The sequence below is a fragment of the Mycobacterium sp. 852002-51057_SCH5723018 genome, assembly GCF_001667035.1.
Lineage (GTDB): Bacteria > Actinomycetota > Actinomycetes > Mycobacteriales > Mycobacteriaceae > Mycobacterium.
This window is the reverse complement of sequence record NZ_LZIR01000063.1, coordinates 1-55,653: the sequence shown is the minus strand read 5'-3', so window position 1 is coordinate 55,653 and position 55,653 is coordinate 1. Positions and strand designations below refer to the sequence as shown.

General features: G+C 67.7%; 51 protein-coding genes, 2 pseudogenes and 1 riboswitch. Of the genes and pseudogenes, 23 read left to right on the top strand and 30 right to left on the bottom strand.

Translation table 11 applies throughout. The features are described from left to right. Positions 1 to 467 (top strand): annotated as a pseudogene (locus tag A5764_RS12745) (hypothetical protein); the annotation flags it as partial. 15 nt (positions 468 to 482) lie between these two features. On the opposite strand, the gene A5764_RS12740 reads toward A5764_RS12745, so the two are convergent. After that, a complete protein-coding gene (locus A5764_RS12740; protein ID WP_067113867.1) occupies positions 483 to 1,097 on the bottom strand; it encodes a TIGR03086 family metal-binding protein in 615 nt (204 codons plus the stop codon). Between the two features lie 52 nt (positions 1,098 to 1,149). Between A5764_RS12740 and A5764_RS12735 the strand changes: the two genes are divergently transcribed. Continuing rightward, the gene (locus tag A5764_RS12735) at positions 1,150 to 1,593 is read left to right on the top strand and encodes a MarR family winged helix-turn-helix transcriptional regulator (protein WP_067113866.1); all 444 of its coding nucleotides are present in this window, start codon (positions 1,150 to 1,152) and stop codon (positions 1,591 to 1,593) included. Here A5764_RS12735 and A5764_RS12730 read toward each other — a convergent pair. Both A5764_RS12730 and A5764_RS12725 read right to left on the bottom strand, forming a co-directional pair. Beyond that, a complete protein-coding gene (locus A5764_RS12730) occupies positions 1,590 to 1,736 on the bottom strand; it encodes a DUF1059 domain-containing protein (RefSeq protein ID WP_067113865.1) in 147 nt (48 codons plus the stop codon). The genes A5764_RS12735 and A5764_RS12730 overlap by 4 nt on opposite strands. Continuing rightward, entirely contained in the window at positions 1,733 to 2,311 is a 579-nt protein-coding gene (locus A5764_RS12725; RefSeq protein ID WP_067113864.1) for an HhH-GPD-type base excision DNA repair protein, read from the bottom strand. The genes A5764_RS12730 and A5764_RS12725 overlap by 4 nt, the downstream gene beginning before the upstream one ends. 88 nt (positions 2,312 to 2,399) lie before the next feature. Between A5764_RS12725 and A5764_RS12720 the strand changes: the two genes are divergently transcribed. Next, positions 2,400 to 2,939: a nuclear transport factor 2 family protein gene (locus A5764_RS12720; RefSeq protein ID WP_067113863.1), complete on the top strand. Its 540-nt coding sequence runs from the start codon at positions 2,400 to 2,402 to the stop codon at positions 2,937 to 2,939. A gap of 46 nt (positions 2,940 to 2,985) precedes the next feature. Here A5764_RS12720 and A5764_RS12715 read toward each other — a convergent pair whose 3' ends face one another. Together A5764_RS12715 and A5764_RS12710 are read right to left on the bottom strand one after the other, a co-directional pair. After that, positions 2,986 to 3,165: a DUF5302 domain-containing protein gene (locus tag A5764_RS12715; RefSeq protein WP_067113862.1), complete on the bottom strand. Its 180-nt coding sequence runs from the start codon at positions 3,163 to 3,165 to the stop codon at positions 2,986 to 2,988. 41 nt (positions 3,166 to 3,206) lie between these two features. Continuing rightward, positions 3,207 to 3,650, bottom strand: a complete 444-nt coding sequence (locus A5764_RS12710; RefSeq protein ID WP_067113861.1) for a PPOX class F420-dependent oxidoreductase — start codon at positions 3,648 to 3,650, stop codon at positions 3,207 to 3,209. 32 nt (positions 3,651 to 3,682) lie between these two features. Here A5764_RS12710 and A5764_RS12705 point away from each other — a divergent pair, with 32 nt between their 5' ends. Beyond that, positions 3,683 to 4,204 (top strand): DUF1697 domain-containing protein, encoded by a 522-nt coding sequence (locus A5764_RS12705; protein ID WP_067113860.1) that lies wholly within the window; start codon positions 3,683 to 3,685, stop codon positions 4,202 to 4,204. Between the two features lie 32 nt (positions 4,205 to 4,236). Here A5764_RS12705 and A5764_RS12700 read toward each other — a convergent pair whose 3' ends face one another. Next, a complete protein-coding gene (locus A5764_RS12700; RefSeq protein WP_067113859.1) occupies positions 4,237 to 4,602 on the bottom strand; it encodes a GntR family transcriptional regulator in 366 nt (121 codons plus the stop codon). Positions 4,603 to 4,649: 47 nt separating this feature from the next. Here A5764_RS12700 and A5764_RS12695 point away from each other — a divergent pair, with 47 nt between their 5' ends. Further along, positions 4,650 to 5,363, top strand: a complete 714-nt coding sequence (locus tag A5764_RS12695) for an NAD-dependent deacylase (protein ID WP_067113858.1) — start codon at positions 4,650 to 4,652, stop codon at positions 5,361 to 5,363. Positions 5,364 to 5,458: 95 nt separating this feature from the next. Here A5764_RS12695 and A5764_RS12690 read toward each other — a convergent pair whose 3' ends face one another. The 3 genes from A5764_RS12690 to A5764_RS12680 are packed head-to-tail and all read right to left on the bottom strand — an operon-like array spanning position 5,459 to position 9,136. Further along, positions 5,459 to 6,106: a class I SAM-dependent methyltransferase gene (locus tag A5764_RS12690; RefSeq protein WP_067113857.1), complete on the bottom strand. Its 648-nt coding sequence runs from the start codon at positions 6,104 to 6,106 to the stop codon at positions 5,459 to 5,461. Beyond that, positions 6,103 to 6,801: a TetR/AcrR family transcriptional regulator gene (locus tag A5764_RS12685; RefSeq protein WP_067113856.1), complete on the bottom strand. Its 699-nt coding sequence runs from the start codon at positions 6,799 to 6,801 to the stop codon at positions 6,103 to 6,105. The genes A5764_RS12690 and A5764_RS12685 overlap by 4 nt, the downstream gene beginning before the upstream one ends. A gap of 1 nt (position 6,802) precedes the next feature. Then, entirely contained in the window at positions 6,803 to 9,136 is a 2,334-nt protein-coding gene (locus A5764_RS12680) for an MMPL family transporter (protein ID WP_067113855.1), read from the bottom strand. A gap of 319 nt (positions 9,137 to 9,455) precedes the next feature. On the opposite strand from A5764_RS12680, the gene A5764_RS29685 reads away from it, so the two are divergent. Next, the gene (locus A5764_RS29685; RefSeq protein ID WP_156664649.1) at positions 9,456 to 9,587 is read left to right on the top strand and encodes a hypothetical protein; all 132 of its coding nucleotides are present in this window, start codon (positions 9,456 to 9,458) and stop codon (positions 9,585 to 9,587) included. Between the two features lie 133 nt (positions 9,588 to 9,720). Here A5764_RS29685 and A5764_RS12675 read toward each other — a convergent pair whose 3' ends face one another. Both A5764_RS12675 and A5764_RS12670 read right to left on the bottom strand, forming a co-directional pair. Then, positions 9,721 to 10,482, bottom strand: a complete 762-nt coding sequence (locus A5764_RS12675) for a 3-hydroxyacyl-CoA dehydrogenase (RefSeq protein ID WP_067113854.1) — start codon at positions 10,480 to 10,482, stop codon at positions 9,721 to 9,723. 55 nt (positions 10,483 to 10,537) lie between these two features. Further along, on the bottom strand, positions 10,538 to 11,620 hold the full coding sequence (locus tag A5764_RS12670; protein ID WP_067113870.1) for a CaiB/BaiF CoA-transferase family protein: 1,083 nt from the start codon (positions 11,618 to 11,620) through the stop codon (positions 10,538 to 10,540). 100 nt (positions 11,621 to 11,720) lie between these two features. On the opposite strand from A5764_RS12670, the gene A5764_RS12665 reads away from it, so the two are divergent. Further along, complete coding sequence (locus tag A5764_RS12665; protein ID WP_067113853.1) at positions 11,721 to 12,533, top strand: enoyl-CoA hydratase; 813 nt, start codon at positions 11,721 to 11,723, stop codon at positions 12,531 to 12,533. A gap of 11 nt (positions 12,534 to 12,544) precedes the next feature. Here A5764_RS12665 and A5764_RS12660 read toward each other — a convergent pair whose 3' ends face one another. Next, positions 12,545 to 13,267, bottom strand: a complete 723-nt coding sequence (locus A5764_RS12660; RefSeq protein WP_067113852.1) for a CPBP family intramembrane glutamic endopeptidase — start codon at positions 13,265 to 13,267, stop codon at positions 12,545 to 12,547. Further along, entirely contained in the window at positions 13,264 to 14,412 is a 1,149-nt protein-coding gene (locus A5764_RS12655; RefSeq protein WP_067113851.1) for an NAD(P)H-binding protein, read from the bottom strand. Before A5764_RS12655 ends, A5764_RS12660 begins: the two co-directional genes overlap by 4 nt. Positions 14,413 to 14,494: 82 nt before the next feature. On the opposite strand from A5764_RS12655, the gene A5764_RS12650 reads away from it, so the two are divergent. From A5764_RS12650 to A5764_RS12640, 3 genes are read left to right on the top strand one after another with little or no spacing between them, the layout of a single operon-like run. Continuing rightward, positions 14,495 to 15,595, top strand: a complete 1,101-nt coding sequence (locus A5764_RS12650; RefSeq protein WP_067113869.1) for a type III polyketide synthase — start codon at positions 14,495 to 14,497, stop codon at positions 15,593 to 15,595. Between the two features lie 20 nt (positions 15,596 to 15,615). Continuing rightward, entirely contained in the window at positions 15,616 to 16,140 is a 525-nt protein-coding gene (locus tag A5764_RS12645; protein WP_067113850.1) for an isoprenylcysteine carboxyl methyltransferase family protein, read from the top strand. After that, positions 16,137 to 17,153 carry an NAD(P)/FAD-dependent oxidoreductase gene (locus tag A5764_RS12640; protein WP_067113849.1) on the top strand — a complete coding sequence of 339 codons (1,017 nt, stop codon included), beginning with the start codon at positions 16,137 to 16,139 and terminating at the stop codon, positions 17,151 to 17,153. The genes A5764_RS12645 and A5764_RS12640 overlap by 4 nt, the downstream gene beginning before the upstream one ends. Here A5764_RS12640 and A5764_RS12635 read toward each other — a convergent pair. Together A5764_RS12635 and A5764_RS12630 are read right to left on the bottom strand one after the other, a co-directional pair. After that, positions 17,150 to 17,971, bottom strand: coding sequence for a crotonase/enoyl-CoA hydratase family protein (locus tag A5764_RS12635; RefSeq protein ID WP_255361079.1), 822 nt, complete (start codon positions 17,969 to 17,971; stop codon positions 17,150 to 17,152). The two genes, A5764_RS12640 and A5764_RS12635, sit on opposite strands and share 4 nt — an antisense overlap. Next, positions 17,968 to 19,116: a thiolase family protein gene (locus tag A5764_RS12630; RefSeq protein WP_067113847.1), complete on the bottom strand. Its 1,149-nt coding sequence runs from the start codon at positions 19,114 to 19,116 to the stop codon at positions 17,968 to 17,970. The genes A5764_RS12635 and A5764_RS12630 overlap by 4 nt, the downstream gene beginning before the upstream one ends. A gap of 244 nt (positions 19,117 to 19,360) precedes the next feature. On the opposite strand from A5764_RS12630, the gene A5764_RS12625 reads away from it, so the two are divergent. Next, complete coding sequence (locus A5764_RS12625) at positions 19,361 to 20,779, top strand: wax ester/triacylglycerol synthase family O-acyltransferase (protein WP_067113846.1); 1,419 nt, start codon at positions 19,361 to 19,363, stop codon at positions 20,777 to 20,779. Here the strand turns inward: A5764_RS12625 and A5764_RS12620 are convergent. From A5764_RS12620 to A5764_RS12575, 10 genes are all read right to left on the bottom strand, one after another. Next, on the bottom strand, positions 20,776 to 21,567 hold the full coding sequence (locus A5764_RS12620; RefSeq protein WP_067113845.1) for a lysophospholipid acyltransferase family protein: 792 nt from the start codon (positions 21,565 to 21,567) through the stop codon (positions 20,776 to 20,778). The genes A5764_RS12625 and A5764_RS12620 overlap by 4 nt on opposite strands. Beyond that, complete coding sequence (locus tag A5764_RS12615) at positions 21,564 to 22,829, bottom strand: cytochrome P450 (RefSeq protein ID WP_067113843.1); 1,266 nt, start codon at positions 22,827 to 22,829, stop codon at positions 21,564 to 21,566. Before A5764_RS12615 ends, A5764_RS12620 begins: the two co-directional genes overlap by 4 nt. A 56-nt stretch (positions 22,830 to 22,885) precedes the next feature. Continuing rightward, entirely contained in the window at positions 22,886 to 23,545 is a 660-nt protein-coding gene (locus A5764_RS12610) for a maleylpyruvate isomerase family mycothiol-dependent enzyme (RefSeq protein ID WP_067113841.1), read from the bottom strand. A gap of 58 nt (positions 23,546 to 23,603) precedes the next feature. Next, a complete protein-coding gene (locus A5764_RS12605; protein WP_067113839.1) occupies positions 23,604 to 25,088 on the bottom strand; it encodes an aldehyde dehydrogenase family protein in 1,485 nt (494 codons plus the stop codon). A gap of 91 nt (positions 25,089 to 25,179) precedes the next feature. Beyond that, the gene (locus tag A5764_RS12600) at positions 25,180 to 26,394 is read right to left on the bottom strand and encodes a cytochrome P450 (RefSeq protein WP_067113837.1); all 1,215 of its coding nucleotides are present in this window, start codon (positions 26,392 to 26,394) and stop codon (positions 25,180 to 25,182) included. A gap of 10 nt (positions 26,395 to 26,404) precedes the next feature. Then, positions 26,405 to 27,385: an SDR family NAD(P)-dependent oxidoreductase gene (locus A5764_RS12595; RefSeq protein ID WP_067113835.1), complete on the bottom strand. Its 981-nt coding sequence runs from the start codon at positions 27,383 to 27,385 to the stop codon at positions 26,405 to 26,407. Then, positions 27,378 to 28,523, bottom strand: coding sequence for a spirocyclase AveC family protein (locus tag A5764_RS12590; RefSeq protein WP_067113833.1), 1,146 nt, complete (start codon positions 28,521 to 28,523; stop codon positions 27,378 to 27,380). The genes A5764_RS12595 and A5764_RS12590 overlap by 8 nt, the downstream gene beginning before the upstream one ends. Before the next feature lie 3 nt (positions 28,524 to 28,526). After that, positions 28,527 to 29,645 carry an ABC transporter substrate-binding protein gene (locus tag A5764_RS12585; RefSeq protein ID WP_067113830.1) on the bottom strand — a complete coding sequence of 373 codons (1,119 nt, stop codon included), beginning with the start codon at positions 29,643 to 29,645 and terminating at the stop codon, positions 28,527 to 28,529. A gap of 90 nt (positions 29,646 to 29,735) precedes the next feature. Beyond that, on the bottom strand, positions 29,736 to 30,578 hold the full coding sequence (locus A5764_RS12580; protein ID WP_067113828.1) for a CbbQ/NirQ/NorQ/GpvN family protein: 843 nt from the start codon (positions 30,576 to 30,578) through the stop codon (positions 29,736 to 29,738). Between the two features lie 115 nt (positions 30,579 to 30,693). Then, entirely contained in the window at positions 30,694 to 32,385 is a 1,692-nt protein-coding gene (locus tag A5764_RS12575) for a nitric oxide reductase activation protein NorD (RefSeq protein ID WP_067113826.1), read from the bottom strand. A 101-nt stretch (positions 32,386 to 32,486) separates the two neighbouring features. Between A5764_RS12575 and A5764_RS12570 the strand changes: the two genes are divergently transcribed. Genes A5764_RS12570 through A5764_RS12560 form a run of 3 tightly spaced genes read left to right on the top strand, consistent with a single transcriptional unit; the run spans position 32,487 to position 35,740 of the window. Further along, positions 32,487 to 33,452, top strand: a complete 966-nt coding sequence (locus A5764_RS12570) for an SDR family NAD(P)-dependent oxidoreductase (RefSeq protein WP_067113825.1) — start codon at positions 32,487 to 32,489, stop codon at positions 33,450 to 33,452. Between the two features lie 33 nt (positions 33,453 to 33,485). Beyond that, positions 33,486 to 34,640 carry an acyl-CoA dehydrogenase family protein gene (locus A5764_RS12565; RefSeq protein WP_067113823.1) on the top strand — a complete coding sequence of 385 codons (1,155 nt, stop codon included), beginning with the start codon at positions 33,486 to 33,488 and terminating at the stop codon, positions 34,638 to 34,640. Beyond that, entirely contained in the window at positions 34,637 to 35,740 is a 1,104-nt protein-coding gene (locus tag A5764_RS12560; protein WP_067113821.1) for an acyl-CoA dehydrogenase family protein, read from the top strand. The genes A5764_RS12565 and A5764_RS12560 overlap by 4 nt, the downstream gene beginning before the upstream one ends. 23 nt (positions 35,741 to 35,763) lie before the next feature. Here the strand turns inward: A5764_RS12560 and A5764_RS12555 are convergent, their stop codons facing one another. Continuing rightward, on the bottom strand, positions 35,764 to 36,570 hold the full coding sequence (locus A5764_RS12555; RefSeq protein WP_067113819.1) for an adenylate/guanylate cyclase domain-containing protein: 807 nt from the start codon (positions 36,568 to 36,570) through the stop codon (positions 35,764 to 35,766). 372 nt (positions 36,571 to 36,942) lie between these two features. Between A5764_RS12555 and A5764_RS12550 the strand changes: the two genes are divergently transcribed. From A5764_RS12550 to metE, 5 genes are all read left to right on the top strand, one after another. Next, the gene (locus A5764_RS12550) at positions 36,943 to 38,244 is read left to right on the top strand and encodes a TetR/AcrR family transcriptional regulator (RefSeq protein WP_067113817.1); all 1,302 of its coding nucleotides are present in this window, start codon (positions 36,943 to 36,945) and stop codon (positions 38,242 to 38,244) included. Between the two features lie 77 nt (positions 38,245 to 38,321). Further along, positions 38,322 to 39,164, top strand: a complete 843-nt coding sequence (locus A5764_RS12545; protein ID WP_067113868.1) for an SDR family oxidoreductase — start codon at positions 38,322 to 38,324, stop codon at positions 39,162 to 39,164. A gap of 243 nt (positions 39,165 to 39,407) precedes the next feature. Then, complete coding sequence (locus A5764_RS12540; RefSeq protein ID WP_067113815.1) at positions 39,408 to 40,049, top strand: SDR family oxidoreductase; 642 nt, start codon at positions 39,408 to 39,410, stop codon at positions 40,047 to 40,049. A gap of 295 nt (positions 40,050 to 40,344) precedes the next feature. After that, positions 40,345 to 41,277: a cytochrome P450 gene (locus A5764_RS12535; RefSeq protein ID WP_156664648.1), complete on the top strand. Its 933-nt coding sequence runs from the start codon at positions 40,345 to 40,347 to the stop codon at positions 41,275 to 41,277. A 114-nt stretch (positions 41,278 to 41,391) separates the two neighbouring features. Further along, positions 41,392 to 41,562, top strand: a riboswitch (cobalamin riboswitch). Positions 41,563 to 41,718: 156 nt separating this feature from the next. Further along, positions 41,719 to 43,989: a 5-methyltetrahydropteroyltriglutamate--homocysteine S-methyltransferase gene (gene metE, locus A5764_RS12530; RefSeq protein ID WP_067113812.1), complete on the top strand. Its 2,271-nt coding sequence runs from the start codon at positions 41,719 to 41,721 to the stop codon at positions 43,987 to 43,989. On the opposite strand, the gene A5764_RS12525 is transcribed toward metE, so the two are convergent. Further along, positions 43,986 to 45,746 (bottom strand): DUF3556 domain-containing protein, encoded by a 1,761-nt coding sequence (locus A5764_RS12525; protein ID WP_067113810.1) that lies wholly within the window; start codon positions 45,744 to 45,746, stop codon positions 43,986 to 43,988. The two genes, metE and A5764_RS12525, sit on opposite strands and share 4 nt — an antisense overlap. A 111-nt stretch (positions 45,747 to 45,857) precedes the next feature. Here A5764_RS12525 and A5764_RS12520 point away from each other — a divergent pair, with 111 nt between their 5' ends. After that, entirely contained in the window at positions 45,858 to 46,061 is a 204-nt protein-coding gene (locus tag A5764_RS12520) for a hypothetical protein (RefSeq protein WP_067113808.1), read from the top strand. Positions 46,062 to 46,155: 94 nt separating this feature from the next. Here A5764_RS12520 and A5764_RS12515 read toward each other — a convergent pair. Then, positions 46,156 to 46,458 (bottom strand): annotated as a pseudogene (locus A5764_RS12515) (MmgE/PrpD family protein); the annotation flags it as partial. Positions 46,459 to 46,587: 129 nt separating this feature from the next. Between A5764_RS12515 and A5764_RS12510 the strand changes: the two are divergent. Next, complete coding sequence (locus A5764_RS12510; protein WP_067113799.1) at positions 46,588 to 47,958, top strand: FAD-dependent oxidoreductase; 1,371 nt, start codon at positions 46,588 to 46,590, stop codon at positions 47,956 to 47,958. 128 nt (positions 47,959 to 48,086) lie between these two features. Here the strand turns inward: A5764_RS12510 and A5764_RS12505 are convergent, their stop codons facing one another. Continuing rightward, a complete protein-coding gene (locus tag A5764_RS12505; RefSeq protein ID WP_197501348.1) occupies positions 48,087 to 49,205 on the bottom strand; it encodes a PPE family protein in 1,119 nt (372 codons plus the stop codon). 24 nt (positions 49,206 to 49,229) lie between these two features. After that, complete coding sequence (locus tag A5764_RS12500; RefSeq protein WP_067113794.1) at positions 49,230 to 51,029, bottom strand: PPE family protein; 1,800 nt, start codon at positions 51,027 to 51,029, stop codon at positions 49,230 to 49,232. 413 nt (positions 51,030 to 51,442) lie between these two features. Between A5764_RS12500 and A5764_RS12495 the strand changes: the two genes are divergently transcribed. After that, positions 51,443 to 54,691 carry a LuxR family transcriptional regulator gene (locus A5764_RS12495; protein ID WP_067113792.1) on the top strand — a complete coding sequence of 1,083 codons (3,249 nt, stop codon included), beginning with the start codon at positions 51,443 to 51,445 and terminating at the stop codon, positions 54,689 to 54,691. A 174-nt stretch (positions 54,692 to 54,865) separates the two neighbouring features. Next, positions 54,866 to 55,653: PE family protein (locus A5764_RS12490; protein WP_156664650.1), on the top strand; the 788-nt coding region annotated here is incomplete at its 3' end.

Sequence of the window (55,653 nt, the reverse complement as noted above, 5' to 3'; positions counted from 1 at the left end):
CCCCCGCGCCCGGCCCCCCCCCCGCCGCCCCCGCGGCGGCACCGGGTTTCGGGCCTGACGCCCCGCCGACGCAGGACTTCATGTACCCCTCGATCGGCACCAATTGCCTCGCGGACGGCAGCAGCGCGCTTGCGACCGCGCTCTCGGTGGCGGGGCCAGCCAAGATTCCGACGCCCGGCCCGGGGCCCGGCCAGACCGCCTACGTGTTCACCGCCGTCGGCACCCCCGGCCCCGCCGAGGTGCAGAAGCTGCCGTTGAACGTCACCTGGGTGAACCTGAGCACGGGTAAGTCCGGCACCGTCGCGCTCAAGCCGCGCACCGACATCAACGGGGACGGGCCGACGACCTTGACCGCGGTCGCCGACACGGGCTCGGGCAGCATCATGTCGACCATCTTCGGGCAGGTCACCACCAAGGAACGGCAGTGCCAGTTCATGCCCACGATCGGCTCGACGGTGGTGCCCTGACACCCGAGCGTGCGTTCAGGGTTTCCAGTCGGGCGAGCGGCCGAGGTGGCTGAGGATGCGGTCGAGGTCGGTCGCGCCGTCGGGCGCGGCGACGGCCGGGCCGAACGGGGCGCCGTCCGTGGCGCGGTACTCACCATCCGGAACGAAGAACACCAGCGGTAGCACGGCAGCCACGACGTCGTCCGGGAGCGCGAAGCGGGCGCCGACGCTCCGCGCGACGTCCCAGCCGTGCACAACGTAATCCACGAAGTGAAAGCCGATCGCCATCGCGCCGGGGAAGGTCGCCCCGGGGCCGAACTCGGGCAGCGAAAACGGCGCATCGAGCACCCCGTCGGCCGCGAACGCGTCGAGCACCTCGGCCGCGGCCCCCGCGTACGTGCCGCCGGGATCGGATGCCACCGCGTCGACCACGCGGTCCGACGCCCATCCGGTCGGGCTGTCGCCGCCGCCACGCGCGGCCGCGGCGAACCCATGATGCTGCACGGTCATGTGGGCGAGCAGGTCGAGCAGGTTCCAGCCCGCGCAGGGTGTGGGCCGGCGCAGATCGTCGAGCGTGACCGCCGAAACAACGTCGACGGACGCCAGCACGGCGGCTCGGTGAAACGGTCGAACATCAGAAATAGTATGCATCTGAGTACCGTATGCGTACGCATATGATCTGTCAACGGCTACGCTTCCCCGCATGGCACCGAGGCTGACCCGTCCTGATCTCGCGGCGATGATGGGGCCGCTGGTTCGCGAATTGATCGCCGCAGAGGTCCCCGTGCTGGAAGCCCACGGATTGTCGATGTGGGGCTACATCGTGCTGGGTGCGCTTGATCGCTCGCCGGTACGCAGCCAGGCGGCGCTCGCCGAGGCGATCGGCGCGGACAAGACGCGCATCATCCCCACGCTCGATGACTTGCAGGAGCGGGGTTATATCGAGCGACGTCCCGACCCGGACGACCGGCGGGTGCGGCTGCTTGCGCTCACCGAGGCGGGCCGGGCCGCGAAAGACGCTGCGCAGCAAGAAATCCAGCTCGGCGAAGAGCGCTGGCTCGGGAAGCTATCGGCCGACGATCGTCGCCTGTTCCTGCGGGTGCTGCGTCAGCTGTCGGCCAGGGAAGACGGCCAGCTCAGCAGTTAGTACGCCATGAACAAGATGGCGTCGCGGTCGTACTCCAGGCCCGGATGAACGCTGGCAAGGTGGTCCTGGGTCAGTTCGACCAGCTCGTCCTCGTCCTTGCCGACGATGGCTTCGCCGCACGGACACGTTATGTGTGTCTTCACGTTGCCGCCTTTCCCTTCGCTGCTGCCTTCATCTGCTTTTTGTACGACCGCACCTGCCCAAGCGAACGTTCGTCAACAATATCGGCGACGGACAGGTGGGTGCCGGCCTTGCCGAAATCCCCGGCCGCCGCCCGCCAGCCCGTCGGCGTCACGCCGTACTGCTTGCCCAGCAAGGCCAGAAAGATCTTCGCCTTCTGCTCGCCGAACCCGGGTAGCCCCTTGAGCCGCCGCAGCAGCTCGGAACCGTCGGGCTCGCCGGCCGTCCACAACCCGGCCGCATCGCCGTCGTAGCGGTCCACGATGATCTGGGCCAAGGACTGGATCCGCTTGGCCATCGATCCCGGAAAGCGGTGCACCGCAGGCCTTTCGGCGCACAGCGCCGCGAACTTCTCCGGGTCGTAGTCGGCGATCTTGCCGGCGTCCAAGCCGCCCATCCGGTCAGCGATCTTCTTCGGTCCCGCGAAGGCCGTTTCGAAGGGCACTTGTTGGTCGAGGAGCATGCCGATCAGCAGTGCGAACGGATCGTCGTCCAGCAGCGCGTCGGCGTCAGGATCTTGAGCGAGACAAAGTTTCACCGTCAACGACCTTCCTTCCGCTGAACACCCTACGACCGAGACCTATCGGTTCGACACTAACCACCCGAACCGCCCGAGTTACCGTGGCCTGGTGGTGGACGAAGCCAGATTGACGCTGATGCTGGACCGAGACGAGCTGCATCAGCTCGTCAACAACTATTGCCGGGCCGTCGACCGCGCCGATTATGAAGCGCTTCGGGGCCTGTACCACCCCGACGCGACCGACTCGCACGGCGCGTTCTCGACGGGCGGCGTCGAGCAGTTCATCGCGCAACTACAGGCTGCGGAACCGTATGTGCGTGTCTCGCAACACAACATCACCACGACGAACTTCGCGATCGAGGGCGAGACGGCCCGCGGTGAGATCTACTGCCTGGTGTTTCACACCTTCGCCGGTCCCGAACAGGATTTAGACGTCATCATCGGCGGGCGGTACCTGGACAAGTACACCAAGCACGACGGTCGGTGGAAGTTCAGCCAACGCACCATCGTGGCGGACTGGGCGTACCAAAACGACCCCTCCCGGGTGAACTTCGGACACCCCAGCACCCGAGGAAGCATGCGCGGCAAGCCAAGCCAGGCCGACCCTTCGATCAGCCTATTCACACCGCCCAAAGGCCGGGGTTAGCTCGACTCCGGCTCGCCCGAGACCTTGCGCGGCAAGCATGTCCGGCCTACCCGCTCTTGCGGCGGAATTCGCGACGGTTCTCCACCGGACCGTGGGCCCGCGGTTGTTTGTCGCCGCCGCCGTCCTTGTGGTCGGATCCGCCCGCCGACTTGGCGTTCTTGCGCTCGAGCGCTTCGCGGAACTTGCGCTTCGTGTCGTCCTCTTGCCGAGGCTTCGATGCGGCCATAGCGGCAGCCTAGCCGGGACGGGCGAGGATGGCTTGCGGTTTTACCGCTTGCCCGGTGGCATGCCGTATACGTGCGAGATCGGCAGCGTCAGCACCACCCGCCGATCCGTGACCATGGCCTGCCGGTACTCGTCCCAGTCCGGGTGTTCCCCGGCGATGTTGCGATACAAGGCAATCAGCGCCTCGACCGTGTCGTCGTCGGGCGCGGCCGCTGGAGGCGTCAGTTCGGCCATGCCCTCGGCGACGGCATATGACCATCCGTCGTCGGCGTCGACCAGGATCGAGGCTCGGGGGTCGCGGCGCAGGTTGCGGGTCTTGGCTCGCGGCTCGGTGATCGACACCTGCACCGCCACGCGGCGCGGGTCGAAGTAGTACTGGACGTTCGACAGCTGCGGGCGCCCGTCGCGTTTGATGGTGGCCAGTACTCCGAGGGAGTTTCCGCTGATCACGGCCAACAGCTTGTCGTCGAACACCTGGCGTCCCATGCCGAAAGCCTACGTCGTGGTGAAATCGGTACATGAGCAAGTACGTGGCGTTCCTGCGCGGCGTCAACGTCGGGGGCGTCAACCTCAAAATGTCGGAGGTGGCGGTCGCGTTTACCGACGCCGGGTTCGCCAACGTGCGCACCATTTTGGCGACCGGCAACGTGCTGCTGGAGTCGTCCGCGGGAGCGGCCGCGGTGCGCAAGAAGGCCGAAGCGACGTTGCGCGAGCGGTTCGGCTATGACGCGTGGGTGCTGGTGTACGACATCGATACGCTGCGTGCCGTCTTGGATGGCTACCCCTTCGAGCGCGAGGTCGATGGGTGGCAGTCCTACGTCACCTTCGTCGCCGACAAGGCGGTGCTCGACGAGCTGGCCAAGCTGGGCGAGGATGCCGATCCGGACGAGAGGATCAGCCGGGGTGAAGGCGTCCTCTATTGGCAGGTGCCCAAGGGCAACACCCTGGACAGCACGATCGGCAAGACGATGGGCAAGCCGCGCTACAAGTCCTCGACGACGACCCGCAATCTGCGCACGCTGGCCAAGGTGTTGCGGTGAAGCCAATCACCTAGCGCACCAAGCGAATTCCCTTAGTCATCCGGCACGTTCGTCAGGTAGCGCATCGCGTCGGACTTGGTCAGGCCCAACGCGCGGGCCACCTCGACGTACTCCTTGGCTGCGGCCGCCATCGCCGCGTCGGTGGGGTCGAAGCGCGAGATGAAAGTGCCGAATCGCCCACGCGTTTCGACGATCGCCGCGGACTCCAGCTCACGGTAGGCGCGGGCCACGGTGTTGGCCGCGACGCCGAGCTGACCAGCCAGATCACGCACCGTCGGGAGCCTGGTGCCGGGCGGCAGTGCTCCGCTCCGGACTCCGTCGATCACCTGGTTCCTGAGCTGGTCGAACATCGGCTTGCCCGCCTTGACATCCACCCGTAACAAATCCCGCAGCTCCACACAACCAGTATCACCCAGTAACCGCTGCGCACGGCTATGTTTGTGGGATGCGTGTGACGGTGCTCAGCGGCGCAGGGATTTCCGCGGAGAGCGGCGTGCCGACCTTCCGGGACGACAAGAACGGGTTGTGGGCCCGTTTCGACCCCTACGAGCTGTCCAGCACGCAAGGGTGGCGCAGCAACCCCGAGCGGGTCTGGGGCTGGTATCTGTGGCGCCATTACCTGGTGGCCAAGGTGCAGCCCAACGCCGGCCACCGCGCGATCGCCGCCTGGCAAGACCATGTCGAGGTCAGCGTCATCACCCAGAACGTCGACGACTTGCACGAGCGCGCCGGCAGCACGCCGGTACATCACCTGCATGGCAGCCTCTTCGAATTCCGTTGCGAGCGTTGCGATATGCCGTATACCGGCGCGCTGCCCGAAATGCCCGAACCGGCGATCGAGGTCGAACCCCCGATCTGCCACTGCGGGGCGATGATCCGGCCCGACATCGTGTGGTTCGGCGAGCCGCTGCCCGACGAGCCCTGGCAGCGTGCGGTCGAGGCGACCGAAGCCGCCGACGTGATGGTGGTGGTGGGGACGTCGGCGATCGTTTACCCGGCTGCCGGCCTACCCGACCTGGCCCTGTCGCGCGGCGTGGCCGTCATCGAGGTGAACCCCGAGTCCACCCCGCTGTCCCGGAGCGCCACGATCAGCATCCGCGAGACCGCGAGCCAGGCCCTGCCCGGGCTACTGCAGCGCCTGCCCGCGCTGCTGGGATAGCTCGCGCCCGCGGCAGTCGCATCGAGCCTGCGCACAGATCGCTATCCAGTCGCCGAACCACGCGCTGAGCGCAGTCTCGGTGCACCGCAAAGCAATCAAGGCCTGCGCGCCCGGCCCAGCGCCAACTCCGACACCGGCAACGGCGCCCAGATCGGCAACGTCCACTCCCTGCGCGACGTGTCCACCTCGAATCCGGCGTCGACGATCGCACGCTCGGTATCGCGATGGGTGTGGCAGTTACCGAACAACTTTGGCCACAACGTCGCGTCGGCGATCCGCTGCCACCGGCCCTGCACGCCGGCGCTGGCCACATGCTCGAGATACCGCAGCTGCCCCCCGGGCCGCAAAAGCGAATACAGCCGCCGCAGCACCCCGGCCGGATCGCGCACCGAGCACAACACCAGCGAGCACACCACCGCGTCAAACGGCTCCGGCTCCCCGTCGCCGAACCCCTCCGCGGTCTCCCCCATCACGACGACCGGCACGGGCGCCGCGGCGGCCGCCGCATGGGCCTGTGCGGCCAGTCGCGGCTCGGGTTCCACCGCGATCACCTGTTTGACGGCGGCGGGGTAGTTGGCGAAGTTCGTCCCCACGCCCGCGCCGACCTCCAGCACCCGACCCGACAATCCGGCCAGGTTCTCCCGGCGCAGGGCTCGCACCGCCTCGGTTTCATGCCTGGCGACGACGGGCCAGACGCGCGCGAAAAACGGATTGTCGATCCGCGACGGCGCCATCTGCGTCATGCCCGCGGCTCCTGCGCGGGCCGATGGGCGTTCACCCAGGAGGCCAACTTCTGGGGTGTGGCGTCCGCGCCGCAATACCCGAGCACCAGTTGCCCGCAGAAGACCGCGGACAGCACCCGGTCGGCGAACGCCTCGGCATCGCCAAAAGGTAAGTGCGGCTTGGTAATCAGCATGGCCGCCGCCCCATGCGCCGCGCTCCAGATTTCCAGGGCGACGGTGGTCGGGTCGTCGGGCAGGTAGATCCCCTCGTCCATCAGCTTCTGCACGGTGGCCCGCATGTGCTTGAACGCCGAGGTGTCCAGCGTGGTGTCGATGTCGCGTCCGGAGCGCCACTCGTCCATCGTGGCGATCCGGTACAACTCCGGATTTTGGGTGGCGAACCGGACGTAGACCAGCCCCTGGGCACGCAACACATCCACCGAAGAGGTGTGCTCGGCGGCCATGCGTTGCATTTCCAGGTTGAGCTTTTCGAAGTAGCGGGCGCACACCGCGTCCATCAGCGCGTCTTTGTCGGCGAAATGCAGATAGATCGACGGCGGAGTGACACCGACGCTTTGCGCCACCGACCGGATCGACACCGACTTGACATGTCCGGTTTCCAGCAGCAGCGCGGTCGCCGCGTCCAGAATCTCGTCGCGAAGCCGATCGCCGGACCCACGGGGGGCCCTGGCGCGGCGAGGACCGTCGATCGACACGCTAACCAATTTTGGTCACCGGCTCCCTGACCGCACGTCCGTTGTGTTGCACCGGCTCCTCGGGCGGCTCTTCGTGCCCGACCTCTTCGGCCGGCCCCTCGCTGATGCCGAACCGCTCATGCAGCCACACCAAAGGCTTTGGCGCCCACCAATTCCAGCGGCCCATCACATGCATGAACGCCGGAACCAGCACCATCCGCACCAGCGTCGCGTCCACGAACACGGCAAGCGTAAGCCCCAGGCCGAACATCCGCATGAACGACACATGCGCGGCGATCAGCGCGGCGAACGACATCGACATCACCAACGCGGCCGCGGTGATCACCCGGCCGGTGCGGGCCACGCCGAGCGCCACGCTCTCGTCGTTGGCGGCGTGCGCCTCGGCCGGGGTGGGTTTCGCCGGACGGGCTGCCCCGGAGGCCAGCCAGTACTCGCGGATCCTGGACACGAGGAACACCTCGTAGTCCATCGACAGCCCGAAAGCGATGCAGAACAGCAGCACCGGCATGTTGGCCACCAACGTGCCGCTCGGAGTCGTTCCCAGCGCGCCCAGATGGCCGTCCTGGAATATCCACACCAGTGCGCCGAACGCCGCGGTCAACGACAGCACGTTGCACAGCAGCGCCTTCACCGGCAGCACCACGCTGCCGGTCAGCAGGAACAGCAACACGAAGGTGATGGCCGCCATCAGCCCCAGCACCAGCGGAAGTCGCTCCGTCACCGCGTCGACGCTGTCACGGTTGACCTGGGCAACGCCGGCCATCTCGACGGACCGGCCGGCCGGCCCGGGCACCTGGTGCAGCCGCTTCAGCTGCGTGTCGGAGGCCTGGGAGAACAGCGGCGCGGTGCTGTTGACGGTCAAAAAGGCGCTGCCGTCGGCGACCCCGGTGGCCCCCGTGGGTGGCCCCACCCGGTTCCCGTGCACGAAGGCCCCGCTCGGCGCCGACACCCCGGACACGTCAACGACCCGCGACAGGTCGGCGGCGTATTTGTCCAGGGCCACCGGGTCAAGACCGCGGGCGTCGGGGATGACGACGGGCACCGCGGTCGCGGAGTCGTTCACGAAGTCGCTGCGCATCTGGTCACCGACCTGATGCGCCGACGCCGATCGCGGCAGCACCCGGTCATCGGGGAACCCCCACCTCACCGTCGTGAAGGGAAGCCCGAGCAGGAGCAGCAGCGCCACGACGGCCAGGCCGATGGGCAGCCAGCGTCGCATCACGAACTTGCTCGACCGGTACCAGAACAACTGCTCGACCGGCTTGTGCGCCGGCTCGGGGCGGCGCAATGCCCGCCGCAACAGCCGCCGGACGTCCAGCGAGTCCAACCGCGAACCCAGCAGCACGATCGCGGCCGGGGTGATCAAGATGGACGCGGTCGCGACGAACGCGACGGTGGCCACGCCGGCGTAGGCGAACGACTTGAGGAAGTACATCGGGAAGGCGACCGTCGCCGACATCGACAACGCCACGGTGACCGCGGAGAACAGCACGGTGCGGCCGGAGGTGACCATCGTGCGGATCAGCGCTTGGTTCCGGTCACTGCCCTCCGCCAGCTCGTCACGATAGCGGCTGAGGATCAGCAGTGTGTAGTCGATGGCCAGCGCCAGGCCCAGCGCGGTGCTCAGGTTGAGCGCGAAGATCGACACCTCGGTGGTGAAGGTGACCAGCCGCAGCACGGACATCGAGCCGACGACGGCCAGTGCGCCGAGGGTCATCGGCAGCGCCGCCGCCAGCAGCCCGCCGAACACCCACACCAGCACCGCGAAGCTGAACGGGATCGCGATCATCTCCATGACCACGAGGTCGTCCTGGTTTTGCTTGTTGATCTGGGCGTACTCCATCGCCGCGCCCCCGGCGCGCACGCTGACCCCGTCGCGGTCGTGGACGAACTCGTCCGACAAGGTCTGGGCATTTTTCTGGACGAAGTTCTCGCCGCCCTTGAGGTTGACCACGATCAGGCCCGACTTGCCGTCTGTGCTGGTCAGGCCGGCTGTGGCCGGCGGTGGCGCGGTCCATGCCGAGGTCACGTTGTAGACCAGCGGCGACTTCTGCAAATCGCCGATCAGGTCGGTGGCGACCTTGTGGGCTTGTTCGCTGTTGGCGCCGGCGGGCGACGTGACCACGATCAGCATCTGCTGGCCGCTCTGGCCGAACTTGTCGGTCAAGGTCTGGATCGCGCGGGCAGACTCCGAAGCTGGATCCTGAAAGCCCCCGGGGGCCAGGCTCTTGGCGACGGGAAGGCCGAAGATCGCCGCGGCGATGAAGACCAGGACGCCGACTCCGATTATTCGGCGCGGCGCCGCGATGGCCAGGCGAGCGATCGCTTCCAGCATGGGTCCGGTCCTTCCGCCGCCGGTGCAGGTCACGCTCCCCCGTCACCCTATCCGCGGTAACTTATCAGCGGTAACTTACAGGTGTCAAACAACACTAACTTTTATGACGTCGCCGCATGCCCGGATGGTTCAAAGCCGTTCACCGAGCCGTCCAAACCCGCTGGACACTAAGGGTTCGGCGAGAAAGTTGGGCGGCATCCGGGCCGGCCAGGGTGCAATCCGGCGCTCGACTGGCGCAAACCTACCCGCCAGTAAATTGCCACCATTTTCCGAATCGTGACTCAAAGAATCCTTAAGGGTGGGCCATACGCTCAGTGTCATGTGGATCGACGACTCGAGTGCGGATGTCATCAAGGCTGACTTCGACGCCCTCTACCACGGCGACATGCTGGTGGAAGGCGTGACCTCGGAGCAGTTCGAAGACTGGCACCCGCTGCCTACGGCTAGCTGACCGACCATGAGCGTGTTAGCACGGCTGCTGATGGCCGAACCCGCCATCACTCGATGGTTCCGTCGATAGAGTCCTGTTCGGTGAAAGCCCCCCGCAAAGCGGGGGGCTTTCATTTTCGGCCGGAATGTTCCGGTCAGCGCGGCGCCATGCGAATGGCGCCGTCCAGGCGGATGACCTCGCCGTTGAGCATCGGGTTTTCGATGATGTGCACGGCGAGCGCCCCGTATTCGTCGGGATCACCCAGCCGGGCCGGGTGCGGTACCTGCTTGCCCAGCGACTGCTGCGCCTCCTCGGGCAGCGAACCCAGCAGCGGGGTCTTGAACAACCCGGGCGCAATGGTCACCACGCGAATGAGCTCGCGGGACAGGTCGCGGGCGATCGGCAACGTCATGCCGACCACGCCGCCCTTGGACGCCGAGTAGGCGGCCTGGCCGATCTGGCCCTCGAACGCGGCGACCGAGGCGGTGTTGATGATGACGCCGCGCTCTCCTCCATTTGAGCCGATCGGCTCGGTCTTGGCGATGCGCTCGGCGGATAGCCGCAGCACGTTGAACGTGCCGATCAGGTTGACGCCGACCACCTTCTTGAACGCGTCCAGCGGAAACGGGCCGTCCTTGGAGAGCGTCTTGATGGCGTTGCCGATGCCCGCACAGTTGACATTGATGCGCAGCGGGCCCAGCGATTCGGCGGCGTCGAGCGCCGTGCTGACGGCGGTCTCGTCGGTGACGTCGGCCTGCACGAAGCGGGCCCGGTCGCCGAGCTCTTGGACGGCCTCCTCGCCGCGCAGGTCGATCACCACCACCTGCGCGCCCGCGTCGAGCAGCCGCTTGGTGGTGGCCAGGCCCAGGCCGGAGGCGCCCCCGGTGACGACGGCGACGGCGTCCTTGATCTCCATGCGAGTCCCTTCCTGTTGTCCAGCCAACAAGTCCAGCCAACTAGTTGGTTGGGAACTATACCCAGTCTCCGAGTAGCGCTTCGATGTCGGTCTCCACCGCCGCCGGGCGGGGGGTCTCCGGCGCGGTCCGGGAGAACCGCGGGGCCGGCCGCGGCTGCAGGCCCTCGTTCACCTCGTAGAACGTGTCGCGCTCGGTGATGTGCGGCTCGGTGTGCACCTCGCCGAACGCCAGCACCGGCGTCACGCAGGCGTCGGAGTCGGCGAACACCTTGGTCCAATGGTCCCGGTCGTGACTGGCGAACTTCTCGGTGAGCAGCGCGCGCAGCTCCGGCCAGCGGGTGACGTCGTTCTGCGGCGGCAGGTCGGCGCCGTCCAGGCCCAGCCCGGCCAGCATTGCGGCGTAGAACTGGGGCTCGATGGCGCCGACGGCGACGTAGCGGCCGTCGGCGCACTCGTAGGTGTCGTAATAGGGCGCGCCGCCGTCGAGCATGTTGGTGCCGCGCACGTCGGTCCACATGCCCGAGGCGCGCATCTGCCACATCATCTGCATCAGCACGCTGGAGCCGTCGACCATGGCGGCGTCGATGACCTGACCCTTGCCGGAGCTCTGCCGCTCCCACAGCGCGGCCAGGACGCCGACCAGCAGGAACATCGAGCCCCCGCCGAAGTCACCCACCAGGTTCAGCGGCGGCACCGGCCGCTCGTTCACCCGCCCGATGGAATGCAGGATTCCGTTCAGCGAGATGTAGTTGATGTCGTGGCCGGCCTGCTGGCTGCGAGGGCCGGCTTGCCCCCAGCCGGTCATCCGGGCGTAGATGAGCCGGTCGTTGACCTCGGCACAGTGTTCGGGGCCGAGGCCGAGCCGCTCGGTGACGCCGGGCCGGTAGCCCTCGATCAACACGTCGGCCTTGGCGACGAGCCTGAGCACGAGTTCGCGGCCTTCGTCGGACTTGAGGTCGGCGGTCACAATGCGCCGGTTGCGGCTCATGGCGTCCTTCACAACACCCCCTGGAGCGCCCGACGGCCGATCGACGCGGACCACGTCGGCGCCCAGATCCCCCAGGATCATTGCGGCATGCGGGCCGGGCCCGATGCCGGACAACTCGACAACACGCAACCCCTGCAGCGGTCCCGCCATGATGCAGCCCTTCCTCTCCGTTTGGTCCGCTTCCGACGCCGTTCGCATCTTCGCAGCCGCCGTCATCCACCGCGCAACGCGGTCGCTTAGGGTGAGCCCCATGCCGCAATCCGCGATCGACACGCTGGCCCCCGTGGCGGGACTCGACGTCACGCTGTCCGACGGCGTGCTGTCGGTGACCATCGACCGCCCCGACAGCCTCAACTCGCTGACCGTCCCGGTGATCACCGGCATCGCCGACGCGTTGGAAGGCGCGGCCACCGACCCCCGGGTCAAGCTGGTGCGGCTCGGCGGTGCGGGGCGCGGGTTCTGCTCGGGAGCCGGCATCAGCGCCGACGACGTGTCCGGCAACGGCGGACTGCGGCCGGACGAAATCGTCTTGGAGATCAACCGGCTGATCCGGGCCATCACCGCGCTGCCGCACCCCGTAGTCGCCGTCGTGCAGGGGCCGGCGGCCGGCGTCGGTGTGTCCATCGCGCTGGCCTGTGATGTCGTATTGGCTTCTGACAGAGCGTTTTTCATGCTCGCCTTCACCAAGATCGGTTTGATGCCCGACGGTGGCGCATCGGCGTTGATCGCGGCCGCGGTCGGCCGGATCCGGGCAATGCGCATGGCGCTGCTGCCCGAACGATTGCCCGCCGCCGAGGCCCTGTCCTGGGGTCTGGTCACCGCCGTCTATCCGGCCGACGACTTCGAGGCCGAAGTGGACAAGGTGGTCGAGCGCTTGGTCGCCGGCCCGGCCGTGGCGTTCGCCAAGACCAAGCAGGCGATCAACGGGGCCACGCTCACCGAGCTGGACCCGGCCTTGCAGCGTGAATACGAAGGACAGTCGCGCCTGCTGGTGTCCCCCGACTTCATCGAGGGCACAACGGCTTTCCAGCAGCGCCGCACCCCCAACTTCACTGACCGCTGAACGCCGCCGCCCTAGACCCCGAAGATCGGCGGCAGCGCGAGCACCATGATCAGGCCCCACACGAAGTGGGTAAGCACCGGGGCCAGCACACCTCCGCTGGCCCGGCGCTCCAGCGCGCAGACCGTGCCGAGGATGATCGCGGCGAACCCGAGCATCGGGTTGCCGCTGGCCAGGGTCGCGCACGTGTAGAGGACCGTCGAGATGACCACCGGGTGATACCGGCCCAGCGCCGTGTAAAGCGCGCCCCGGAAGAAGATTTCCTCCGCGACGGCGTTGACCACGGTGATCGCCACGATCAGCGGCAACGACCCCTGATGGGCGAAGAGCAGGACGCGGGTGATCAGGGTGGAGACGGCCGGAATCTCCCTGGCGATCAGGCCGCCCACCACGAAGGCGCCGCCCAGCAGCAGGCCGACGGTCGTCCCGGTGATGACCGGCCGTTGGTTGCGGCCGCGCCAGCAGATACCCCCCAGATGCAGGGGGCCCGAGATGAACCCGCCGGCGGTCCACACCGCCGCCAGCAGGAAAGTCAGCCAGTAGAAACTCGACTCGCCCGGATGGCGGCGCATGGTGAACCCGAGCACCACGGCGCCGAGCACGATCGTGATCGCCACGATGACGCGGCGGCGGCGCACCACCCCGGGCGGTTCGTTATGGGGGACAGCCACATTGGTGATCGCACGGCGCACCTCGGAGAAAACGCCGGCGCGATACGGGGTCGTCGCCCGGGTCATGCCGGACGTACCTTCAAGTTCAAGGCCAACAGGATGTCGAGGCCGGTTCGCAGCGCACCGGCCAGCGGACCGGGGACGCTGTCGACGAGACGTAGCGTGGGTCGCGCGATGCGCGGCGTGACGGCGCGGGCGAGGCGGCGGATGCGCAGCGCGTCGCCGCCGGCCCACGCGGGATCGCTGTCGGCGAGCTGATGGGGATCGGACAACGCGTTGACGGGCTTGGGCCGGCGGTTAGACCGGTCCGCCAGCGCCAGGGCGATGGCGTCCTCGACACCGAGCAGACCGCCGGGCGGGTCGACCACCCGATCGCGCAGGCCGCTGACCGATGCCACCATCGGATGGTCCAGCGACTCGACCAGGTCTCCGGCCAGGCCGGGCGGAACCGGAAGCGCGACGCCGGTGATCAGCGAAGCCAGCGCGGTGTCGACTCGGCCCACCGGCACCGCGGCATGCCACCTGCCGGAGATCCGCGCATAGGTCTTGAGCAGTTCCCGGTACGAGGTGGTCAGGGGGCCCGCGATGTCGTAGGCGCCGGCGGGCACCCGATCGCGGTCCGCGGCGGCGACGAGGTAGTGGAGGACGTCGCGGATGGAGATGGGGTCGATCGGGTTGTCCATCCAGCTCGGTATCGGAATGAGCGGGAACCGGTCTCCGACGTAGCGCATGATCTCGAACGAGGTCGAGCCGGCACCGATGATCATCGCCGCGCCCAGCCAGACCAGTTCGGGGCCGTCCTCGACGGTCAGGGCCTCGGCCACCTCGGCCCGGCTGCTCAGGTGCTCGGACAGCGCCTCGTCGGCCGGCACGAAACCGCCCAGGTAGACGATGCGTCGCACGCCCGCGTCCCGGGCCGCGACCGCCAGGTTGGCGGCCGCGGTCTTGTCGGCGTCGCGGAAGTCGGGCTGGCCGATCCCGTGAACCAGGTAATAGATCACGTCCACCGGGCCGGCGGCGGACATGCCTGCCTGCACCGACCCCGGATCGGCGGCGTTGATGGTGACTGCGGTGACGTCGGCGAACCAACCTAAGCGCCTGAGCCGCGCCGGATTCCGGGTGGCGGCCACGACCTGATGGCCATCCGCGAGCAGCTCGGTGACCAGCCGCGATCCCACATAACCGGTGGCCCCGGTGACGAGAATGCGCATACATCCGACCCTAACCCGAGGGCGTGGCGGCTGTGGCGGCAAGCACATGAACCGTTGGGGCCGCGGCACCGTGACCCCCTACATGGAGGAAATCATCGGGGGCAGTTACGCACGCACAGGCACCACAACGCTGACAGCGAATCCGTCGGTCGCGGGGGTCGCCGTCACGTTCCCGCCGAACCGCTACACGCAGGACGAAACCATCGTGGCGCTGAGCGACTTCGCCGGGCCGGAGTTTCGGCGGTTCGCCCGCACCAGCGGGGTCGAGTTCCGAAACACCGCGCTGCCGCTGTCGCGATACGGCAAGCTGAGCGGCTTCACCGAGGCAAATGACGCCTACATCGGGATCGCGCTCGACCTGGCCGAGGAGGCGATGCTGGCCGCGCTCGACGAGGCAAAGGTCAAGCCGTCGGAGCTCGACGCCGTCTTTTCGACCACCGTCACCGGCCTGGCCGTGCCGTCGCTGGAGGCGCGGCTGGCCACCCGCATCGGGCTGCGTCAGGACGTCAAGCGGATCCCGTTGTTCGGCCTTGGCTGCGTCGCCGGCGCGGCGGGCATGGCCCGCGTGCACGACTACCTACGCGCGTTCCCCAATGAGGTGGCGGCGCTGCTGGCGGTCGAGCTGTGCTCGTTAACCGTTCAGCGCCAAGACCATTCGCTGGCCAACCTGGTCGCCGCCAGCCTGTTCGGCGACGGCGCCGCCGCCGTCATCGCCGAGGGCGCCGATCGTTCCGGTGGCACAGCCGGTGCGCGGCCCCGCCTGCTGGCCACCCGGAGCCGCACCTATCCGGACACCGAAGAGGTGTTGGGCTGGAAGATCGGCAAGGAGGGCTTCCGGATCGTCTTGTCGGTCGACATCGCGAACCTCACCGAGAAGTACATCGGCGACGATGTCCGCACGTTCCTCGCCGACCACGGGCTGACACCCGAGGACATTTCGACGTGGGTCTGCCATGCCGCCGGACCCCGGGTGATCGACGCGGTCGAAGAGACGCTGGACCTGCCCGCGGATGCGCTGGACCGCACGCGAAACTCACTGCGCGAGCACGGCAATTTGTCGTCGGTCTCGGTGCTGGATGTGCTTGGTTCCTATATCGCCGAGCCGCCCGCCCCGGGTTCCTACGGGCTCATGATCGCGATGGGTCCCGGCTTCTGCTCCGAGCTCGTGCTGCTGTCCTGGTAGCGCTGGTGAACACTGTAGACATGTATTACCTGCTGATCCTCGCGGTCGCACTCGAACGCCTGGCGGAGCTGGTCGTGGCCAAGCGCAACGCCGATTGGTCCTTTGCCCAGGGCGGCAAGGAGTTTGGCCGATCCCACTATCCCGTGATGGTGGTGCTGCACAGCGCTCTGCTGCTCGGCTGCGTCATCGAGCCCCTCGCTCTGCACCGGCCGTTCATTCCGTGGCTGGGCTGGCCGATGCTGGCAATCGCGGCGCTGAGCCAGGTACTGCGCTGGTGGTGCATCACGACGCTGGGCCGACGGTGGAACACCCGGGTGATCGTGTTGCCGGATGCGCCGTTGGTCCACCATGGCCCCTACCGGTACCGGTGGCTGCACCATCCCAACTATGTTGCGGTGGTGGCTGAGGGGTTCGCGCTGCCGCTGGTGCACACGGCGTGGCTGACCGCGGCCATTTTCACGCTCGCCAACGCGATGCTGCTGAGGGTGCGCCTGCACGTGGAGGATTCGGCATTGGGATACAAACCGATGACGGGTTACGCATGACCGACTACGACGCCGACCTGCTGATCGTGGGCGGCGGCCCGGGCGGCCTTGCGACGGCGTTACACGCGCGCAGGCAAGGGCTTTCGGTGATCGTGGCCGAGCCCCGGGAGGACCCCATCGACAAGGCGTGTGGCGAAGGGCTGATGCCCGGCGGGCTGGCCGAGCTGACCTCGCTCGGGGTGGACCCGGCCGGCATGCCCTTCCACGGCATCGCCTACGTCAGCGAGCGCCGTCGGGCTCAGGCGCGGTTTCACGGCGGGCCGGGCAGGGGCGTGCGACGCACCACGTTGCATGCGGCGCTGCAGGCGCGGGCCAAAGAGCAAGACACCGAATGGATCCGGGCGCGGGTGACCAGCGTCGAGCAAGACGCGCATGGAGTCTCGGCCGCCGGTGTGCGAGCGAAATGGTTGGTGGGGGCCGACGGACTGCATTCGACGGTGCGGCGTGCCGTCGGCATCAAGGCCACGGCCGGAACGCCGCGGCGGCACGGCGTGCGGTGGCATTTCAAGGTGCCGCCGTGGTCGGAGTTCGTCGAGGTGCACTGGTCGCGCTGGGGTGAGGCCTACGTGACGCCGGTGGAGCCGGACCTGGTCGGCGTGGCCATCCTGTGTGGTGGGCGGCCCGACCTGGCCTGGTTCCCGTGGCTGGCCCGTCACCTGGACGGAGCCGATCGCGGACACGCCCGCGGATGCGGCCCGCTGCGCCAGGTCGTCTCGCGCCGCGTCGCGGGACGCGTGCTGCTGGTCGGCGACGCGGCGGGCTACGAGGACGCTCTCACCGGCGAAGGCATCAGCCTCGCAGTCAAGCAGGCGGCCGCGGCCGTCGACGCCATCGTCAGCGACGTGCCGTCATCGTATGAGGCTGCCTGGCACCGTGTTACGCGCCGCTACCGGCTACTCACCCGGGGACTGGTGCTGGCCAGCGCGCCATCGGCGGCGCGCCGCGTCATCGTGCCGGCGGCCGCCACGCTGCCCGCCGTGTTCCGGCGGGCCGTCAATACACTAGCGGGCTAACGGGCCTTCCAGACCGGTTCCCGCTTCTCGGCGAACGCCAACGGTCCCTCCTTGGCGTCCTCGGACCTGATCAGGGAACGCATCTCGCGCATGGTGCGCTCCCATCCGATTTCTTCGTCGGTGATGACGCCGTCGTCGACCCCGTAGGCGATGCGCTTGCTGGCCTGCACCGACAGCGGCGCGTTGACGGTGACCCGCGCGGCCAGGGCCAGGGCGGCGTCGAGCACCGTGCCCTCGCTGACGACCTGATTGATCAGGCCCCATTCCAACGCGTCGGCCGCGCTGAGCGGCTCCCCGGTCAGCAGCAGCTCCATCGCCACCTTGCGGGGCAGCTGGTGCATGATCCGGAAGACGCCGCCGGCGGCCGCGATGAGTCCGCGTTTGACCTCCGGCAACCCGAATTTGGCCCGCTCGTCGGCGACCACCAGGTCGCTGGCCAATGCCAGCTCGGTGCCGCCACCCAGCGCGGTGCCATTGACCGCGGCGATGGTGGGCTTGTCGATGAAGTGGTGCACGTATCCCGCGAAGCCCCACTCGCCGTGGTCGGGGTGATACAGGTTCTCCCGCCGCGAGATCGCCTTGAGGTCGGCGCCTGCACAAAACGACTTGTCGCCGGCGCCGGTGATCACCACCGCCCGCACTCTCGCGTCGTGTTGCGCTTCTTCGAGCGCGTCCCCGACGGCGATGCTGACGGCCCCGTTGACCGCGTTGCGGGCCTCCGGGCGGTTGATGGTAATGACCATCACGTTGCCGCGGCGCTCGACGAGCGCTCCCGGTGCCGAGGGGGCCCGGCCACTAAGGGCTGCGCCGTCCGTCACAGCAGCTCCACGATGGTGGCGTTGGCCTGGCCGCCGCCCTCACACATCGTCTGTAGGCCGTAGCGAATTCCCTTGTCGCGCATGTGGTACAGCAGCGTGGTCATCAGCCGCGCCCCCGAACCGCCGAGCGGGTGGCCGAGCGCGATCGCGCCGCCGTTGGGGTTGAGCTTCTTCTCGTCGGCGCCGATGTCCTTCAGCCACGCCAGCGGAACGGGGGCGAAGGCCTCGTTGACCTCGTAGGCCCCGATGTCGTCGATGGAGAGGCCGGAGCGCTTCAGCGCCTTCTGCGTCGCCGGGATGGGCGCGGTCAACATGATCACCGGGTTGGCCCCGGCCAGCGTCGCGGTGTGCACCTTGGCGATCGGCTTGAGCCCCAACGACTTCGCCTTCTCCGCGGACATGAACAGGATGGCGGCCGAGCCGTCGGAGATCTGCGATGAGTTGCCGGCGTGGATCACGCCATCCTCCTTGAACGCCGGCTTCAGCGACGCCATCTTCTCCATCGGGGTGCCGCGGCGGATGCCCTCATCCTTCAACACCGGGTTGCCATCCTGGTCCTTGATGCCCACGATCTGGTCATCGAACGCGCCCGAATCCTGTGCGGCAGCGGCCTTTTCGTGCGAGGCCAGGGAGAACTCGTCGAGCGCGGTACGGTCGAGTCCCCACTGCTCGGCGATCATCTCGGCGCCCAGGCCCTGATTGGGGATCTGGCCCTCGTAACGATCGATGAAGGCCTGCGGGTACGGCCGCCCGCCGTTGGCCAGCGACGCGCCCATCGGGGTTCGCGACATCGACTCCACCCCACCGGCGACGACGACGTCGTAATGACCGGCCACCACCCCCGCCGCGGCGAAATGGATGGACTGCTGGCTCGACCCGCACTGACGGTCCACGGTCACCCCGGGGACGGTCTCCGGCCAGCCGGCCGCCAGCAGCGCGGTGCGCCCGATGTCGAGGGCCTGCTCACCGGCCTGCATGACGCAGCCCCAGATGACGTCGTCGACGATCCCGGGGTCGATGCCGGCCTTGTCGGCCAACCCGTTGAGAACCTGCGCGGAGAGGTCGGCCGGGTGTACCCCCGACAGGCCGCCGTTGCGCTTGCCGATGGGTGAGCGGACTGCCTCGACGATGACGGCTTCAGCCATGGTGATCTCTCCTTTGAGTGGGTCTTTGGTCGATTGTCGACCAAGGGGTTGGGGGATTCGCTGGCGGGGTGGCGCAACCCCCGGCCGGGACGCCACATTCGCCACACGAGTACCTCAGGGCGGCCCAGAGGCGATCCGCGGATGCGATAGCGCATCCGAAAGTCACCTGTTCGTGGTCCGCACGAACCAGAGATTTGTTCTGATCGTGGCAGTATTGGCTTTGTAGTCGAAAGCGAGGCGGACGGTGAAGCGGCTCAACGGCATGGATGCGATGCTCCTGTACAGCGAGACATCGAACCTGCACACCCACACACTGAAAATCGCGGTCGTCGACGGTTTCGGCTACGACGGCGAATTCACCTTCGATGTGTTTCGCCGCACGCTGCTCCGCCGGTTGCACCTGTTGGATCCGTTGCGCTACAAGCTCGTCGACATCCCGTGGCGAATCCATCATCCGATGTGGCTGGAAAACTGCGACGTCGACTTCGACTACCACCTGCGACGCGTTCAGGTGCCTGCGCCCGGCGGCCGCCGAGAACTCGACAAGGTGATCGGCGACGTCGCGAGTACCCCGCTGGATCGCAGCCGTCCGTTGTGGGAGTTCCACTTTGCCGAAGGCATGGCCGGTCACAGATTCGCGATCGTCGGCAAGATCCACCACGCCCTGGCCGACGGGGTCGCGTCGGCCAATCTGCTGGCCAGGCTCATGGATCTGGACGGGCCCAGGCAGGACGAACGCGACAACGAGACGACTTGCGTACCGCCTTCGACGACTGAACTGCTGCGGGCGGCGGGGCGCGACCACGCGCAGCAACTCGCCGCGCTGCCCGGGGTGGTCACCGACGCACTTTCCGGCGCGCGGCGGCTGCGCCGGCGGGTGCGGGAACGGGGCGCGCAGCCAGACTTCGCCCGGATGCTGCACGCGCCGCCGACTTTCATGAACCATCTGGTCTCACCGGCGCGCACGTTCGCGACCGCGACGCTGTCGATGGCGCAAGTCAAACAGACCAGCAAGCACTTGCGGATCACCATCAACGACATGGTGATGTCGATGGTCGCGGGCGCCCTGCGCCAATTGATGTTGCGCTACGACGGCGCTGCGGAGCGGCCCATCATTGCGTCGGTGCCGGCCAGCACGGACAGGTCCCTGCACCGGATCAGCGGCAACGAACTCGGCGGCATGGCGGTGTCGCTGCCAACCCACATCGGCGATCCGTTGGAACGGGTGCGGCTGGCCTCGTTGGCCACCGGGATCGCCAAGGAAAACAACGAGCTGTTCGGCCCCGAGCTGTACGGCAAGTTGATCACCTACTTGCCGCCGTTTGCGTCCCCCCTCGCGTTCCGGTGGTTGGCGCGCCGGGAGGCGCGGACCAGGCTGTTCAACGTGCCGGTGTCCAATGTGGCCGGGCCCCGCACGCGGGGCCACCTCGCCGGCGCCCCGGTCAGCGAGATCTATTCGGCCGGCCCGCTGATTGCCGGATGTGGCATCAACATCACCGTGTGGAGCTACGTCGACCAGCTCAACATCTCCGTCATCGCCGACGACTCCACCCTTGACGACACCCATGAAGTGACCGACGCCATGGTTCAGGCCTTCGGCGAAATACGCTCTGCGGCCGGATTTTCCGACGAGCCGGCCACGGTGGAGTCCGCGATGCCCTAACCCAGGACGGGAAACCGCCGCTGCCGGGCCAGCCGGTCAAGCGCCGTCTGCATGACGGTACGCACGTGCGCGTCGACGTCTGCCATATCGGGCTCATCGCCGAAGAGGGCGGCGACATCGATCGGCTCCAACACGTCGGTGACGATCTTGGTCGGTAGCGGCACGTTGGGCGGCACGATCACGCTCAGTCCGAACGGGAAACCCACGGTGATCGGCAGAATGTCCGACCGCCACCGGCCCAGACCGAGCCGCCTGGCCAGCCAGGTCCCGCGGGTCAGGAACAGCTGGCTCTCCTGGCCGCCGATGGACACCGCCGGGACGATCGGCACGCCCGCGTCCAGGGCGGACCTGACGTATCCGGTGCGGCCGTTGAAGTCGACGACGTTCGCGCTCAGCGTCGGCCGGTAGGCATCGTAGATGCCGCCGGGGAACACCAGCACGACGCCGCCCGACCGGAGCGCGGCCGCAGTGTTTTTCGGGTTGGCGCGGATCACGCCGAGGCGTCCCAGCCAACCCGACATCGGCCCGGCGAACATCCCGTCGTGACCCAGGGTATAGAGCGGTCGGTCGTATCCGAACCTGTCGTAGAACGCCGAGGCGAAGATCAGCACATCGGGTGTCAGCATGCCGCCCGAGTGGTTGCCGACGACCAGCGCGCCACCGTCGCGTGTGAGGTTCTCCAGCCCCCGCACCTCGAAGCGAAACCAGCGGCGCGCAAGGGGTTTGGTCGCCTTGACCAACCTCTCGGTGAAGCCGGGGTCCCACTGGGTGAGCTCGGAGTCGTTCACTTCGGGGTGAAGCCGAGGTGCAGCTCGGTGAGCCCGCGCATCTGCCAGGTCGGCTCGTAGGTGTATTGGCGGGCGTCCGGCGGCCCGTGCTTGGCCTCGAGAATGGCGATGCCCGACATCCGGTCGAGGATGCGGTTCAGCGAAATTCGCCCCTCCGCTCGCGCCAGCGGCGCGCCCGGGCACGAGTGGTTGCCGCGGCCGAACGCCACGTGCTCGCGGACGTTCGGGCGGTCGATGCGAAACTCGCTGGGCTCGGCGAACTTTTGCGGGTCCCGGTTGCTCGCCCCGGGCAGCAACATCACCGTGGCGCCCGCCGGGATCTTGGTGTCACCGATCGATGTGGCGGTGCGCGCCATGCGGAAGTGGCACTTGACGGGGCTTTCCATGCGCAGCGTCTCCTCGACGAAGACTGGTATCTTGCTGCGGTCGTCGCGAAGCGACGCTTGAATCTCCGCGCTCTCCGCGATCATTCGCATGCCGAAGCTGAGCAGCTTGGTGGTGGTCTCCTGACCCGCCGCGAAAAGGAACGTGGCTAGCCGGACGACGTCGATGACCTCAGGAGTCGAGCCGTCAGGATACTTCGCCTGAGCCAGTTCGGTCAGCACGTCGGATCGTGGCTCTCGCCGGCGCTCGGTGATGTAGGCGGTGAACTTCTCGTCGAGCCACTCCAGCGGATTGTGCGCGCGCGTCACCGAATCGTCCTCGATGCTGCCCGCAACCTGGCCGGAAAAGACAATTCGGAACTCCTGGTGATCTTCCGGGGGAACCCCGAGAAGGTCGGCGATCACCAACCCGGAAAACGGCCGTGCGTACTCGTCGAGGAACTCACACGTTCCGCGGGACACGAATTCGTCGAGCTGCGCGTCGGCGAGCCGCCACATGAAGTCTTCGTTTTCCTTGAGCCGCTTGGGGGTCAGCAGGCGGCTGAGCAACCCGCGGGTTTTGGTGTGATCCGGCGGGTCCTGCGTCACAATGTGTTCGCTCATCGGGATCTGCGAACGATGCCGCTCGATCAGCTCACCGATGTCGTCACCCTGAGGCTCGAACGGCAAGCCGGAGAACGGGCCCGCCACCGAAACGCATGAGGAAAACGCCGAATCCTTGTACACCGCCAGGGCTTCCCGGTGCCCCGTTACGGTCACGACCCCGTGTTCGGGCTGCGGCAGCACCGGGCAACGCCCGCGCAAGTGGTCGAAATAGGAATAGGGGTCGGGGATCAGCGACGCGTCGGTGAAGAAATCGACCGACTCGAAATCACTCATTTCCTCATACCCTCCCCTGCACCGTCTGGCCTCTCCAGCCTAGGACGGAACAAAAGTTAGGTCAAACGATCGGGTGGATCGGGCAGCCGCTCGCGCAGCAATGCCAAGCCCGGCCCGTCGAGCAGATGCAGCAGCGCGGTCCGGCCGCTCAGTGTCATCATCAAGGCGCCCACCGGTCCACGAATCTCGGCACCGGTGCCCCATTCCCGGCCAATGTCGGTGGCGCGCAGGCATATCCCGCGTCGAAGGCCCAAGGGGACGAAGCCGAACCGCCACGGACCGGTCAAAAAGTCCATCGCCAACGCCGCCAAGTAAGGGTCCGGCGTGAAGGGCTTGCCGAGCGGGATCCTCATGTCGCCCCCGTGCACCAGGACGTCGGCAAGCGGATCCAGGGGCCCGAACAACGGCGGACTGATTCGGCGATCCGCACACCCATGCAGGCTCGCGACGATCTCGTCCGCCGGCAGCCGCGCACGGCGCCGCGCCAGCTCGTCGATGGCGCGAGCCATGCTTCCCCGGCGCAGGGCGAGCCGTAGGAAAGTCCCGGTACCGTCGACGACCGTGCTGACGATGTGTGCGGCGACTGTCTTCACGTCCCAGCCGGCACACAGGCTCGGCGTCGCCAACTGCGCGGCGTCCAGGCCGCCCAGCAGGCTAGCCAGCCGCCGCCGCTCGTCGGCGACGGCGGCGAAGACGAACTCCCGGTCCCCTTGCATCGCTTGCTTGCGCCGAGATCACAGCCCAGACGGCAATCTCGGGCCTTTTAGCCGTCTTTCACACGGCGGGATATGCCACCGACTTGACTTCGGTGTACTGGTCGAAGCCGGCGACACCGTTCTGGCGGCCCACCCCGCTGGCCTTATACCCCCCGAACGGGGTGTCAGCGCCGTACGGGGCGCCGCCGTTGACGCCCATGAACCCGGCCTTGATCCTTCTTGCCACCGCCAACGAACGCTCCAAAGATCCCGACATCACGTTGCCGGCCAATCCGTAGACGCTGTCGTTGGCGATTCGGATCGCGTCCTCCTCGTCGTCGAACGGGATGACGACTAGCACCGGGCCGAAGATCTCCTCCTGGGCGATCGCCATGGAGTTGTCGACATCGGTGAAAAGCGTTGGGCGAACAAAGAACCCCTTGTCGAAGCCGGTGGGCGCGTCGGGCCCGCCGACCAGCGCCGTGGCCCCCTCTTCGACGCCCTTGCTGATGTAGCCGAGCACGCGCTTGCGCTGCTTGTCCGAAATAACCGGGCCACACAGCGTTCCGGGGTCCTGCGGGTCGCCCGGCATGACGTTCTCGTAAATGCTCTTGAGGATCGCCACACCCTCGTCGTAGCGGGACCGCGGCAGCAGCATCCGGGTGGGATTGGCGCAGCCCTGCCCGGCATGCATGCACGGCGCGATGCCGATCGCGCACGCCAGCCCGAAATCGGCGTCTTCCAGGACGATGGTGGCCGACTTGCCGCCGAGTTCGAGGAACAGCCGCTTCATCGTCGCGGCGCCCTTTTCCATGATCCGCTTGCCGACCGCGGTGGATCCGGTGAACGAGATCAGGTCCACCTTCGGCGACAGCGTGAGCTCCTCGCCCACCAGGTGGTCCGATGCGGTGACGACGTTGACGACACCCGATGGGATGTCGGTCTTCTCGGCGATCAGGCGGCCCAGCCGGGTGGCGTTGAACGGCGTGTCCGGCGCCGGTTTGAGCACGACGGTGTTGCCGGTGGCGAGCGCCTGGCCGATCTTGTTGATGGTGACTTCGAACGGAAAGTTCCATGGCACGATGGCGCCGACCACGCCCACCGGCTCCCGCCAGACCTTGCGGGTGGTCAGGGTGCCGGTCAGGCTGATCACCTTGTCGCCCAGGTCGGTTTCCCACGGGTACTCGTCGATCAGCCTCGCCGGATAGCGGAGCCCGTCTTCCAGCGGGGCGTCCAGCTGGGGGCCGAAGGTGATCGCCCGGGGTGAGCCGACCTCGAGGATGAGCTCCTCGCGCAGTTCTTCCTTCTCGGCCTCGATCGCCTCGTGCAGCTGTAACAGGCAGCGCTGGCGCAGCGCGCGGTTGGTCGACCAGTCGGTCTCGTCGAAGGCGCGGCGGGCGGCGTCGATGGCCCGGTGCATGTCCTCCGTCGAGGCGTCCGCAACCTCGCCGAGCGGCTCCTCGGTAGCCGGGTTGATGTTGGTGAAGGTGCCGGCCTGACCATCGACGAGCTGGCCGTCGATCATCATCTTGGGCTCGAACCGGACCTTTACAGCCTCAGTCATGTTTGTCACTCTCTTCTGAGTCGTTGAGGGGCTACGGAGAGCCTTACTGGAAACTAGCCGATTGGCAAGGTGCAACCGGTGCTGGGGTTCGCTACCGGGCGTCGAACAGCACCGGAAGGGCAGTCGGCGACCGGAAGACCTGCCCGCGGATGTGTGGGTCATCCCCATCGGGGTCCAGCCGAAGGTTCGGCAACCGGTCGAGCAGGAGGTTGACGGCGGTGCGCATTTCCAGCCGCGCCAGGTGCATTCCGAGGCAGACGTGCACGCCGTGCCCCCACCCCAGGTTTCCCTTGGGCGTGCGGAAGATGTCGAACCTGTCCGGATCGAGGTAGCGGTCCTCCTGCCGGTTGGCGGCTCCGAGCATCGGCATCACCGTCGAGCCGGCCGGTATGGGCACCCCGCCGAGCTCGGTGTCGCGGGTGGCCATCCGGGTGATGGTCAGCAGGGGCGGTTCCCAGCGCACCCCCTCTTCGATGGCCTGCGGCAGCAGCGACCGGTCCGCGCGGATGGCTTCCAACTGCACTGGGTTTGACAGCAACGCGAAAAGCAGACTCCCCAGGGCGCGGTACGTCGTCTCCACTCCGGCGGGCAGGAGCAGGCGCAAAAACGAGTAGATCTCCTCGTCCGCGAGCTTCTCTCCGTCGATTTCGGCCTGGGCAAGCCCGCTGATCAGATCATCCCGCGGTTCGGCGCGCCGAGCTTCGAGGATCGGTGCGAAGTACTCGCATAGCGCGGCCGACGCCGCAAGGCCGCGTTCTGGATTCAGGATCCAGCTCAGCAACGATATGGACCAGCGCTGAAACTGCGGGTAGTCCTCCTGCGGCAGGCCCAGCAGGCCGGCGATGATCTGGCTGGGGTAATCGAAGGTGAACTCCTTGACCAGGTCAGCCTTGCCGTTGGCCGCGAACTTGTCGATCAGGCTATTGGCGACGCGCCCGACCAGCTCGTCCTCCCAGCGCGCCAAGGCCTTCTGCGAGAACGCCTTCGACACCAGCGACCGCAACCGCCCGTGCACCGGCTCGTCCATGCCGAGCATCACGCCTTCGCCCAGCACCGGTCCGAACGCCGCGATGACGGCCGCCGACGAGAACGTCTCGTTGTCGCGCAACATCTGCTGGGCTTCCTCGTAGCGGTAGACGATGAAGACCGGCTTGGACTCCTCGTGCGGCATGCCGGAGGCATCCAGGCGTTGAACCGGTTCCTCGCGGCGCAGCCGCGCCAGTTCCGTGTAGGGGTCGCGCACGTCGCCGGACACCGCGTCGTCGAAGGCGCCGAAGTCATCCAGGTCGTCGAAAAGTTGTTCCATCAGTGCTCCTTCAATTTGCTCTTCGGCTCGCCAAGCGCTGCAACACCCGCGGCGGAATTATCCGCGCCGCAAAGAGCAGGGCTTTTTGGCTCGCCGTCAATGGGTACGCCCCGCCGCGCATCGAACCCCGCCTCGGTATGCCCAGCACGATGCGGGACACGTGGTGCATGGCCGAAGACGGGAGGATCCTGTTGAGCGCCAAGAGCATCGAGGCGTCGGGTCCCACCCCGCGGCGGCGGAACGGCGCGCGGTCGCCTAGCGCCTTGACCAGTCCGTCGGTGAACCGCTCGGGTGTCCGGGCGAATCTGATCGCGAACCGCCCGCGGGTGTTCATGGTGTTGTGCAGCCGGGCGTACGGCCCGTTGAAATCGCGGTCGTCGATGGTGCCCGCGTCCGTGATGATGTCGGTGTCGTACATGCCAGCCACCAATACGGTGACGCCGAGGCCGAACGGCGCGATCTCGGCGGCCATCGACTCACCCCACCGCTCCAAGGCCCCCTTGACCGCGGAGTACGGCGCGGTACCCGGTTGACCGCGCACCCCGGCGGCACTGGACACCAGCACGATGCGCCCCTCCCCCGCCGCCCGCATCGACGGCAACAAGGCCTTGGTGAGCGCGACGGGACCACGCACGGCGGTGTCGAACATGGTCTGCCACAACGCCATATCGGTCTCCTCGACCATTCCGGCGGCGGAGATGCCGGCGTTGTGCACAAGCGCATACGGCGCTCCGACGGCCTCTTCGATCGCCTTGGCCGCCGCGGCAATCGACGCGGCGTCCACCAGGTCGAGCTGAACACAGATCAAACGATCGTCTTCGGGTATGGTGCCCATTGTTTCCCGAATAGCGTCCCGCAGCCGCGCCATCCCCAGGTCGGGCGGCCGCATGGCCGCGACCACACGCCAGCCCTCCCCATACAGGCGCACCGCCGAGGCGAACCCCAGTCCGCGGGACGCGCCGGTGATGACGACGGAGCGCGGTTCAGCCATTCTTGCCCGAGACCGAAGTCGCGCAGGCACCTTGGCCCGGCGGCGGCGGGTCGACGTGCGGCCGCCCGTGCGGTTCCCCGCTCGCCCAGGTCGACCAGATGCCGACTGAGTAGGGGCCTAGAGCGCCTGCCTTCTCGTAATAGCCTTGCGGGTCATAGACTTTGGCCTCGGGATAGGGCCAGGGGCAAGCCACCGAGGTGGCCGCGTGGCTGGCCTTGATGGCCCAGAACCACGCGCCGTACGTGAAGTAGGACACGTTGATGATGGCGAACATCACCAGGAAGGTGCCGAGCACCGGACGCGTCGGGAATATCCGGGCCTTGGCCGCGAGCTTCTCGGCCACCGATTTGCCGGTGTCGTCGCGATAGCACAGGATCGCCGCCGGCACCATCACGAACGTCACCGAGAACGACTCCCAGATCAGCGGGAACTGGAATGTGGTGCCGGTGAACACCGAACCCCACGGGATCACCTGCGAGTAGATGTACATGCCCCAGTGGATCAACGTGTTCTCCAGCATGGCATCCATGACGAACCCGACCACCAGGACTATCGCGCCCAGGCAGATGAGCGGGTGCCGTGACACGAACGCCTCAGGCCCCCGCCGGGCCTGCAGCTTGCGCAGGATCCATATCCCTGGGAAGTATGGGCCGAAATAGAACATCACGTAACCGAAGACCACGAACGGTTCGACGGTCGGCGACAACGACACCAGCGGCCACGATTCCGGCCAGTGCACGAGATCGGGGTTGTAGACGGCGAACGGTGACCAGTTCATGATCGGGTCCTGCCACACGATCAGCGTGGTACACAAGAACATCAACATCACCGGGCTACCAGGATTCCGGCGCCAGCCCCTGACGAAGACAATCAACAGAACGATCAGCGCAACCACGGTGGCAGCATCCAGGAAGGTGATGTAGTCCAGCCCGAACGAGAACTTCACCGGGCGCGGCCGGCCCTGCACATTCGGGTTGGCCACACGAGGGTCAAGGGCCACACGGCAATTCGCGATGAAGAACAGCGCGAACGCGGCCAGGGCGGCACCGGCGATCCAACCTCCCCAGCCGCGCCTTTCGCCGCGCGCACGAGTGGGCTTCTCGCCCGCCTCAAGTGGCGTGGACTGTTCGGTAGACACGAGTCAGCCCTCCTCTCCGAAGCGGTCGACCAGACGCGAGTTGACGCCGTCGGCATCGAGGGTCCGCGCCACCAGATAGCCGGCCCCCATCCAGGCCCGCCGCGTCCACTTGCCGAACGACACCCGGGTACCCGGCGCGCCCGCGGCGGCGGGCATCATCTTCACCCGCTCCAGCGCCTCTTTGACCCCGCGCGGGCTCAGCGGGTGCGCATCGCTGAACGCTCGCACGAGTGTGGCGGCGACGTCGCGGTTGACCACCGGCACGCAGTACTCGGGACGCCTGCCTCCGTACTTCTGCGCGTAACGGTCGAGGAAGTCCTGGCCGAGCCGATTCTGCTCGTCGTACTGGTCGACCCCGATCCAGCCCATGAACGCGTTCCACATGATCGGATTCACCCAGGCGTTCTGAAAAGCCGTAGTCGTGAACCGCGGCGGATCCCAATCGACCGCCTGCAACGCGGGGTTGATGAACACGATCCCGAAGCCGAAGCCCAGATGCACGATCGCCTCGGCCTTCGCGTCGTGCAGGGTCCGGACGGCTTCGTTGATGTCCTGCGCGGTCTGCGCGATCGCCGCTTCCGCAACGATGCGAATCCCCTTGCGCCGGCACGCGCTTCGCAGATTTCTCAGGTAACTCTCGCCGATCAGATTCTGCTCGACGAGGACCCCGATCTCGGAGAGACCGCGTTTGGCGACGAGGTCCGCGATGAAGATCGGCTCGTCAGTCATCGATCCCTGCGGGAAGGCGAACGTCCATTCGCCCAACCAGTCGTCGGTGCCCGTGACGCTGATCGCCGGCACCTTGAACCGCTCCTCGATCGCTTCCCGGGTGGGTACGCAGTTGTCGGTGATGTGCGGCCCGAACACCACCAGGCAGCCCTCGTCGACCAGCTCGCCGAACGCATCGATGACCGCCTTGACCGATCCCTTGGGCAAGCCCTCCACCTCGCGGTAGACCATCTGCACGGGCCGGTCCATCAGCCCGAGTTCGACGGCCTCCTCGAATATCAGGTCGAAGCACCGGGTGAAGTCGGCCAGCATCTCCTCGGGGAATCCCGGTGGGAGGGTGAAGTCCATCAGGTAGCCGACCTTGATCGGCTCTGCACTGCTCTCGTAGGACATCTGACCTCCCGGGTGACCAACTCGTGCGCACCTCGCGCGCCGTGCTGACCTAATATTTGTTCAGAACGCTAGCGAGGGGGCCGACCGGGGTCAACCATCGGACGCGCCCAGATAGACCTCGATCATCTCGTTGAGGGACCTGCTCACCGCCACGTCGTCGGTGAGCGGTCCAGCGATTGCGGCCCGGGCCGCCGCCGCCATGGTCAGGCCCTCCGTGATAAGCCTGCCGGCCGCGATGAGCACGCGGGTCGACGCGACCTCACGCAGCCCGCCGGTCTCCAAGCGGCGGATGGCGTGCCCGAAGCGCACCAGCTCAGCCGCGGTGGCACCGTCGACGCCCGCCTCGTGGGCAACGATCCCCTCTTCGACATCGGCTGCGGGAAAATCGAATTCGATGGCGACCATCCGTTGACGCGTCGAGTCCTTGAGGTCCTTGAGCACGCTCTGATAACCGGGGTTGTAGGACACCACGAGGCCGAATCCGGGCGCCGCGTCCAGCGTGACGCCGAGACGCTCGATCGGCAGCTGCCGCCGGTGATCCGCGAGCGGGTGCAGCACGACGGTGGTGTCCTGCCGGGCTTCCACGACTTCGTCCAGGTAGCAGATCGCGCCCTCGCGCACGGCGCGGGTCAGCGGACCGTCCACCCAGACCGTTTCGTCGCCCTGCAAGAGATACCGCCCGACGAGGTCTGCCGTCGTGAGGTCGTCATGACAGGCGACGGTGATCAGCTGCCGGCCGAGATCGTAGGCCATCGCCTCGACGAATCGGGTCTTGCCGCACCCCGTCGGGCCCTTCAAGACGAGCGCCAGACCCTGGCGATACGCCGCCTTGAAGACGTCCTCTTCGCTGCCGATCGCCTTGTAGTAGGGCCGCACCCTGTCCGCCTCGGAGGTCGTGCCGTTCCGGTACATGAGTCCGGACTCGTTGGCCATCGCTTCCCTTCCATACCCGCGCTGATTGGAGCCTAGCCGGAACAGATGTTTGTTTCAAGAGCCCTGACGAGCGGATATGCGGCCCGGCGCGCGAATGACATTCTGGGACATGCCCTCACGACGCCCTCCGGCGAACCTCCGCCGAGCGCAGCGCGGAGCGGAATAGCGGTCCGATCACACCGGCGAGCTGATCTGGTCGCGCGATCGTCGCATGCGCGGCGCTGCCGAAGACCCGGCGCAGCGATCGCACGTCCGTTCCTGCGCCGATGGTCAGGCATACGCAGCCGGTGCCGCGGCGGCGGGCCTCGGTCAAGGCGCGCCGCGCGTCCGCCGCCCCGTAGGGCCTCTCGTAGCCGTGGTCGTATGCGAGGCCGTCGGACAGCACCACCAACAGCCGCCGGGAGGTGCCCCCGCGCGCCTCCAAGACGGCCGAGCCGTGCCGGATCGCCGCGCCGAGGCGTGAGTACGCGCCGGGTTCGAGGCTGTTCAGCCGCTTCATCACTCGGGAGTCGAGGTGGTCATCGAATCGCTTGACGGGCACCATGCTCACCGCGCGGCGGCCCTGCGAGTAGTAGGCGTAGAGCGCAACCCGGTCGCCCAAGTCGTGCAGGGCGACCATCAGATTGGCGACCGCCGCACGCTGTTGTTCGTGCACCGTCCGCCCGACGGTTCCCGGCTCGGCCGACGACCCCGATACGTCCAACAGGAGCAGCACCGACAGGTCACGCCGGCGCCGCAGGCTGTCCAAGTACACCGCCTCGTCGGGCACCGACCCGGCCAGCGCCTCGACGCGGGCCTCAACCGCCGCGTCGATGTCGATGTCGTCGCCCTGCGACTGACGGTGGCGCCGGTGCAGGCCCATCCCGAGCCGCGACAGAGGGCGCCGCACGCCAATCGCGGGGTCGATTGCCGGGGTGGCCGATGCCTTGATCTTGGCCTCGACCTCGCGCACGGTGCACCACCCGGGCCGGTAGCTCTTTCGGGTGACGTCCCATTCCGGATAGGTCATACCGTCCGATTGGACGTCGCGGTGATCGGCGTCCTCGCTCGAGGTCGACGCCAGCGAAGCCACGGCGTGCACAGCACGCTTCGCCGAGTTTGTCCGATGTGTCGGCGTATCCGCCCCGGGGGGCCCACCGCCGCTCCCCGTCTTACGCACGGACGACAGCATCTTCTTCAACCACTTGCCGATGAAGCCGCCCCCGCCGACCGGGCTGGTGAACACGTCCGGATCGTCGGAATCGTCGACCTCTCCGTCGTCGAGCTCCTCGAGTTCCTTCTGGCCTGGGCCACGCGGAACGTGTTGGGGTTTGTCCGGGTCTTGGTGCTCTGCGGCTTGGGAACGCGCGGCCAGGACCTTGGCCGCGCGGATCACGCCGAATTCCGGCGCAGGGTCCGCGATTGCCGCCCGGCCCTCGGCGATTTTCAGCGAAGCGGCGGGCGAGTCGCTGCACTGCGCGATGTCCCGATTGCCGAACCACGCCAGGATGCCCGGCAGCACCTGGCTATTGGCGATCAGCGCGCGGTGGCCCTCTAGCGCCAGATACCGCCGGGCCCGCCGGGGGTGGCGGACCAGGCGACGCACGACGCCGGGATCCAGGCTGCCGGCCGCAATCATCGACGCTTGTACCGCGACGGCCTCGAGTCTCGCGCGGGTGTGTGCACGGGCGTCAACATAGATCGTCTGGCCGTCGGTCCACGGCGGCTCACCCGGTTGCACTGCGGCAACCGCCACGGGCTGTCCGGCCAGTGCCGAAGCGAACATGCCGAGGGCTGCCAGGCGGTCGCCGGGAGCGTCGTCTGCCATCGGCCTCCGAACCCCACGAGATTGTTGACCAAATATCTGTTCCAAGCGTAGGGTCCGGTCCGACGCACGGTCAAACCGTTGTCCATGCTTGAGGGTGCTCCATGATCGACTTCACCGATCGCGTGGCTGTCGTCACCGGCGCCGGACGCGGACTCGGCCGGCTGTACGCGCTCGACCTGGCGCGCCGCGGTGCCGCGGTGGTTGTCAACGATCTCGGCGGCTCGATGCGCGCCGACGGTGCCGGCTCAAAAGTCGCCGACGAGGTTGTCGACGAGATCAGCAGGGCCGGTGGCACGGCGATCGCCTCCTATGACTCGGTCGACAGCCCCGCGGGCGGCCAAGCGATCATCGATGCCGCCGTCGCCGCGTTCGGTCGCCTCGACGCGGTCGTGAGCAACGCGGGAATCTTCGGCAGCGTCCCATTCGAAGAACTCTCGCCCGACGAGTGGAGTCGAATGCTGCGAGTGCATCTCGACGGCGGCTTTTTTCTATCGCAGCCCGCGTTCGACGTGATGAAGAACAACGGGGGCGGAAGATTTGTGTTCATCTCTTCCTCCGCCGGGCTTTTCGGTCAGCCGATGGAGGCTCACTACGCCGCGGCGAAGGCCGGCCTCGTCGGGCTGATGAACGTGATCGCGATCGAAGGCGAAGCGCATCGAATACTGGCCAATTCCGTTATGCCGATGGGCTTCTCGCGGATGGCCACCGAGACGGTTGGCGATGAGAAGTTTCTCGCCGAATCCGGCTTCATGCGAGCCATCCGGCCCGAACTCGTCGTGCCGCTGGTCACTTTCCTGGCGAGCAGCGCCTGCACGTTCACCCACCGCAACTATTCGGCCGTCGCCGGGCGCTACGCGCGGGTGTTCGTCGGCCTGAGCGAAGGCTGGCTCGCAGACGTCGAAAGCCAACCGACGGCCGAAGACATCGGGGCACATCTCGAGCAGATGTCAGCCACGGAGCGGTTCATCGTGCCCGCGTCGATCATCGACGAGGTGCTGGAGGTCTGTGTTCGACGGGGCATCAGCGCGACGCCGGACAACGACGAAGTCGCATTTCCTGCCCGTTGACCTAATTTCTGCTCCAACGTAAAGTCCGCGAAAGTGGACTTCTCCTACCCAACGGAAGTGGAACAGTTCCGCGCCGAACTGCGCGACTGGCTGTCCGCCAACCTGACCGATGAGCTGATCGCCGCCCGCCGGCCCAGCGGCCGCGACGACGCCGCATTCGAAATGCTGCGCGCCTGGAACCGGACGATGGCGGACGCGGGGTGGGCCGCCGTTTCGTGGCCCCGCGAGTACGGCGGCCGCGGGGCGACGGTTCTCGAGCAGCTGGTCTACACCGAGGAAACCACACGCGCTCGGGCTCCGATGCCGCTCAACGTTATTGGGATGAACAACATCGCGCCGGCCATCATGCAATACGGCACCGAATCGCAGAAGACAACGCTGCTCCCCCGCATGATGCGCGCCGACGACATCTGGTGCCAAGGCATGTCGGAGCCCGAAGCCGGTTCCGACCTCGCCGCGCTGCGCACCCGGGCGGTGACCGATGGCGACCACTTCGTGGTCAACGGCCAGAAGATCTGGACCTCACTCGGGCATCGCGCGCAGTGGTGCCAGCTGTACGTGCGCACCGATCCGGAAGCCCCGAAGCACCAGGGGATCTCCTGCCTGATCGTCGACATGAGGCTGCCGGGCATCGAGGTCCGCCCGCTCGTCACGCTCAACGGCGACACCGACTTCGCCGAAGTGTTCTTCCACGACGTGCGGGTGCCGGCCGATGCGTTGCTCGGCCCGCTGAACGCCGGCTGGCAGGTGGCCACCACGACCCTCAGCCACGAGCGTGCCGGGGCAGCGCGGCTGTACGCCGAAATGCAGGTGCGGCTGGAAGAACTCGCGGACGACATCGCCACCCACAGCGACGCGCTGGACGACCCCGTGACGCTGCGGCGCCTCGGCGAAATCGCGGTCCGCATCAAGTATCTCGAGGTGCTCTGCCAGCGATCGATCTCGGCGACGCTGCACGGCGGCTCGGAGAAGGTTGCGTTCGGGTCGGCCAGCCTTGCCAAGACCGTGTGGGGTGAGATCGGGCAAGACCTGGCGGCCCTGGCCTTCGACGTGCTGGGCACCCGCGGCAGCAACGCCCCGTGGGCAAACTACCGCCTGACGTCGCGCTCACTGACGATCGCCGGCGGCACGACCCAGATCAACAAGAACATCACCGCACAACGCATCCTTGGATTGCCGCGCAAATGAACCTCGAACTCACCGACGAGCAGGTGGCGCTGCGCGACACCACACGGGGCTTCCTCGCCGAAAAGGCCCCGATCTCGGGGCACGTGCGGCCGCTGCTCGACGATCCGACCGGCACCACCGACGCGGTCTGGCGCGGCCTTGCCGACCTCGGGACCACCGGCCTGCTGGCGCCGGAAGACTGCGGCGGCGCCGGCATGACGATGGTCGAGGCCGGCATCGTCGCCGAGGAACTCGGCGCCGCTTTGCATCCGGGGCCGTGGTTGTCGACCGCCGTCGCCGCCACCCGGGCACTGACCCGCCTCGTCGCCAGAGATTCCGCCACCAAGCTGTTGACCGGGATCGCCGACGGCACCACGATCGTCACCGTCGGCCTCCCCCATTACCAGAACGTCCAAGTCGCCGCGAACCGGCACGCCGACGGCGTTGTACTGCGGGGCGAGATCGCTGCGGTGCCCGACGCCGCCGCCGCCGACGTCCTGTTGGCGCTCGCAGTGGAATCCGACGGCATCGGTCTTTACGCCGTGAACGCCGACGCGTCCGGGGTTTCGGTGGCGCCGGAGCGCGGTATCGACCAGACCCGCAAGCACTTTCGCGTCACGCTCGACGCAGCCCCCGCGCACCGACTGGCCGCGGCGTCATCAGACGACGCAGCGGCGGTGATTGACGACGTGCTGATCGCCTCGGCCGCGGACGCGCTCGGGGCCGCGCGGGCGGTGATGGACCTCGCCGTCGAATACGCCAAAGTCAGAAAGCAATTCGGTCAGGTCATCGGCTCGTTCCAGGCGGTCCAGCACTTGTGCGTGGACATGTACGAGACCGTCGAGCTGGCGCGCAGCGGCGTGATCCAGGCGCTGTGGGCGGCCGACCACGCCGGCGCCGAGGAGCGGCACCTTGCTGCGTTGCGGGCCAAGGCGTTCGCCGGGCGGCTGGCCACCGTCGGGGACACCGCCATCCAGGTGTTCGGCGGCATCGGTTACACCTGGGAGCACGACGCTCATCTCTACCTCAAGCGCCTGCTGAGCTGGAGCACATTTCTTGGGGGCCCAGACCGTTATCTCACCGAAATCGGTGCCGCGCTTGCGAAGCGGAGGTCACCATGACTACATCAGCGCGCTGGCCTCCGTCAGCCGGGTAGTACCTCGAAGACATTGTGCACACCGCGCAGACCCTTTAGTTCCAGCTCCTGAGGTGCGCCGAAGCGGATGTCCGTTCGGTCGCCGAGCCCATCACGTACCGGTTCGCTGATCAGGATCTCGCCCCCCTCGGCATGTCCTGCTATCCGCGCCGCCATGACAACATTGCGTCCGAATAGGTCGTCGCCGCGTCTCACCGACGTCCCCATGTGGATACCGAAGCGCACCCGGATGTTGTCCCAGCGCTCAGGGTGGTCCCGCAGCGCAGCTTGCACATCGATACAACAGCGCAAGGCATCGCCAGGTTTTGCGAAGGCAAGCATGAATCCGTCCCCTTGGGTTTTGACGACATGCCCTCCGTACTTGGTGACGAGTGAGCGGACGAGTTCATCATGTCGATGGAGCAACTTCACCCAGTCTCGATCACCTAGCGCCTCGTTGTGTTGGGTGGAAGCCTCGATGTCGGAGAAGACGATCACGACGTCGCCATCGGCGGTTAACCGTGCCAGGTCCGGGCGTTCCACTTGGGCCCACCCCGCCAGGTCTTCGATGGAGTTGCGCACCGTGGCGCCGATGCCTTTGGTACGCACCATCTCGGCGGTCTTCCAGGTTTTCCGCACCGCAAAAGGCGCAAGCCCACGGCGCCGACGACGCCGCGGGCCGTGCTGGCGCCGGCTGCGCTCAAGCTGCCGGCGAACGGTTCTCAGCCGGCGCTGCGAGATGGTCAACAAGACGCCCAGCGCAATTAAACCGGCGAGTTCTGTGGTGACAAGCCCCCACAGGATTAGTTCGGTCATCGTTTATGGGCCTGCGCGTTGGCGAGCAGTCCGATGCAAGGAGGACCTCCAGTCTCGAGCGGTTCTCGATCCGCACGCGGTGACGATGCCCGTAACCCAGGTCTCCGTTGCAAAGTCGCGCTTGCTCCGGATTGACAGTGCAGGCCACTCAGAGGTGTCTGCCCGCATACCGCAGCGTACCGGCCGGCGTGACCAGGTGGTCGGACGCGACCGCCGGGACGACCGGGCGCTCTAGAATGGGCCTGCCGCCGTTTCGCGCAGCGCATTTGTTTCGCCAGGTCTGATAGCCTTCCAACAAAGATTTGGTTCGGTGGGAGGACGAATGCGCGTGCATGCCGATCCAAACTCGCCCGCGCTGGCGCGCCCTTAGCCATGGCCAAAATCGAGTCGCTGTCCAAGGGCAGGTCCCCTGTGGTCCGTTTGGACGCCAATGATTCCGGGACGCGCCGCACCGAGATCCTGCAGACCGCGGCGTCGTTGATCGCGTCCTCGGGATTGCGTACGTCGCTGCAGGAGATCGCGGACGCGGCGGGCATCCTGCCCGGAAGCCTGTATCACCATTTCGAATCCAAAGAGGCGATCCTCGTCGAGCTGATCCGCCGGTACCAGGAGCACTTGAACCGGATCGGGCAAGCCGCGCTGGCGAGGTTGGACGAACCCGATTCGCGGCCGGTCGCGGAAAAGATCATCGAGCTGGGCAAGGCGATCGCCAACTGCGCCGTGCGACACGGCGCCGCCCTGCAGATGTCGTTCTACGAGGGGCCCAGCGCCGATCCGGAGCTGATGAAGCTGACGCAGCAGCAGCCCACCGCGATCCAGGAAGCGATGCTGCAAACGCTGCGCGCCGGCAGGTGGAGCGGCTACATCAAACCCGACATCGACCTTCCCACGTTGGCCGACCGCATCTGCCAGACCATGTTGCAGGTCGGGCTCGCCGTCATGCGCCACAATTCGCCCGCCGATCAGGTCGCCGAGCTGCTGTGCCGAATCATCTTGCAAGGCTTGGCGGCCCGCCCGCCCGTCGACTCGGCGTTGGACCGGTCCAACGCCTTCGCGGCCGCCACCGACGTCATCGCGACGTGGGCCGACGATCGCGACGCCGATCCCAGCGACAAGGCGGCCCATGTCCGTGCCGTGGCGCGAACCGAATTCGGGCGCAAGGGCTATGAGGTCACCACCATCCGGGACATCGCATCCGCGGCGGGTCTGGGCACCGGAACCGTCTATCGGGTGATCGGATCCAAGGACGAACTGCTCGCCTCGATCATGGAATCCTTCGGCAAGAAGGTGGAAGCGGGCTGGGTCGCCGTCCTGCGCTCGGATGCCAGCGCCATCGAGAAGCTCGATGCGCTCAGTTGGGTCAACGTCAACGCGCTCGATCGGTTCTCCGACGAGTTCAGGATCCAGCTCGCATGGATGCGGCAATCGCCGCCGGACACGCCCAACCCGGGCTGGCTGTACGCCACCCGCGTTCGACAGATGAAATCGCTGCTCTCCGAAGGGATCCGGTCGGGCGAGGTCAGCATCGATGCTCCGTCCACGACCATGCTGGCGCGCTGCGTCATCGGCCTGCAGTGGATACCGGAGAACATCCTTCGCGCCACCGGTAAACGCGCGGCGTTGGTGCACGCCCGTGACACGGTGCTGCGCGGCGTCGCGGTTCGCGGCAATTAGGTATTGAACCTAATAACTGTTCTACATACAGTAGGGCAGTTAGAACCGGGTTGGCAGTGAACGAGAAGGGGATTTCCATGTCTGTGATCGATCGGTTGCGGTATGACGGCAAACGAGCGCTGGTTGTCGGCGGCGCAACGGGCATGGGTGCCGCGGCGGCCAAGTCCGCGGCCGAACTCGGCGCCGAAGTGATCGTGATGGACTACGCGCCGGTGAACTACGACGTCGCCAAGTCGATCCAGGTGGACCTGCGCGACCCCGCGTCGATCGACTCCGCGCTCGAGCAGCTGGACGGGCCGATCCACGCCCTGTTCTCGGCCGCCGGCATCGCCGACGGGACGACCGACCTGATGGCAATCAACTTCATCGGCCACCGGCATCTCATCGACCGCCTCCTCGAGAAGAACCAGCTTCCCTCGGGCTCGGCGATCTGCTTCATCTCCTCGGTCGCCGGCATGGGCTGGGAGAACGACCTGGAACTGCTCGGGGAGTTCCTTGCCACCCCGGACTTCGGGTCGGCGCAAGACTGGGTCAAAGCACACGAAGCGGAAGGCATCATCCACTACGGCTTTTCCAAGAAGGTGGTCAATGCCTACGTCGCGACCCAGGGCTACCCCCTGCTGAAGAAGGGCGTCCGGATCAACGCGATCTGCCCGGGCCCGACCGACACCCCGCTGGCCCAGGCCAACGCCGACCTGTGGCTGACCTTCGCGCAGGACTACCGCGACGAAACCGGCTCCAAGGTGCACACCCCGGAGCAGATGGGCGATGTCATGGCGTTCCTCAACAGCGCCGCCGCCTTCGGCATCAACGGCATCACGCTGCTGGTCGACTACGGGCACACCATGGCGTCGCTCACCGGGGCCTACCCGCCGGGCAAGCCGATCATCGACCTGATCATGGGTCGCGTAAAACTCTAGTAGTGATCGCGAGCGCGGCGTAGCCGGGCGAAGCGGGTCGCCACCATCGGCACTAGTGGCGATCGCGAGCGCGGCGTAGCCGGGCGAAGCGGGTCGCCACCATCAGCACTAGTGGTGATCGCGAGCGCGGCGTAGCCGGGCGAAGCGGGTCGCCACCATCAGCACTAGTGGCGATCGCGAGCGCGGCGTAGCCGGGCGAAGCGGGTCGCCACCATCAGGACAGACGCCGGTAACGTCGGGGTCATGGCACGGATCGTCGTCGTCGGCGGCCACGGCAAGGTGGCACTGCAGTTGTCCCGCATCCTGACCAACCGCGGCGACGAGGTGAGCTCGGTCTTCCGCAATCCGGACCACTCCGGCGACGTCGAGTCCACCGGAGCCGAGCCGGTGGTCGCCGACATCGAGCGGCTCGACACCGACGGGCTGGCGAAGCTGCTGGCCGGGCACGACGCGGTCGTCTTCTCCGCCGGGGCGGGCGGCGGCAACCCGGCGCGGACCTACGCCGTCGACCGCGACGCCGCAATCCGGGTGATCGATGCCGCCGCGCAGGCCGGCGTCAGGCGGTTCGTGATGGTGTCCTACTTCGGCGCCGGGCCGGATCACGGTGTGCCGAGCGAGAATTCGTTCTTCCCCTATGCGGAGGCCAAGGCGGCCGCGGACGCCCACCTGCGGGCCAGCGACCTGGATTGGACGGTGCTGGGTCCGGGCCGGCTCACCCTCGAACCGGCGACCGGCCGAATTGCGGTGGGCAAGGGCAAAGGGGAAGTCTCGCGGGCCGACGTCGCGCAGGTCGCCGCCGCCGCGCTGGCGGACGACTCGACAATCGGCCGCACCATCGACTTCAACAACGGTGACCTGCCCATCGCCGAGGCGCTGGCTCGTTAAGGTCAATGACTCGACGATGCCGTTTCCGTCGGTGCGGTCTAGGACCACAGCCCGGCTGTCTTGCGCCGGCCGATCCGCGCCCGCCATTTTCGTCAGGCCGGTCATCAGCCGGTACGTCAGCCTCGAAGTGGACAGGCTGACCCTGGGATCCGAGCGTGCCATATAGATGCCGGAATCGGGCTGGCCCAGGCCTTTCCGGGGCATCCACTAAGCGGGCTGGCGGATTCGCTGATAGGCATGGTGGCGAAGTTGCGGGAACTCAGAGCGACACACCTGACAACAAGAAGGGGGGCATGTGAAGCTCGCCGACTGTCCAATCTTTCCCGCCGAGGCGGGAACCGCCCTGAGCGCGGACCGCGGCTTGGGTTGGCGCCTGGCGCGACAGGCTGGTCCGGTGTTGCGAGATCCGGGGGGTCACTGGGTATTTGTCGTCGGCCGAGAGGCAGTGTTAGCGCATCTGGACGATACGATGTTGGATCGCGCCCGTGCCCTTCCCGAGAGCGATCTCGACGTGCACCAGCAGCTATTCGCACCGAAATCGGCTCATGACGTTGCGGCCGTGTTCCGGCCGACCGCCGCCGCGCTGATCGATCGTTTCGCCGCCGCGGGTGGCGGTGACGCGGTGGCCGATGTGACCACGCCGATGGCTAGCGCCCTTTTCGACATCGTGTCGCGCCTGCAGCTATTGCCTGTTGAGCACCTGTATGGGCGGTCCGGCCATGTCCTGTCCGAGGCGTGCCGCAACCTGTTCAAACACGCCGGCTGGCACTTATTCGAGTTGGCCCGCCGCCCCGAATTGTGCGACATGCTTCGACGTCAGCCTGAGCTGATACGCGGGTTCGTTGAAGAGGTCCTCCGGTTGGAGCCGTTGGTGCAGGGTTGCCAACGTTTTACTACCCAGCCAACGACCGTCGGTGGGGTAGAGCTGCCGCCCGGCATGGTGGTGATGTTGTGTATCGCCGCGGTGCAGCGCGACGGCAGCGATGCCATGTCCACCGATGATCTCGTGATTGGCGTTAGGGCGCACCGGCATTGGAGTCTGGGTGCGGGGTCTATGCGTTGCCGTGGCGGGCACATCGTCCGGCAGGTGTTGCGCGTGCTGGTTGAGGAGTGGGTCGACCGGGCCGGGCATGTTGGGCTGGTTCCCGGTTTCCGGCCGGTGGCCGGGTTCCCGAAGACTGAGAGCTCTTTGTGGCTGCCGGAGCTGCCGCTGGCCACGAGGGCTTAGCCCTGGTCCACAATCTCGATGAATGCTCGCACTTCGCTCTGGAGTTCGACGCTGTAAACTCCGCTGCGCAGCTGGTCTGCCGTCGCCGCACACTGCGGCGCCGGCATCAAGCGAGGCACGTTAGACCCGCCTCGCGAGAGGGAACCCGGTGAGAGTCCGGGACTGTCCCGCAGCGGTATGCAGGAACGACCGCCGTCACAAGCACTGGTCTTGAGGGATCTAAGACTGGGAAGCGACGGCCAGTAGGAGCACGGGAGTGCGCGCCTGCGAGTCCGAAGACCTGCCAGCCGTGCCGGGCGCGCCGCGTCCGGCGGCTCATCGCCTCGTGGAGTGGGCGTTTGGCTGGACCCGTTGCGGTGTAACGCCCAAGGCGTTCACCGTGAATCGGATCGGCTGCGCATCCGCGGCGGTGAGCACCCCGTCGATCGATAGGACGACATTGTGACCTCTCAACCATTCACCGCTACGGTTACCGGCTCCCCGCGCATCGGCCCGAAACGCGAACTCAAGCGCGCGACCGAGGGCTACTGGGCCGGGCGCACCAGCCGATCGGAATTGGAGTCCGTCGGCGCGACACTGCGTCGCGACATGTGGTCTCAGCTTGCCGCCGCCGGCCTGGACTCGGTGCCGGTGAACACCTTTTCGTACTACGACCAGATGCTCGACACGGCGGTGATGCTCGGCGCGCTGCCGACCCGGGCGACGGAAGTCTCCGACGAGCTGGACCGGTACTTCGCGCTCGCGCGCGGCAACGCCGACGTCGCGCCGCTGGAGATGACCAAGTGGTTCGATACCAACTACCACTATCTGGTGCCCGAGATCGAGCCCGCAACCCGCTTCTCGCTGAACCCCGACAAGGTGCTGTCGGAGCTGAAAGAGGCACTTCAGCAAGGTATTCCGGCGCGTCCGGTCGTCATCGGCCCGATCACCTTCCTGTTGCTGAGCAAAGGGATCAACGGCGCGGGTGCCCCGATCGAGCGGCTGCAGGAGTTGGTGCCGATCTATTCCGAGCTGCTTTCGCTGCTCGCCGATGACGGCGCGCAGTGGGTGCAGTTCGACGAGCCGGCGCTGGTGACCGACATCTCGCCCGACGCGCCCGCGCTGGCCGAGGCCGTCTACAACGCGCTGGGCTCGGTGAGCAACCGCCCCGCCATCCACGTCGCCACTTACTTCGGTGACCCCGGCGCGTCCTTGGCGGCCCTGGCCCGCACCCCGGTCGAAGCGATCGGCGTCGACCTGGTGGCCGGCGCCGACACCGCGCTGGCCGGCATCCCCGAGCTGTCCACCAAGATCCTGGTGGCCGGCGTCGTCGACGGGCGCAACGTCTGGCGCACCGACCTGGAATCGGCGCTCGCCAAGCTGGCCACCCTGCTGGGTTCCACTGCGGCCGTGGCGGTTTCCACTTCGTGTTCCACGATGCACGTGCCGTATTCACTGGAGCCCGAAACCGGGCTGGACCACAACCTGCGCAGCTGGTTGGCGTTCGGGGCCGAAAAGGTGCGCGAAGTCGTGCTTCTGGCCCGCGCGCTGCGGGACGGACGCGACGCGGTCGCCGACGAGATCGAGGCGTCCAACGCCGCAGTGGCCTCCCGCCGCAGCGACCCGCGGCTGCACAACGCCGTCGTGCGCGCCCGGATCGACTCGATCCTCGCGTCGGGCACGCAACGCGGTGATGCGGCCGAACGCCGCGCCAGCCAGGACGCGCGGCTGCACCTGCCCCCGCTGCCGACCACGACCATCGGCTCCTACCCGCAGACCTCGGCAATCCGCAAGGCGCGCGCGGCGTTTCGGGCCGGCGAGATCGACGAGGCCGAGTACGTCGCCAAGATGCGCAAGGAGATCGCCGAGGTCATCAAGCTGCAGGAGGACCTCGGCCTGGATGTGCTGGTGCACGGCGAGCCGGAGCGCAACGACATGGTGCAGTACTTCGCCGAGCAGCTCGAAGGCTTCTTCGCCACGCAGAACGGCTGGGTCCAGTCCTACGGCAGCCGCTGCGTGCGTCCGCCGATCCTGTACGGCGACGTGGCCCGCCCCCACCCGATGACGATCGAGTGGATCAGCTACGCGCAGTCCCTGACCGACAAGCCGGTGAAGGGCATGCTGACCGGGCCGGTCACGATCCTGGCCTGGTCGTTCGTGCGCGACGACCAGCCGCTGGCCGACACCGCCAACCAGGTGGCCCTGGCGATCCGTGACGAGACGGTGGATCTGCAGGCCGCGGGCATCGCAGTCATCCAGGTCGACGAGCCGGCGCTGCGTGAGCTGCTGCCGCTTCGCCGCGCCCAGCAGGAGGACTACTTGCGTTGGGCCGTAGCGGCTTTCCAGCTCGCCACCTCCGGTGTCGCCGACTCCACGCAGATTCACACCCACCTGTGCTACTCGGAGTTCGGTGAGGTGATCGGGGCGATCGCGGACCTGGGCGCGGACGTCACGTCCCTGGAGGCGGCGCGCTCGCACATGGAGGTGTTGGACGACCTGAACTCGGTCGGCTTTAGCAACAGCGTGGGCCCGGGCGTCTATGACATCCACTCGCCGCGGGTGCCTTCCGCCGGCGAGATGGCCGAGTCGTTGCGCGCCGCGTTGAGAGCGGTGCCGCCGCAACGGCTTTGGGTGAACCCCGACTGCGGGCTCAAAACCCGCGGGGTCGACGAGGTGACCGCGTCGCTGAAGAACATGGTCGCCGCGGCCCACGAAGTGCGCGCGGAAGCCTAACTCGCTTCGCGCTTTTCGGCTGGCTTCTCGGTTGGCTCGGTCAGTACCTGGACCGGCACGTCGTCGGCCCAGGGCTGGCGGGTCACCATGTCGGCGACCTTGACGATGCCGCGCTCGAACTCCCCCGTCGCCGCATCCACCAGGCGATAGGCCTGGGTTTGCTTGTGGATCGGCTGCGCGTCGAGCAGGACGACCCGCAGCTCACCCGGCTCGAAGTGGCAGCGCTGCTGCATGGCGTCGATCAGCTGTTCGTTGTGCATGTGGCCGTCGCCGAAATTCCAGCCGATGGCGGTGCTGCAGATCCGCTCGCCGTCGATGATGACGTAGTCGTCCTCGTTCTGGCCGGCCATGGCGCGGTGGGCCAACGTGAACAGCGCCCGGCCGTGGGTGTTGAACCCGCGGAACGCATACCCCATGTAGATCGGGATCTGCGCGGCTTCGGGGCTGCCGTAGAACCGCTCCAGCTGGGCCTGCGGCATGCTGGCGATCGCGATGATGCCCCGACCGATCTTGTCGTTGGCCGAGGGCTTGACGCACCACAGCGTGGTGTCCCAGTTGCCGGCGTAATAGCGCATGCCCGGCAGGAACGAGATCTTGCGCGGAAACACGTTGCCCAGCGCGACGATTCCCGCGACGACCACGAACAGGAGGGCCACCACCACCGGGTGGTGCAGGTCGGCCAGCCCCAGGCGGGCGTGTGCGACGAACAGCGACAGCACGCCGAAGATCATGAAGACGTTCCACTCCAGCGGCACGCCCATCGGGATGGACACCAGGATGCCCAGGTGGAAGCACACCATGACGAATGCGGCCACCGCCGTCGGCCAGCCACCGTGGCAGAAGAAGAGTGGCAACGGTACGAGCATCTCGATGGCGGTGCTGAGGTGGGCCAGCCAGCGTGACAGCCGCCCAGGCCGCAGATCGTCGGGAAAGTTCTCGAAAAAGCGCCGTTTCAGCCACCGGGGCCGCATCAGCGGGTTGTTGGACATCATCGTCGAGATCACGAACGGAAAGTGCTTGTTGAGCTTGGAGGTCGCCGCCCCGATCCAGATGACCAGGAAGACCACCTTGGACCCGACGATCATGTCGGGCCCGCCGAACAGGAAGGTCACCGCTATGGTCGCGTAGACCTCACCGCGGGCGGCCAGGAAGATCACCTTGTCGCGCAGTCCGGCGACGCCGAGGATCAGCAAGATGATCACGATCTCCGATGTCGGCAGCAGCCCGACCGTCGTGCCCAGTTCGGGTATGGGACCGGTGCCGTCGGAGAACAACGCCCACAGCGTCACGATGAGCAGCAGCGCGTACAGGAAGACATCCACCGGCTTGCGCTTGGTGCCCTTGGTCAGCGGGACGCGATCCGGCCACGGTGGCAGCCGGATGGTGCCGAACCGCATCCAATACAGGATCGAGCCCATCGGCGGGAAGAAGCGGTTGTTCAGCGGGCCGAAGCCGCAACCCAGACCGATCACCTCGAACAGCATCGTGTAGAGCACGACCTTTTCGAACACGATCGGCTCCGACCACCACGACGCGACGTGGGTGAACCCGCCCAGTCCCTTGGTGGCCGACGCGAACAGCCACCCGCCCAGGATGTAGAGAAGGATCTTGAGGACATAGAACAGGTGCAGGGCGACCGGGGTGCCGAAGCCCACCTCCGCCCAGTGCCGGGCCATCGGGCGGATCTTCTCGGCGCGGGTGCCCTTGTTCCATTCGGCCATGTCGACCTGCGGCAGCTCCGGCTTGAGAAATCCCATGGTTTCAAAGACTAAAACGTGTTCTAGGGGCGCGTGCACTGAATCCGTTGCCCGTGTGTCCGTCGGCGGATACCGTGAGGTCGGGTCAGCCTGCGCCTGGGAGACATCGATATGAGCAAACTGCTATTCGCGATGGTGGCAACGATCGCTGCTGTGTCACCGACGGCCGTCGCCCGGGCCGATGCGCCCGCACCGGGTGACGCCTGCACGGTGCTGCATGCCACCACCCACGACGCCAACGGCCGGATGATGTGGTGCAACCCGACGATGACCGGCGCCCACACCCTGGTGTGGCAGTACGGCGGCCCGTCGTAAGGGTGCAGCCGGGTTTCAGTGTGCGGTGACGGCGTTGATTGTGAACCTGTGGCGTCGACACGCCGGGCGGCGCCGCCCGGGATGCACAGCGAATTCAGTCAAAGATCCCCGGCGGGGTCACCGGCGCGCCCGCTAGCATCCGCGGGTTGACGACGAGGTTCAGCGCGTCCACGGACTCAAGGCCGGCAAGGGATTCCACGGCGGACAAAAACCTCTGCTGCTCGGCGGGTTCCACGATGCCGGCCGCGAGCTCGGTGAACTTCTGCACGTACTGCGGGCGCCGAAATGGCCGGGCGCCCAACGGGTGTGCGTCCGCCACCGCCAGCTCGTCGGTGATCACGTCGCCGCTTTTGAGCGTCACCTCCGCCCGCGCCCCGAAGGCCTTCTCGGCCGGGTCGGTGGTCCGCACACTATGCAAGGCGGCGTCGCCGCTTGAACCGGCCGAGAAATCGGCATGAACACACCACTGCACGGGGCCGGAGGGGTGTAGTTTGCTGCTGGGGCGGGGCCAGGTAAGGAGCCAGTCGTGTCAGAGGTCGATTACTGCGTGGTCGGCGCCGGGTTCGCGGGTTTGACGGCCGCCCTGCGGTTGAAGCGAGCGGGCCGCTCGGTGGCCTTGCTGGAGGCGCGCGACCGGGTCGGCGGTCGCACCTTCACCGAGTACCGGCCGGACGGGGCGTGGGTCGATCGCGGCGGCGCGTGGATCGGGCCGGGACAGGATCGCATCTACGCGCTGATGGACGAGTTCGGCGTGCCGGAATACAAGCAGCACAACGACGGCGACGCCATGATGATCGTCGACGGCAAGAAGCACCGCTACGGCGGCACCGTCCCCTGGACGATGAGCCCGTGGGCGGTCACCAACCTCGGTGTCGGCCTGCTCTCCATCGACACGATGTGCAAAGCGATCCCGCGCGAAGCACCGTGGGAGGCCAAGCAGGCCGCCGAGTGGGACCGCATCAGCTTGGCGGAATGGATCGACAAGAACACCATGTCCAGGCAGGGCCGCGAGATGCTGGACATGGCCCTGGCAGGCACCTACACCTCGGCGGGGTCGGAGACGTCGCTGCTGTGGCTGCTTTCGCAGATGGGATCCGGCGGTGGCCCCAACTTCGTGATTTCGGTCAGAGGCGGCGCCCAGGACGCCCGCCCGGTCGGCGGGATGGGCGCCATCTACCAACCGATCGTCGCGGAACTCGGTGACGCGCTGCACCTTTCGCACCCCGTTCGGCAGATCGCCCAGGACGGCGACGGCGTGACGGTCGCCGCGGACGGTTTAACGGTGCGGGCGCGTCGGGTCGTCGTCGCGATCCCGCTGGCCATCGCGGCATCGATCCATTACGAGCCGATGCTGCCGGTGGATCGGGCGCTTCTGCACCAGCGCATGCCCAGCGGCGCGGTCATCAAGACCTCGATCCTCTACGACGAGCCCTTCTGGCGCGCCGACGGGCTGTCCGGCCAGTCCGCCTCTCCGGGATCCCCGGCCACCCTGACCATTGACGCCTGCACGGACACCGGCACTCCCGGGATCATGTGCATCATCACCGAAGGGCCCGCGGCGCGTCGGCTGACAAAGCTCGACGACGCCGAACGGAAGGCGATCCTCATCGGGGAACTCGTCGATCGGTTCGGCAGCAAGGCCAAAGCGCCGCTGGAATTCCACGAGCAGAACTGGACGACCGAGCGCTACTCCGGTGGCGGGATGATCAGCCACGCCCCGACCGGCGTGCTGACCGAATTCGGCTACACCTTGCGCGAGCCCTGCGGTCGCATCCACTGGGCGGGGACGGAGAGCTCGGCGATCATGTGTGGCTGGGTCGACGGCGCCATCCGCTCGGGTGAGCGCGCCGCCGCCGAGGTGATGGCGGCCGAAACCGCCGTCGCCGCAGTTACTTAGGGACCTCGTGTGAGCAGCTAGGCCCAGCTGGAACCCACCGCTCGAATCGGTGCTGGCCATGTTGCTGCCCGCGGACTGCACCTTGGCGCACCGTTGGCGGCGGATCCGAAAAGCCCGACCGCTCGCCCCTATCCGACCCCGACCCGCGGCACCACGGAGGGCCGCGACTGCACCACATGCGGGCTGGCCCCGCCGCGGCCGAGCATCCCGCCCGACATGCCGCCGCCGCCCATGCCGCCCATCGGCATCGGCATCATCGGCATGCCACCCATGCCGGCCCCGGCCGCCCCAGCGGCAGTGGGGATTTCGCCACCCAGCCCCGACATCGCCGCGCTGACCATCCGGGCCGGGGACGACCCCTGCCACGTCGGTGGCACAGACATTGCGCCGACCAGCCGGGCGTTACCCAGACCCGCAGACATGGCCGGACCCAGGCCCGCGCCGCCACCGCCGATCGGTTTGGCCGCCGGCGCGGTGTCCCCCACGAACTTCGGGACGTCGGCCCCGACGGCCGCCGTCCCAGCCAAGCCGGCGCCATTCGCGCCCTGCGCCAACGACATCAACGGTGACATCAGCATGCTGACCGGAAGCGTCGCGAATTGCGCCACCGACGACAACGACTGCAGCGGCGCGCCGGAAAGCAGGGACCCCACCGCGTTCCCTGCTGCCGAGGCTGCGCCTGCGACCTGTCCCCCGACCTGAGATACCAAGCCACCCAGGTCGACTGGGGGCACCGCAAACGGCGTCAACGACGACGCCACCGACATCGCCCCGGCGTGATAGCCGACCATCGCGGCGACGTCCTGGGCCCACATCTCCATGTAGTGGAACTCCGTGGTCGCGATCGCCGGGGTGTTCTGGCCCAGGAAGTTGGTCGCCACCAAGGTCATCAGCTGCGCACGATTCGCCGCGACGGCCGCCGGGTGCACGGTCGCCGTCCGCGCCGCCTCGAACGCCGTCGCCGCCGACCGGGCCTGGGCCGCGGCCGCTTCCGCCTGCGCCGCCGACACTCCCAGCCACGACACGTACGGCGCCGCCGCGCCCGCCATCGCCTCCGACGACGGGCCCGTCCACGGCCCGCCCACCAGCGCCGAGACCACCGAGCCGAACGAAGACGCCGACGCCCGTAAGTCGGCGGCCAGCCCGTCCCACGCCGTCGCCGCCACGAACAACGGGCCCGCGCCCGCCCCGGCGTAGATCCGCGCCGAGTTGATCTCCGGCGGCAGCAACGAAAAGTCCGACATCACCACGATCTTCCGAAAACGCTTCTGCTAGTTGAAGAAACCCGACTGCGCGTCTCTGCGGTTGAAGAACCCCGAGTCGCTGTTGCCGGAGTTTCCGATGCCCGAGTTGAAGACGTTCGAGTTGCCGATGCCGATGTTGTCGAAGCCCGTGTTTCCGATGCCGGCCAGGAAACTGCCCGAGTTGTTGAAGCCCGCGTTGTTTCCGTTGCCCGAATTTCCGAAACCCGACTCGAAGGCCAGACCGGTGTTCTGGAATCCGGAGCTGTCGCCGCCCGAGTTGAAGAAGCCGGAGCTGCCGATGCCGGTGTTGCCGAAGCCCGAGCTCTTGACCCCGACGGGAGTGACCGCGCTGCCGAAGCCGGTGTTGAGGCTGCCCGAGTCGAACCCGCCCGTGTTGGTGGACCCCGAATTACCGAAGCCGGTGTTGATATCACCGGCGTTGAAGTCGCCGGTGTTCAGCGAGCCCGCGTTGCCGCTGCCCGTGTTCTGGAAGCCCGAGTTCCCCATGCCCACGTTCTGGGAACCGCCGTTGGCCATGCCCATGTTGTTCGAGCCGCCGTCGCCGAAGCCGAAGTTGCTGAAGCCTGCGTTCAGGAAACCGGTGTTGCCTTGTCCGGCGTTGGCGAAGCCCGTGTTGAAGCTGCCCGAATTCTCCAAGCCGAAGCTGTGGTTGCCCGAGTTGAACAAGCCCACGTTTCCCGTGCCGGAGTTGAAGAAGCCGATGTTTCCGGTGCCGGAGTTGCCGAAGCCGAGGTTGCCGCTGCCGGAGTTCAGCCCGCCGAAGCCGATCTGATTGTCGCCGGTGAGCCCGAACCCGATGTCGTTGTTGCCCGTATTCCCGAAGCCGAAGTTGTGGTTGCCGGTGTTCCCGACGCCGACGTTGTTGCTCCCCCGGTTGGCGACGCCCATGTTGGCGTCGCCGCGGTTCCCGCTGCCGACGTTGGAGTTGCCGAGGTTCCCGCTGCCGAGGTTGGCGTTGCCGAGGTTCCCGCCGCCCACATTGCCCACACCGGAGTTCCCGATACCCGTGTTGTTGTCGCCGGCGTTTCCGCCGCCAAAGTTCTGGTTGCCACGGTTGCCGCCGCCGATATTGCTGATGCCGTTGTTGCCGTTGCCGATATTCGTATTGCCGATGTTGCCGCTACCGAGGTTCTGGTCGCCGTTGTTGCCGCTACCCAGGTTGCCATTGCCGTGATTGCCGCCGCCGACGTTGCCGCTGCCGCCGTTGCCCGGGCCCAGATTCGCGCCCAGGCCACCGATCGCGTTGGCGATGGCGCCCTGCGCCTGACCGAGCGGGCCCGGCAGGTTCTGCAGCGCCTGCGCCATCGGCGCCAGCCGCGTGGCCACCGCCGACGCGCCGCCGTGATAGCCGACCATCGCGGCGACGTCGGCGGCCCACATCTGCTCGTACTGAGACTCGGCGGCCGCGATCGCCGGCGCGTTCTGTCCGAACAGGTTCGAGAACACGAGCGACACGAACTGATTCCGATTGGCCGCCACCACGGCCGGGTGCACCGTCGCCGACACCGCGTCCTCGAACGCCGACGCCGCCGCGCGCACCTGACCGCCCGCCCCTTGCGCGTGTGCCGCCGCCGCGGAAAGCCACCCCGCATACGGCGCGGCGGCGCCCGCCATCGCCACCGCCGCCGGACCCTGCCACGCGGCACCGGCCAGCCCTGATGTCACCGACCGGAACGAGCTGGCCGCCGAGTCCAATTCGGCGGCCAGCCCGTCCCAGGCGGCCGCGGCCGCCAGCATCGGCCCCGGCCCGGCACCCAGATACATCCGCGCCGAATTGATCTCCGGCGGCAACGTCAGGAAGTTCATCACAACCGTCCCTCGTCAATCGAAACCGGGGCAATCACCACGTATGACATCGCTGTCCCTCCCGCTCGGTTGTCATCGGGCGGCCGGTGTAAAGCGCAGCGAATCGCCATCCGGGTCCCGACGTCTGTTGGAAGCGAGTCAAATATGCGGGCTCCGACGTCGAACTAACCTCGGTCGAATCGCGTAGATACTCAGCGTGAGGGGTCGTAATTGCAGGCAGCTGCGGGGTCGTAGGCCCGCCGACGGCAAAGCGTCAACCCGCGTTCGCGCGCTGGCCGCGGTTCGGTCCGCGGCCGCGATGACCTCTATGGATTTCGGTCGGTATCGAACCCTTGGGGGCCGGCATGAGCGAAACTGACTTACGCGCGGATACAAGGTCATGCAACAGCCGTGACCCCGGCTTCAGGGAGCGTATGCCGACAGGAACGGTGACCCTGCTTGTCGCCGGTTTCGAAGGCTCCGAGCGACTGGGGGACACCCGGCCGGAGCAAATGACCGCTGCGCTCGTGCGGCTCGATCGCGCGGCCGCTAGGGCCTCTGCGATCGTCGCCGCACACGGCGGCGTGCTGGCGGTCGAGCCGGCCGCGGGCGACGGCTTCACGGCCGCCTTCGCGCACGCGACCGACGCGGTGGCCTGCGCCGTGGAGCTGCAGCGCGCGCCGGTGGCGCCGCTCCGCCTGGGCATCGGCGTGCACACCGGCGAGGTGCAGCTGGGCGACGCGGGCGATTACGTCGGCCCGACCCCGGAGCGGGCGGCCCGGCTGCGCGATCTGGCGCACGGCGGCCAGATTCTGATGTCGGGCATCGCCCGCGACCTGGTCGTCGACCAACTGCCCGCCGAGGCCTGGCTGGTCGAACTGGGCGCCCATCAGCTCGGCGACCTTCCCCGACCGGAACGGGTGGCGCAGCTGTGCCACTCCGACATCGACGTTGAATTCCCGCCCCTGCGAACGACCGGCAGCGTGGTCCCGCACGGGCTTCCGGTGCAGCTGACGCGGTTCGTGGGTCGCGTCACGCTGACCAACGACGTGGCAAAGGCCCTGTCGGAGAACCGGCTGGTGACCCTGGCCGGTGCGGGCGGTGTCGGCAAGACGCGGTTGGCGGTGCAGGTCGCCGCCCAGGCGGCGGCCGAGTTCGACGGCAACGTGTGGTTCGTCGATCTCGCGCCGGTCACCGATCCCGCGGTGGTGCCCGTCGCGGCGATCCGGGCGCTCGGCCTCCCGGACCAGCCCGGCCGCTCGGCCGTGGACACGCTGCTGCGATTCCTCGGTGACCGCCGGGTGCTCCTGGTGCTGGACAATTGCGAGCACCTGATCGACGTCTGCGCCGAACTGGCCGTCGCGCTGTTGAGCGCCAGCCCGCAGTTGACGATCCTGACCACCAGCCGCGAGCCGCTCGGGGTGGCCGGCGAGGTGACCTGGCGGGTGCCGTCGCTGTCGCTCGCCGACGAGGCGATCGAACTCTTCGTCGACCGGGCGCGCCTCGCCCGGCCCGATTTCGGCATCGCCGTCGACGAGACGGCCGTGGTGCGCGAGATTTGCGACCGGCTGGACGGTCTTCCCCTGGGGATCGAGCTCACCGCGGCACGCGTGCGCATGATGTCGCTGGCCGAGATCCTCGACGGCCTGCGCAACCGCTTCCGGCTGGTGCACGGGGCCGCGACCGGGAAGCGCGGCAAAAAGACCTTGGGAGCGTCGGTCGATTGGTCTCATGCGCTGTTGAGCGAACCGGAACGCCTCTTGTTTCGCCGGCTGTCGGTGTTCCGGGGCGGGTTCGACCTGGACGCCGCCCGGGTCGTCGGCGACGGCGACCCGGAGCAGCAGCCCCAGGTGCTGGATCTGCTCGCCCAGCTGGTGGACAAGTCGCTGGTGGTGGCCGAACACGCCGGCGACCGGACGCGCTTCCGGCTGCTCGAGACGGTGCGCCACTACGCGATGGAAAGGCTGCGGGAATCGGGGGAGGCCGATGACGTGCGCGCGCGCCACCGCGATTACTACGCGGCGATGGCCGCCCGGCTGGACAGCCCCGCAGACGCGTACCACCACCGGCGCCTCGAGCAGGTTGAGATCGAGAGCGACAATCTGCGGGCCGCGTTCGCGTGGAGCCGCCAAAACGGTGAGATCGAACGGGCGCTCGAGCTGACCTCGTCGCTGCAACCGTTGTGGCAGACCCGCGGCCGCATCCAGGAGGGGCTGGCCTGGTTCGAGGCGACCCTGTCCGATCAAAGCGTGCGCCACCCCGAGATCTCGGCGGTTGTGCGCGGGCGCGCGCTCGCCGACAAGGCGGCCCTCGACGCGTCGCGCAGCATCGGCGACAACCTCGAGCAGGCGCACCAAGCCGTGGCGATCGCCCGCGAAATCGATGATCCCGCTTTGCTGGCGCGCGCCCTCACGGCCTGCGGCGCGATCGCTTCCTACAGCGCCGATGCCGCCCGCCCGTATTTGGCCGAGGCGATCGGCATCGCCCGCGCGCTCGACGACCAGTGGCGGCTGAGCCAAATCTTGACCTGGCAGGCCAACGGCGCGTTCTATGCGGGCGACCCGATTGGCGCGGGCACGGCCTCCCGGGAAGGCCTCGAGCTGGCCGAGGCGATCGGCGACCAGTTCCACGCGCGCTCGTGCCGTTGGACGCTTGGTCTGGCGCAGATGATGAGCGGCGATCTGGCCCACGCCGTCGCGCAGTTCGGCACGGTGACCGCCGACGCCGACGCCGCACACGACGTCTTGTTCAGGTGGGGCGCGCGGCTGAGCCTGAGCCTCGCGCTCGCCTTTCAGGGCCACATCCCGGCCGCCCAGGCCGCGGCCCACGCATCGCTGGAGGCCGCGTCCGACCTGTGGCCGTACAACGAGGGGTTCAGCCATGCGGTGCTGGCCACCGCGGCGGTGGCCGGCGGCGATATCGCCGTCGCGGCCGAGGCGAGCGAGGACGCCCGGCGGCGGCTCAGCGAGCAGGGCGAGCTCGGCGCGGCGATCGCCAACCCGATCGCCGAGGTCGCCCTGGTGCGCGGCGATCTGATCGAGGCGGGACGGTTGGCAGACCAACAGGTCGCGGTGTCGTCGGGCTGGCACCTGGCCCGGGCGCTGACCACGCGTGCCCGCATCGCGATCGCCAAAGGCGAGCCGGATCACGCGGACCGCGACGCCCACAAGGCCCTCGGCTACGCCGCGGAATGCCAGGCGCACCTGGCCGTGCCGGACATCCTCGAGTGCCTCGGCCGGCTGGCCGCCGACGGCGCGAGCCATCGGGACGCGGCACGGCTCTTCGGCGCGGCGGACCGGATTCGGCAGCAGATCGGTGTGGTGCGGTTCAGCATCTACGACGCGGATTACGAGCAAGCCGTTGCGGCCCTGCGCGACGCCGTGGGCGCGCGGGCCTTCGACGACGCGTGGGCCGAGGGGGCCGGCCTATCGCTCGAGGAGGCGATCGCCTACGCGCGGCGCGGTCGCGGGGAACGCAAGCGCCCGACCAGCGGTTGGGCGTCGCTCACCCCGACCGAGCGCGACGTCGCGCGGCTGGTCGGCGAGGGCCTGGCCAACAACGAGATCGCCGCGCGGCTGTTTATCTCCCGGCGGACGGTGCAGACCCATCTCACGCACGTCTACGCCAAGCTCAGCATCAACTCTCGCGTGCACCTCGCGCAGGAAGTGGCCGGGAAGAGTTGAGCCTGCGCGCCGGCGACGGGCAAATCTACGACCCCCGCCCCGCGCAATCTACGAGCCATGACCGACGTTTCGTTCCTGTGCGACCCCGCATTCTTTACCCGATTGGACCTGAACGCCCGGCTGGATAGCGACGTAAATCCCCCCGAGCGCTTCATGACGACCGGGAGGACAGCGATGTCGTTTGTGATAGTGGCACCCGAGATGCTCGCCGGGGCGGCGGCGGATGTGGAAAACATCGGCTCGGCGCTCAGCGCGGCCAACGCGGCGGCGATGGCCCCGACCACCGGGATACTGGCGGCGGGCGCCGACGAGATTTCGGCCGCGATCGCGTCGCTGTTTTCCGGGCACGCGGAGCTGTATCAGGCCATGAGCGCCGAGGCGGCGCTGTTCCACCAGCAATTCGTGCAGACGATGAACACCAGCGGCGCGATGTTTGCGGCCGCCGAAGCGGCCAACGCGAACCCGATGCAGAGCCTGCTCGACGGCATCAACGCGCCCATCCAGGCCGCCACCGGGCGCCCGCTGATCGGCAACGGGATCAACGGCGCCGCGGGGACGGGGCAAAACGGGACGCCGGGCGGGTGGTTGATCGGCAACGGCGGCGCCGGCGGATCCGGCACCAACGGCGGCACCACCGGCGGGGCCGGCGGCAACGGCGGGGCCGCCGGGCTGATCGGCAACGGCGGAGCCGGCGGCGCCGGCGGAAACCCGCTGGCCCTGGCCGGCCCCGGCGGTACCGGCGGCAACGGAGGGGCCGCCGGGTTGTTCGGCTCCGGTGGGGTCGGCGGAGCCGGGGGGAACTCGAGCGCCTCCGCCGGGAACGGCGGGGCCGGCGGCAACGCCGGAATGCTGTTCGGCGCGGCCGGGACCGGCGGCACCGGCGGGCACAGCGACAGCATCACCTCACCCGGCGGGGACGGGGGTGGCGGCGGCGCGGGCGGGCTGTTCTCCAGCGGCGGCAC

Bases quoted from the DNA above. Each gene is read 5' to 3' on its own strand.
- A5764_RS12555 (WP_067113819.1), bottom strand. From the start codon at position 36,570: ATGACCGAACTAATCCTGTGGGGGCTTGTCACCACAGAACTCGCCGGT.
- A5764_RS12605 (WP_067113839.1), bottom strand. From the start codon at position 25,088: ATGACTGAGGCTGTAAAGGTCCGGTTCGAGCCCAAGATGATGATCGAC.
- A5764_RS12595 (WP_067113835.1), bottom strand. From the start codon at position 27,385: ATGGCTGAACCGCGCTCCGTCGTCATCACCGGCGCGTCCCGCGGACTG.
- A5764_RS12670 (WP_067113870.1), bottom strand. From the start codon at position 11,620: ATGGCGGGACCGCTGCAGGGGTTGCGTGTTGTCGAGTTGTCCGGCATC.
- A5764_RS12705 (WP_067113860.1), top strand. From the start codon at position 3,683: ATGAGCAAGTACGTGGCGTTCCTGCGCGGCGTCAACGTCGGGGGCGTC.
- A5764_RS12740 (WP_067113867.1), bottom strand. From the start codon at position 1,097: ATGCATACTATTTCTGATGTTCGACCGTTTCACCGAGCCGCCGTGCTG.
- A5764_RS12640 (WP_067113849.1), top strand. From the start codon at position 16,137: ATGACCGACTACGACGCCGACCTGCTGATCGTGGGCGGCGGCCCGGGC.
- A5764_RS12575 (WP_067113826.1), bottom strand. From the start codon at position 32,385: ATGGCAGACGACGCTCCCGGCGACCGCCTGGCAGCCCTCGGCATGTTC.
- A5764_RS12735 (WP_067113866.1), top strand. From the start codon at position 1,150: ATGGCACCGAGGCTGACCCGTCCTGATCTCGCGGCGATGATGGGGCCG.
- A5764_RS12660 (WP_067113852.1), bottom strand. From the start codon at position 13,267: ATGACCCGGGCGACGACCCCGTATCGCGCCGGCGTTTTCTCCGAGGTG.
- A5764_RS12675 (WP_067113854.1), bottom strand. From the start codon at position 10,482: ATGGAGATCAAGGACGCCGTCGCCGTCGTCACCGGGGGCGCCTCCGGC.
- A5764_RS12560 (WP_067113821.1), top strand. From the start codon at position 34,637: ATGAACCTCGAACTCACCGACGAGCAGGTGGCGCTGCGCGACACCACA.
- A5764_RS29685 (WP_156664649.1), top strand. From the start codon at position 9,456: ATGTGGATCGACGACTCGAGTGCGGATGTCATCAAGGCTGACTTCGAC.
- A5764_RS12655 (WP_067113851.1), bottom strand. From the start codon at position 14,412: ATGCGCATTCTCGTCACCGGGGCCACCGGTTATGTGGGATCGCGGCTG.
- A5764_RS12650 (WP_067113869.1), top strand. From the start codon at position 14,495: ATGGAGGAAATCATCGGGGGCAGTTACGCACGCACAGGCACCACAACG.
- A5764_RS12610 (WP_067113841.1), bottom strand. From the start codon at position 23,545: ATGCAAGGGGACCGGGAGTTCGTCTTCGCCGCCGTCGCCGACGAGCGG.
- A5764_RS12520 (WP_067113808.1), top strand. From the start codon at position 45,858: ATGAGCAAACTGCTATTCGCGATGGTGGCAACGATCGCTGCTGTGTCA.
- A5764_RS12665 (WP_067113853.1), top strand. From the start codon at position 11,721: ATGCCGCAATCCGCGATCGACACGCTGGCCCCCGTGGCGGGACTCGAC.
- A5764_RS12500 (WP_067113794.1), bottom strand. From the start codon at position 51,029: ATGAACTTCCTGACGTTGCCGCCGGAGATCAATTCGGCGCGGATGTAT.
- A5764_RS12550 (WP_067113817.1), top strand. From the start codon at position 36,943: ATGGCCAAAATCGAGTCGCTGTCCAAGGGCAGGTCCCCTGTGGTCCGT.
- A5764_RS12600 (WP_067113837.1), bottom strand. From the start codon at position 26,394: ATGGAACAACTTTTCGACGACCTGGATGACTTCGGCGCCTTCGACGAC.
- A5764_RS12525 (WP_067113810.1), bottom strand. From the start codon at position 45,746: ATGGGATTTCTCAAGCCGGAGCTGCCGCAGGTCGACATGGCCGAATGG.
- A5764_RS12585 (WP_067113830.1), bottom strand. From the start codon at position 29,645: ATGTCCTACGAGAGCAGTGCAGAGCCGATCAAGGTCGGCTACCTGATG.
- A5764_RS12715 (WP_067113862.1), bottom strand. From the start codon at position 3,165: ATGGCCGCATCGAAGCCTCGGCAAGAGGACGACACGAAGCGCAAGTTC.
- A5764_RS12695 (WP_067113858.1), top strand. From the start codon at position 4,650: ATGCGTGTGACGGTGCTCAGCGGCGCAGGGATTTCCGCGGAGAGCGGC.
- A5764_RS12580 (WP_067113828.1), bottom strand. From the start codon at position 30,578: ATGGCCAACGAGTCCGGACTCATGTACCGGAACGGCACGACCTCCGAG.
- A5764_RS12495 (WP_067113792.1), top strand. From the start codon at position 51,443: ATGCCGACAGGAACGGTGACCCTGCTTGTCGCCGGTTTCGAAGGCTCC.
- A5764_RS12680 (WP_067113855.1), bottom strand. From the start codon at position 9,136: ATGCTGGAAGCGATCGCTCGCCTGGCCATCGCGGCGCCGCGCCGAATA.
- A5764_RS12710 (WP_067113861.1), bottom strand. From the start codon at position 3,650: ATGGGACGCCAGGTGTTCGACGACAAGCTGTTGGCCGTGATCAGCGGA.
- A5764_RS12615 (WP_067113843.1), bottom strand. From the start codon at position 22,829: ATGAGTGATTTCGAGTCGGTCGATTTCTTCACCGACGCGTCGCTGATC.
- A5764_RS12570 (WP_067113825.1), top strand. From the start codon at position 32,487: ATGATCGACTTCACCGATCGCGTGGCTGTCGTCACCGGCGCCGGACGC.
- A5764_RS12645 (WP_067113850.1), top strand. From the start codon at position 15,616: ATGTATTACCTGCTGATCCTCGCGGTCGCACTCGAACGCCTGGCGGAG.
- A5764_RS12690 (WP_067113857.1), bottom strand. From the start codon at position 6,106: ATGACGCAGATGGCGCCGTCGCGGATCGACAATCCGTTTTTCGCGCGC.
- A5764_RS12540 (WP_067113815.1), top strand. From the start codon at position 39,408: ATGGCACGGATCGTCGTCGTCGGCGGCCACGGCAAGGTGGCACTGCAG.
- A5764_RS12630 (WP_067113847.1), bottom strand. From the start codon at position 19,116: ATGGCTGAAGCCGTCATCGTCGAGGCAGTCCGCTCACCCATCGGCAAG.
- A5764_RS12545 (WP_067113868.1), top strand. From the start codon at position 38,322: ATGTCTGTGATCGATCGGTTGCGGTATGACGGCAAACGAGCGCTGGTT.